Origin of the sequence: Mycetocola reblochoni REB411 (assembly GCF_900163835.1) — a bacterium.
GTDB lineage: Bacteria > Actinomycetota > Actinomycetes > Actinomycetales > Microbacteriaceae > Mycetocola_B > Mycetocola_B reblochoni.
Map to the genome: position 1 here is coordinate 1 of NZ_FUKR01000042.1, position 57,671 is coordinate 57,671.

Here is a 57,671-nt window from a genome sequence, read left to right on the forward strand (position 1 = left end):
GGGTGGGACGGGGTGGGGCGTTCCGTGTCCGTGCCGGGGCGGCGCGCGACGGGGACGACACCCCGGCCCGACACGGCTGGGGAGGGCGGCGATGGCCGCCCTCCCCCACCGGTGTCACGGGACGGGCGGTCCTACAGGCTGGCCTTGACGGTGATCGAACCGTCGATGATGCCGGCCTTGATGGTGTCGAGCTCGCCCTGGAGCGAGTCGCTGACCTTGTCCTCGAACTCGTGGAACGGGGCGAGGCTGACGCCCTCGTTCTCGAGCGTGCCGACGTACGGGCTGTTGTCGAAGTTGCCCGCGGACGCATCCGTCACGATCGTCTCGACCGCTCCGGACATCTCCTTCATCACGCTGGTGAGGAAGTAGTCCTTCGCCTGGGGGTAGGTCTCGACCAGGTCGGCGTCGACGCCGATGATCGCGACATCGCCGCTGGCCTCCTCCGCCGCAGCGACGGTGGACTGGAACGCCGGGCCCGCGACGGGCATGATGACGTCGGCGTCCTGGTCGATGAGGGTCTTGGAGGTCTGCTTGGCCTTGTCGTTGGCCGCGAACTCACCGGTGTAGAGGTCGCTGATGACCTTGACGTCGGCGTCCTTCTGCTCGTTGTAGTACTCGACGCCCTCGACGAAGCCGTCCATGAAGATGGTGACGGTCGGGATCTCCATGCCGCCGAAGGTGCCGACGACGCCGGTCTTCGAGTAGTCGGCCGCCGTGTAGCCGGCGAGGAACGCGGCCTGGGCGGTGTCGAAGATGACCGGCTTGACGTTGTCCGCCTCGATCGAGTTGTCGTCGAGGATGGCGAACTCGACGTCGGGGTTGGCCTTGGCCGCGTCCTCGGTCGCCGAGGCCAGCAGGAAGCCGACCGTGGTGATCATGGTGCAGTTCTGGTCGATCAGACTGTTCAGGTTGGGGCCGAACTCGTCCTCGCTGTTCGACTCGGACTCCTTGGGCGTCAGGCCCAGCTCGGTCGCGGCGGCCTGCAGGCCCTCGTAGCCGGACTGGTTGAACGACTTGTCGTCGAAGCCGCCGGAGTCGGAGACGATGCAGGGCAGGAAACCGTCGACGACGTCTCCGGATGCAGCGGGGGCTTCGGCGTCGGGGGCCTGTCCGCAGGCGGCGAGCAGGGCGATGGTCGCCACGCCAGCCAGACCGGTGAGACCGGCCTTACGCGCTGTGATCTTCACGTTGTGTCCTCCATGATGCGAGCCCGCGAGGTCCGCGGGCGGGATACCGGCAAGATTACCTTTTGCGACGGTCCACATTGACCGTCCGACCGCGAGAAACGGCAAGCGTTACACACCGGTAACTCCGCATACTATGCGGCGAAACACGCGGGCCGAGGAGGGGGCGCAGATGCGCGCCCGGCGGCCGAGAGGGGTGCGCGGATGTGCGCGGGCGCGGCGGAGCCGGACGGCGTCTACCCCTCCGCACGGGGCCCGAGCCGCACCGCCCCGCGCGAGCGTCCGTCGTGGAGACGCCACATCGCGTCGAACTCCTCGTCGGCGATCGGCAGCAGGTGCGCGTCGACCCAGCTCTCGCCGGCGGCGTCACTGACCCACGGGTCCTGGACGACGATCGCGCCGGCGACCACGCCGTGGGCGAGCACCCAGTGCGGTGCCGCGATCCCCATCATCCGCTCGAGCCAGAGCACCGTGAGCACCTTCTCGCCCCGCTCCAGCATCCGGCGGAGGGCGGGCACGCCCGAGGGACGCGCATCCACCTCGAGACCCAGCTGCCTGGCCCGCGCGCGGGAGCGCCCCTGCCGTGCCGCCCGCCACTGCGCGCCCTCCGCGTCGAAGCCCTCGAGCATGACCGGACCGTCGGCGTCGAGGAGCACGCTCAGCGCGGTGCCAGGACGCGCCGCCCGGAGCGCGACGCCGAGGCCGACCGGCTCGCAGGCCGGATAGTTGGTCGCGGCGGCCCACAGCGCCGTCTCGTCCTCCGGCGTCACGGCCGGACCCGGGCGAGCGGCGCCGCCGCCGGAGCGCCGGAGCGCGTCGTCGCCGAGCAGCGCCGCGACCGCACCGCAGCTGACCGGCGTGCGCTGCTGGTAGTAGGAGGGCTCGGCCGGAGGGCGACCGCCGAGCCAGAGCACCGCGCCGGAGGGCGGGCGCGGGTCGTCGGTGCGAAGCGGCGGGGTGAGCCGGGTGAAGCCGGACGGCGCCCGGTGCTCCCCGCCCGTCCGGTCCTCCCAGACCACCTTCGCCAGCCCGCGGTCCGCGGCGACGGTGACGACGGCGGCCGCGGCGGCGTCCGCGTCCCCGCTCGTCCCGACGATCTTCAGGTAGGCCGTGTGCGGCCGGGCCGTCACCAGCGCGGCCGACGTCCGGCCCGACCGGTCGACGACGCCGACCAGCTCCGGCCGGTGCCCGGCCAGCTCCGGCCGTGACCATCGGGCGGCCAGCCCCTCCTCGCCCGTGCGGGCGGCGAGGAGGGCGAGGGCGTCGTCGTCGAGCGGCGCGACGACCGGTGCGCCGGTCCCGTCGGCGGTCACGGCCGCGACCGCCGCATCAGCCAGACGAAGTAGGGGGCGCCGATCAGGGCGATCATCAGGCCCGCGGGGATCTGGGACGGCGCGACGACGGTCCGTCCGACCGTGTCTGCCACGCCGACGAGGACGGCGCCGATCAGCATCGACACGGGAAGGACCCGCGAGAAGCGCGACCCGACGAGCGCCCTCGCCAGGTGAGGGGCGACGAGCCCGACGAAGCCGACCACGCCGATGGCGACGACGCTGACCGAGGCGAGCACCGCCGCGACGAGCAGGCCGAGCAACCGGATCCGGGCGGGGTTCTCGCCGAGCAGCCGCGGTGTGTCCTCGTCGACGGCGACGAGGTCGAGCCGGCGGCGCAGGAGCAGCAGCAGCGGGACCGCGAGCACGAGCGCCACCGCGACGGGCACGACGTCGGGAAGGGTGCGCCCGTAGCTCGTGCCCGACAGCCAGGTGAAGATCCGGGGCGTCTTCCACGGGTCGACGCTGAGCAGGAGGAAGGTGGTGATCGCCGCGGCGCTGTAGCCGCAGCCGATGCCGACGAGCACGAAGCGCTCCGGGACGAACCCCCTCCGCCAGGCCAGGGCGGTGATGAGCCCGAAGGTGGCCAGCCCGCCGAGGACGGCGAAGGTCACCAGCATCGCCCTGTCCCCTCCGAGCAGTGTCACGACGACGACCGCCCCGAGCCCCGCGCCCGCGGTGATGCCGAGCAGTCCGGGCTCTGCGAGCGGATTGCGCACGGTCCCCTGGACGACCGCGCCCGACACCGCCAGGGCGGCACCGGCGAGCAGCGCGGCGGCGAGGCGCGGCGTCCGCTCGTCGAGGGCGCGGGCCACCAGATCGGGCGCGACGCCCTGGAGCCAGAGCCCGACGTCGCCGAGCCGCAGGAACAGGCTGCCGGCGAGCAGCGCGACGACCGCGGTCGCCAGTAGCAGTGCGGCGGCGACGGCCACGACGACGACGAACCGTGCACGGCTGCGCGGCCGTGCGGTGCCGCGGACACCGGCGCCTGTCGCGGCCCCGCCGCGCAGCCGCAGCGCGAGCACCACGATGAGGATGCCGCCGAGCACGGCCGTGGGGATCCCGGTGGGGATGGCTGCCGCCCCCTGTGCCCCCAGCACGGCCCGGAGCCCGACGTCGGCCAGCAGCAGCAGGAGGGCACCGACAAGACCCGACGCGGGGATGAGCAGGACGTGCCGCTGCAGCGAGGGAACGGCGGAGGAGATCAGCCGCGCGATGACCGGGGCGGCCAGTCCGACGAAGGCGATCGGGCCGGCGAGGGTGACGGCGGCGGCCACGAGCAGGACGGCGAGGATCAGCGCGAGGTATCTGGTCGCGGCGACGGGGACGCCGAGCGAGGCGGCCGCGTCGTCGCCGAGCCGGAGGACGTCGAGCCGCCGGGCAAGCAGCAGGGCCCCGGCCACGGCGGCGACCACGACGGGCGCGGCGCGCACCGAGGCGTCGATGCTCAGCTGTGCGAGCGAGCCGCTCCCCCACGCGTACAGGCCCGTGGTGTTCTCCGCGAAGAGGATCAGCAGCGTCCCCGTGACCGCGTCGAGCGCCATCGCGACCGCCGATCCGGCCAGGATCAGCCTGGTCGTGTCCGTTCCACCGCCTTTGCCTCCGATCGCGAAGACGACGGCAGCGGCGATCAGCCCGCCGCCGACGGCCACGAGCCCGGACAGCCCGGAGGGAAGGGGCAGCCCGAACGCGGCGACGGCGGTGATGGCCGCGTAGGCGCCCGAGCTGACCGCGAGGGTGTCGGGCGAGGCGAGGGGGTTGCGCGTCGTCGACTGGAGCAGCATCCCCGCCACGCCGAGCGCGACTCCCACGGCGGCCCCCGCCGCGAGCCGCGGAAGCCGGGAGGACAGGAACACCTCGTCGACGGGGACCCCGCCCGCACGGACCTCCTCACCGAGGAACGCCCGGATCAGCTCGCCCGCCCCGACGCCGGACGTGCCCTGGCTGAGGTGGACGAGCGCGACCCCGACGATGGCGACGACGAGCCCGAGGAGGACCCCTGCCGCTCCGAGGGCACGGCCGAACGAGCCGCGGGCGGGCGCGGGCGCGCCGCCGCGGAGGCCCCCGGCGGCCGTGCCGCCGGGGAACGCTCCGCGAGCGACGGCGCGGCCCCCGCCCGTCCGGCTCACTTGCCAGTCAGTGCGTCGGCGAAGGCGTCGATCGCCTGCTCGGTGGAGCGGGGCCCGCCCGCTCCCCAGATGACGGGGAACTCGTAGGCGCGGCCGTCGACCACGGCGGGGAGCGAGTTCCAGATGCTGTTCTTCTCCAGCTCGGCGACGTAGCCGCTCTCCTCGCCGTTGGAGTAGAACAGCGTGGCGTCGCCGACGCCGGTCAGTCCCTCGATGTCGGTCTGTGCCAGGCCGTAGTCGGCGTTGAGCCCTCCGGTGCCGTGGCTGTCGTTGACGCTCTCGTCCCAGACGGGGGTGAGGCCAAGCTCCTCGCCGAGCGCGGTGAACAGCGCGCCCTCGGTGTAGGGACGCAGCGTGACGTTGCCCCCGTCGACCCAGCCGTCGAAGAAGAGGAACTCGCGCGTGGGCAGGTCGAGCGCGGTGACCTCGGCGGCACGCTCGGCCAGGTGCTCGTCGAACTCGGCGAGCACCTGGTCCGCGCGCTCGGTGCGGCCGGTGGCCTCGGCGACGAGCGAGAAGACGTCCTTGACGTTGCCGACCGGGTCCTCGGGGTTGTTGCCGCGGGCGGCGAGCACGGGCACGTCGTACTCCTCGAGCTGGGTGATGACCTCGTCGTCGGCCGCGAAGGCCTCGACGATGATGAGGTCGGGGTCGGTCGCGTAGAGCGCGTCCAGGTCGGGCTCCTCGCGCGTTCCGACGTCGACGACGCCCTCGGGCAGCGTCTCCGCGCTGATCCAGGTGCCGAAGCCGGTGGGGTCGGCCACACCGACGGGGGTGACGCACAGGGTGAGGGCGTCCTCGACCTCCTGCCACTCGAGCACGACGATCCGGGAGGCGGGCGTGTCCAGCTCGACCGTCCGGCCGACGCCGTCGGTGAGCGACACCGGGTCGGTGGAGGTGGCGGTCGTGTCGGTGGCGCAGTCCTCGGACACGGCGGCGTCGGCGGAGCCGGTCGCCTCCGGCTCCACGTCGGTCGTGCCGCATCCGGTGAGGGTGAGCGCGAGTGCGCAGCCCGCGGCTGCGGTGAGGGCCAGTCGGCGTCGGAGTGTCATGTGTGTCCTCGTTTCAGGTTGGGTGCCGCGGCCGCCCGGTGCAGGGGAGGTCGCTCGGCGGGTGGGGGTGTACGGGTGCGGGGGCTCGGGTGATGCCGGTGCGGCGGGCGGACCGGCACTCGAGCGGGTGGTCGGGTGGTCCGCCTGCCGGCCCGACCGCTGCACCGGAACGTGCCGGCCGCGCGGTGGCCCCCTGGCGGGGTCCGGCCCGGCCGGACGCGGCGCCGGATCAGTCCGCGGGGCGGCGGGGCCGTCCGATCGGGTCGATGCGGAGGCGCCCTCCCGGCCGCTCGACGGTCACCTCGATCGGTATCTCGTAGACCTCGCTCAGCAGCGGCCCGGTCAGCACCTCCTCCGGCGGGCCGGAGGCGCGCACGCGCCCGCGGTCCATGAGCACGACCGTGTCCGCGACGCGCGCCGCGTGGTCGAGGTCGTGCAGGACGATGCCGATGGCGGTGCCCCTGGTCTCGACGAGGTCCCTGACGAGACCGAGCGTCTCCATCTGGTAGCGGAGGTCGAGGTGGTTGGTCGGCTCGTCGAGCAGGAGCACGCCGGTCTCCTGCGCCAGGCAGACCGCGAGCCAGACCCGCTGCAGCTCACCGCCGGAGAGCGCACCGGCGGATCGCTCGGCCATCCCCGCGACGCCGGTCAGCTCCATCGCCGCCTCGACGGCCGCCCGGTCGGCGTCGTCGAGCCCGGCGAAGGCCCGGCGGTACGGGTGGCGGCCGAAGGCGACGATCTCGCGCACGGTGAGCCCGTCGACGGCGGGCCGCGACTGGGTGAACAGCGTCACCGTCCGGGCGAACTCCGTGCCGCTGAGCACGCTGATCTCGCGGGGCTCCGCCTCGCTCGCCGTGTCCGTGAGGAGGATGCGGCCCGCGCGCGGCCGGTGCAGTCGGGCGAGGGCGCGGAGCAGGGTCGACTTGCCGCTGCCGTTGGGTCCGATCAGGGCGGTCACCCTGCCCGGCTGGACGGGGATGCTCGCCTCCTCCACGACGACGGCCGGTCCGTAGGCCAGCGTGACCTCGGCGGCGTCGAGCCGGTGGGCGCCGATGCGACGACGATCGGCGCGGGGCGCGTGCCCGCGGACGGCGCCCGCGATTGCCCTGCCGGCCCCGTGCTGGGGCGCCTCGCCCGGGGTCGCGGCATCGCGACGCTCAGCGGATGGTGTACTCACTTAGGCAACCCTAAAAGCAGATGGGGGCGGCGGCAATCCGCAATGTACGACACCCGATCCGGGTTTCCGGACAGTGCGGGGTCAGATCGCCGAACAGGGCGGGGTCAGGACAGCGCCGATCCCGTCGCCGCCGCCGCCCGGAACACCCCCGGCGTCACCCCCATGACGCGCCGGAACGCACCGATGAAGGTGCCCGCCTGGGCGTAGCCGAGCGAGGCGGCGACCTCGCCGACCTCGGCCCCCTCGGCCAGCGACGCGATCGCACTGTGCACGCGCACCGATTGACGCCACTGCGCGAACGACAGCCCCGTCGAGGCGCGGAACGCCCGCGTGACCGTCCGCTCGCTGAGGCCGAGCTCCCCCGCCCACTGCTCCAGAGAGCGACGGTCGGCCGGGTCAGCGAGCAGCGCGTCCACGAGCGGCTGCACGAGGGCGTCCTCGGGCACGGTCACGGCGAGGTCCCGCTCGGAGGGGGCGAGGACGTCGAACACGACGGCTTCGGCCCTCGCCCTCGCGCCCCGCTCCAGCAGCGGATCGGCCAGGTAGAGCAGCAGCGACTCCAGGACGGGGCTCAGGACGACGACCGTCGCCCGTCCTCCCGAGACCTGCACCGCCGCGTCGGCCGGGGTCCGTTCGGGGGCGAAGAACGCGTCGCACAGTTCGACCCCCGCCGTCAGCCGACCGCTGTGGGGGACGCCGGCGGGGATCCACAGTCCGTAGCCGCTGGACACGGTGAACACCTGGTGCCCGACCCGCGAGGTCATCGTGCCGCGCCGCACCCAGACCAGTTCGTGTGCCGGGTGGGAGTGCTCGCCCCACTCGGTGGACACGTCGAGGTCGTGCGACTCGGTGACGATGACGAAGGAGGCCTCGGCCTCGGCGGGCAGGGGACGGGACAGCCCCGCGTGCGACGCCGCATCCCTCGCCCAGGCCCCGCCGCCGCTGACCGCCCCCTCGACGCCGCGGTCACGACCGCCGTGCTCGCCGGGGGCGTTGCCGCTGGCGCCGTCACGGATGCCGCCGCCCGGTCGGCGGGGCGTGGAGGACGACGGGGCGGGGGTCATGATCGGGATTCTATGGCGCTGCGTCGCCACCCGTGGAGGCCGAGGGGCGTCCGCGCCTCCCCTGCTCGACGGCCCACTCGTCGGCGACGAGCGTCCCGTCCACGAGCCCGGCCCGCACACCGGTGAGCCAGGAGCGTCGAGCGTCGTGCTCGGCCCGGCGCGCGAGAGCGAGAACCGACGGTGCGACCGACGCCCCCGGTCCCCCTCCGGTCCCCGGCCCCGCCGCATCCACCCCGTCGGCAGCGGCACTGTCGGCAGCGACGACGGCGGCGAGCTCCCCGTCGAGGACGGCGAGCGCGTCGACACCGGGAAGGCTGACCGCGAGTGCCACCTTCGTCAGCCGCTCCGCAGCGCCCTGAGCGGTCGGGGCGCACGCCGTTTCCCACCACTGCGCGAGCTCCGCCTCGCCGCGCGGCGTCGTCCGGTACAGGAGCTGGCCGGCGCCGCTCTCACCCGCGCGCGCGATCAGCCCGTCCCTGACGAGCCGTTCCAGCGTGTTGTACACCTGACCGACGTTGACGTCCCAGCCATCGAGCCGCCGATGCAGTTCGAGCTTCAGCTGATATCCGTAGCAGGCGCGCTGTCCGAGCAGCACGAGCAGCGCCCACCGCACGCTCATGGCACCCGGCACCGCACCTCCGTTCCTCGCCGTCCACGCTATCCAGCACGGGCGCTCGGACCACGGACCCACGCCGTCACACCGCGTCATGGTGGTCGCGGCGGCGGGCGCCGCGCCTAGGCTCGTGGGCACACGCTCCGGCGTGCGCAACACATCATCGCGGTGTGCCCGAGAGGCCAGGGAGCAGCCTGCAAAGCTGCTGACGCGGGTTCGAATCCCGCCACCGCGTCCATCGAGCCGCAGCGGCTCGCCCGCTGCTCATCGGCCGAACAGTCGACTGAGTTAGGTTAGGCTAAGGTCTCATGACCTCCCCCGCTTCGCGCCGCTGGATCGCGGCCGCCCTCCCCGTCCTCCTGCTCAGCGGCTGCGCCGCGACCGACTCGCCCGCCACCCCGTCCGCCGAGGCGGAGGGCCGCACCGTCGACACCGTGCTGGGAACGGTGACCGTCCCCGAGGAGATCGACTCCGTCGTCGTCCTCGAGGGCCGACGCGACCTCGACATCGTGCTCTCGCTCGGCCTCCCGCTCGCCGGTTACCCGTACGAGGAGGAGGGCACCCTCGATCTGGAGTCGCCGCTCGCCGACGAACTCGCCGAGGCCAAGAAGAACGGGGCGACGGAGCTGTTCCTCGCCGACGAGATCAACATCGAGTCCATCGCCGCCGCAGCGCCCGACCTCATCGTCAGCAGGGCGGACGACACCGAGCCGATCCTCGACGAGCTCAGCGCCATCGCGCCCGTCGTCGCGGTCGGCGAGCAGGACACCAGCAGCTGGCAGGACGACCTCCGCCTCGTCGCCGAGGCGACAGGGACGCAGCAGCGCGCCGACGAGCTCGTCGCGGACTACGACGCCAGGGTGGCGGAGCTGTCGGAGCGCTACGCCGACGTGCTCGCCGACAACAGCTTCGTCCCGATGAGCTACAACGGCGAAGGCGCGGAGACCCGGCCGAACCGCCTACTCTCCGTCGTGCTGCGCGACCTCGGGGCCACGCCGTCCGACGCCTTCGCCGACGTCATCGCCGACGGGGACGGCGAGTACAGCCTCGAGCAGTTGCTCGAGGGCTTCGGCGACGCCGACGCGATCGTCGCCCTCGTCAACGACCCGCAGACCTGGGAGCAGTTGCAGGAGAACCCGCTCTACCAGGAGCTGCCCGCGGTGCGCGACGGCCACGTGGTCCGCTCCGACAAGCAGACCCACGAGGGGGCAGCACTGACCTCGCAGCACGCGCTCGACGTCGTCGAGCAGCTCCTCGCCACCCTCTGACCCCGTGCCGACGGCCCTCCACCCGTCCCCGCCGCCCGGCGGAAGCACCGTGTCGCGACGACGGACGGCACGCGGCGCCAGGGCGACGGCCATCGCGCTCGCCGCGCTGCTGGTGCTGCTCGCGCTCAGCCTGCTCGTCGGCTCGCGGGCGCTCGACCCGTCGGTCGTCCTCGCCGCACTGAGCGGCGACGCCGGCGCCGAGGCGGAGGCCATCGTCGTCGGGCAGCGGCTGCCGCGCACGATCGTCGGGGCCCTCGGCGGCGGAGCGCTCGGGATCGCGGGCCTGCTCATCCAGGGGCACACGCGCAACCCCCTCGCCGACCCCGGGCTGCTCGGCGTCACCTCGGGCGCGGCGCTCGCCGTCGTCGTCGCGATCTCGGCGTTCGGGCTGACGACGCCCGCCGGCTATCTCTGGTTCGCCGTCGCCGGCGCCGCAGGCGCGACGGCCCTCGTCACCGTCATCGGCACCGCCACCGGCCGACGGCGCGACGCCTCGCCCGCCGCTCTCGTGCTCGCCGGGGCCGCCGTCTCCGCCCTGCTGTCGGCGGTGACCGGCGTCATCCTGCTCCTGGACTCCTCCACCCTCGACGTCTACCGGTTCTGGACCGTCGGCTCCCTCGCCGGGGGGCGTGACGGCGACGTGGTGCTCGCGGTGCTGCCACTGCTCGTGGCCGGTGCGGCGATCGCGGTGACGCAGGCGAGGGCACTCGACGCGCTCTCCCTCGGCGACGACGTCGCCCGCGCGCTCGGTCGGAGCCTGCTTCCCACCCGGTTGCAGGGCCTCGCGGCCGTCGCGCTCCTCGCCGCCGGCGCCACCGCGCTGGTCGGTTCCCTCGGCTTCGTCGGGCTGGCCGCACCCCACATCGCCAGGGGCCTGAGCCGCAGGGCGCCCCACGCGGTGCTCGTGCCGCTGTCCGCGCTCGTCGGTGCCTGTCTCGTCCTGGCCGCCGACGTGCTCGGCAGGGTCGTCGTCTCCCCGGCCGAGCTGCCGGTCGGCGTCGTCCTCGGCGTGATCGGCGGGCCGGCCTTCCTCGTCCTCGTCGTGGCGCTGTTCCGGAGAAGGCCGTCATGACGCTCGTCCTGCGCACCGGGCCGGTCTCCGCGCGCCTGGCCCGCCGGCCGCTCGCGGTCGGCGCGGTCGCCGCCGCGATCACCGCGGCCCTCGCCGTCGTCTCACTCGGCTCGGGCGAGTACCCGATCGCCCCCGACCGCATCCTCGCGACGCTCGCGGGCTCCGGTGAGGCGACCGAGACACTGGTCGTCACGGAGCTGCGGCTGCCGAGGCTCCTGCTCGGCCTCGTCGTGGGTGCCATGCTGGGGCTGTCCGGCGCCCTCGTGCAGACGACGGCGCGCAACGCCCTCGCCAGTCCCGAGCTGCTCGGCGTGACCGGGGGCGCATCCGTCGGCGCGGTCGCCGTCATCGTGCTCGGCGGAACGGGCGGCTTCGCCTCCGCACTCGACGGGGTCGGCACCACGGCGGCCGCGCTCGTCGGAGGGCTGCTCTCCGCCGCCGTCGTCGCCGCCGTCCTCCGAGCGACCAGCGGAGGGGCGTTGCAGCTCGTGCTCGTCGGCGTCGGCGTCTCCGCGACCGTCGGCGGCCTGACCAGCTGGCTGATCGTCGAGGCGAGCATCGACGACGCCGAACGGGCCAGCGCCTGGCTGATGGGCTCCCTCGGCGGCAGAGGGGCCGAGGAGCTCCACCTGGCGGCGATCACCCTCGCCCTGGTCGTCGTCGCGCTGCTGCCGCTCGCCCCGGCGCTGCCCTCACTGCACCTCGGCGGGGACACCGCCAGGACGCTGGGGCACCGGGTCGGCCCGGCCACCACCGGCCTCCTGCTGCTCGCGGTCGCGCTGGCCTCCGTCGCGGCCGCGACCGCGGGGCCCATCGGCTTCGTCGCCCTGGTCGCCCCCCACCTGGCCCGGCTGGCCGGCGCGGCACCGCGCGCACCCCTCCTCCTCTCCGCGATCGTCGGCGCGGCGCTGGTCACGGCGAGCGACCTCGTCGCGCGTGCCGCGTTCGCCCCGCTCACCCTGCCGACGGGCGCGGTCACCGCCATCGTCGGAGCCCCCTTCCTGGTGTGGCTCCTCCTCCGTCAGAGAAAGGGCGTGACGCCATGAGCGGCTCGCTTCGCACCCGCGGCCTTCACGTCGAGCTCGGCGGCCGCACCGTCCTGGGCTCGGTCGACCTCGACATCGCCGACGGCGCGACGACCGCGGTCATCGGGCCCAACGGCTCGGGCAAGTCGACCCTGCTGCGCTGCCTCGCGCGGCTGCAGCGCCACGACGGCAGCGTCACCCTCGACGGCGAGGAGGTCGGACGGATGCGGCCGCGCGCCTTCGCCCGCCGTGTCGCCCTGCTCCCCCAGTCGCCCGTCGCCCCGGAGAACCTGACCGTCACCGATCTGGTGTCCCGAGGCCGTGACCCGCACCGGCGCTGGTACGACCAGTGGTCGGTCGCCGACGAGCGGGAGGTCGCCGAGGCGATCCGACGCACCGGACTGGAGCCGCTCGCCGACCGCGCGCTCGACACGCTCTCCGGCGGCCAGCGGCAGCGGGCCTGGATCGCGCTCGCCCTGGCTCAGTCGGCCGAGGTCCTGCTTCTGGACGAGCCGACGACCTACCTCGACGTCGCGCACCAGCTCGAGGTCCTCGAGACGGTCGCGGACATCCAGCGCGAGCGCGGCATCACCGTCGTCATGGTGCTGCACGACCTCGCCCTCGCGGCGGCGCACGCCGACCGCATCGTCGCGGTCCACGAGGGACGCGTCGCCGCTGCGGGACCGGCGGCCGAGGTCGTCGACCCCGCGCTGCTCCGCGACGTCTTCGACATCGAGGCCTCGCTGCTGACCGACCCGCGCACGGGACGTCCCGTCGTCGTCCCGCACCGCGCGCTGCACACGCCAGAGGACGGGCACGAGTGAGCGCGACGGGGCGGGGCCGGAGGGAGGGCGGTGTCGTCGGCGGCCCGCGCAGCGTCACCGAGATCGCCGTCACCGCGCTCCGCGGCCGCATCCTCTCCGGAGCGCTGGCCCAGGGCCAGCACATCGGCGAGCAGGCGACAGCCGACGGGCTCGGCGTCAGCAGGGCCGCCCTCAGGGAGGCGCTGCGCGTGCTCGAACGCGACGGGCTCGTCGTCACGGTTCCCCGCGCGGGGAGCCGTGTCGTCACGCTCAGCCTCCGCGACGCCTACGAGATCGTCACGCTGCGCGAGCACCTCGAACGCCTGGCCGTCGAGCACGGCGTCCCCCGTCCCGTCCCGCGTGCGCTGGCGGCCATGGAGCGGGCGGTCGCCGGCATGGAGCTCACCGCAACGCGGGGGGACGAGTCGCGCGCGGCCGCCGACGGCGTCGCCTTCCACCTGGCGTTGCTCGGGCTGCCCGGCCACCGCCAGCTGCTGGCGGCCTTCGCCGTGATCGAGCAGCCGCTCGGCCTGCTCATGGGGCTGAACCGGCGCGCGTCCGCCCGATCGGAGAGTCTCGCGGACCGGGCGGCGCGGCACCGCCGGGTGCTCGAGCTCGTCCACGACGGCGACCCGCTGGCGGTCCTCGCCGAGCTCGGCTCCCACCCGACGACCGGCTTCCTCGAGGCGGGGGTGCTGCCGGACGACGACGCCGACGAGGCGGTGCTGTCCTGGCGCGCGGCGCGCACGCAGCGCCGCTGATCGTGCCGCGGTGACGGGGAGGACTATCCTGGCCCCGACCGCCCACCCACCGGAATCGCCGCCCCCGCCGCCGATCCCTCGGCCCCGGGGGTGCGGGAAGCAGGAACGCATGGACCTCGACGTCACCGGTGTCCCGCAGCTGGCCGCCACGGGAACGCTCCCCCCTGCGGCGACGTGCACCGACCTCGTCGCCGACGCCTACGCGCACGCCCTGCGCCACCGCGAGGGCTCCGTCGCCGACTACATCCCCGCCCTCGCCTCCGCCGACCCGGACGCCTTCGGGCTGAGCGTGATCGAGGTCGACGGCGGGGTGCACGAGCGGGGCGACACCCGGCAACGGTTCTCCATCCAGTCCATCTCGAAGGCCTTCGTCTACGCGCTGCTGTGCGAGGCGGTCGGCCACGAGCAGGCCCTGGCCGTCGTCGGCGTCAACAACAGCGGCCTGGCGTTCAACTCCGTCGTCGCCATCGAGCTGAACGACGGCCACCCGATGAACCCGATGGTCAACGCGGGGGCGCTGGCCACCACGGCGCTCGTGCCCGCCGCCGACGCCGCGGAGCGCTGGAGCATCATCCACGACGGCCTGTCCCGCTTCGCCGGGCGCGAGCTCAGCGTCGACGAGGCCGTCTACCGCTCCGAGACGCAGACCAACCACCGCAACGCGGCCATCGCGCAGCTGCTCACCAGCTACGGCAGGATCCGCGAGGACCCGGCCGAGGTCGTCGACGTCTACACCCGGCAGTGCTCGCTCCTCGTCGACGCGCACGACCTCGCCGTGATGGCCGCCACCCTCGCCGACGGCGGCGTGAACCCGGTGACCGGCGCCCGGGTCGTGACCGCGGACGTCGCCAGGGACACCCTCGCCGTGATGGCCGCGTCCGGCCTCTACGAGAACTCAGGGGAATGGCTGTTCGAGGTCGGGCTCCCCGGCAAGTCGGGCGTCGCCGGGGGGCTCGTGAGCGTCGCCCCCGGCAAGGCGGGCATCGCCGCGTACGCTCCCCCTCTCGACGCCGCGGGCAACAGCGTGAGGGGCCAGATCGCGACCGCGTACCTGTCCCGCGCCCTCGGCCTGAACATCTTCGCCTCCGCCCCCTCGCCCTCCTGGAAGGACGCACGATGAGCACGACCGCAGCCCCCGCCCCCGCCGCCGACACGGCCGAGCGCACCTCCTGGGTGCCGATGATCGGCCTCTTCCTTGCCCAGATCCTGATGTCCTACAACGTCGCCGCGCTCCCGGTGTCGCTCGGCGGGATGGTGAGCGACTTCGACGTGCCGGCGACGGACGTGAGCACCGCGATCGTGACCTACGGTCTCGTCGTGGCCGCGCTGGTCATGGTCGGGGCAAAGCTGGGCCAGCGGGTGGGCTGGGTGATCATGTTCCGGCTCGTCGTCGCCCTGTTCGCCGTCTCGGCGCTCATGATGATCCTCGCCCCGGGCGTCGGCTGGGTGATCGCCGCGCAGGCGATCGCCGGAGCCTCGGCGGCGATCATCGTGCCGAGCCTGGTGGCGCTCATCGCCGAGAACTACCGTGGGGCCCAGCAGGCGACGGCGATCGGATCGCTCGGCTCGGCCAGGGCCCTGGCCGGAGTGACGGCGTTCCTGCTCGGCGGGACCCTGGCGACCCTCGTCGGCTGGCGTCCGGTGTTCGTCGTGGTGCTCGTCCTGGCGGTCGCCGTGTTCGCCCTCAGCTTCCGGCTCCGCTCGGACCGCGGCGACGCCGGCATCCGGATCGACCTCGTCGGCGCCGTGCTGATCGGCGCCGGCATCGTCGCGCTGACGCTCGGGATCAACAACATCAACCGCTGGGGCCTGCTGCGCGCGGAGCCGGACGCGCCGTTCGACGTCATCGGCCTGTCCCCCGCCCCCGTGCTCATCGTCGTCGGCGTCATCATCGTCCAGGCCTTCTTCCTGTGGACCAAGCGCCGGACCGCCAGGGGGCGCGTCCCCCTGGTCAGCCTCACCGTCTTCGGCTCCTCGCGGGAGCGCGCGGCCGTGTACGCGATGTTCGTCGTCGTCGCGCTCGAGGCCGCCCTGAACTTCACCGTCCCGCTCTACATCCAGATCGTCCAGGGCAGGACCCCGTTCGACACCTCGATGGCGATGCTGCCGTTCAACCTGACCGTATTCGTGACGGCGATGCTCGTCGTCCGCTTCTACCGACGTTTCAGCCCCCGCGCCATCGGCATGTTCTCGTTCTGTCTGACCACCGTCGCCCTGGTGTGGCTGGCGTTCGTCGTCACCAACAACTGGGAGACGCTGCCGACCATCCTCGGCCTGTTCGTGTTCGGCGTCGGCCAGGGCGCCCTCGTGACGCTCGTGTTCAACGTGCTCGTCACGGCCGCGCCGAAGGAGCTCGCCGGCGATGTCGGGTCCGTGCGCGGCACGACCCAGAACCTCGCGGGGGCGGTCGGCACCGCGGTGGCCGGGGCGCTCCTGGTCGGCATCCTCAGCGTCAACGTGACGAGCGCACTGGCCAGCACCGTCGACCTGCCGCCGGAGATCGTCGGCCAGGCCGAGATCGACTCCGGCAGCTTCGTGTCCAACGACCAGCTGGCCGCGGCCCTGGAGGGGACGGACGCCACCCCGGAGCAGGTGCAGGCCTTCGTCACCGTGAACGAGCAGGCGCGACTGTCGGCGCTGAAGCTCGGGCTTCTCATCCTGGCGGGGGTCAGCGCCCTCGCGATCCTGCCGGCCAGCCGGCTGCCGAACGTCCGCAGGCACGAGATCCCCGACCCGGCCCCGCGCCGCTGAGCCCGGCACCCCTGCCGCCTCCCGGTGACGTGATGGCGCCCCGCATCCCGATCGGGGTGCGGGGCGCCATCACGTCACGGCCGCGCTCGATGCGCCGCGATCAGAGCACCTCGTCCCGCCCGGAGAGCTTGAGCGCGTCGACGACGCTCTTCACCCGCTGCGCGTTGTCGCTCGTGGTGACCAGGAGGGCGTCAGGGGTGTCCACGACGACGATGTTCTGAACGCCGACGAGGCTGATGATCCGGTGCGACTGGCTGACGACGATGCCGCTGGAGGCGTCGGAGAGGATGCGGGCGTTCTCCCCGAGGATGGCGAGGTCCGTCTTGCGCCCGTTCGAGTTCAGCTTCGCGACGGAGGCGAAGTCGCCGACGTCGTCCCAGTCGAAGTGGCCGGGCACGACGGCGAGACGGCCGCTCGCCGCGGCGGGCTCGGCCACCGAGTAGTCGATGGCGATCTTCTTCAGCGTCGGCCAGAGCCGGTCGACCGCCCGCCCCCTCGTCGCCGGATCGTCCCAGGCCGCCGCGAGCTCCAGCACGGACGCGTGCAGTGCGGGCTCGTTGCGTTCCAGCTCCGCGAGGAGCACGTCGGCACGGCTGATGAACATGCCCGCGTTCCAGAGGTAGTCGCCGCCGGACAGGTAGCGCTTCGCGGTCGCCGCGTCGGGCTTCTCGACGAACTCCCGCACCGCGTGGGCGCTCGGTGCGTCCGCCTGGCCGAGGGGGTCGCCGACGTGGATGTAGCCGAAGCCGATCGCCGGCTCGCTCGGGGTGATGCCGATCGTGGCGATGTAGCCGGCCTCGGCCACCCTGATCGCCTCGGTCACGGACTGACGGAAGAGACGGTCGCCCCTGATGACGTGATCGGCGGCGAAGGACCCGACGATCACCCCCGGCTCGCGACGCTCGAGGATCGCCGCGGCGAGGGCGATCGCGACCGTCGAGTCCCTGGGGTCGGCCTCGAGCACGATGTTCTCGTCGGCGAGCTCGGGGAGCTGCCCCTCGACGGCGGCCCGGTGGGCTCTGCCGGTCACAACCATGATGCGGTCGTCGCCGTTGAGCGGGGCGAGCCGCTCCCAGGTGGCCCGCAGCAGGGTCCGGCCGGAGCCGGTCAGGTCGTGCAGGAACTTGGGGGCGTCCGCGCGGGACAGCGGCCACAGCCGTGAACCGATGCCGCCGGCGGGGATGATGCTGTAGAAGCGCTCGAGCGGAGAGGTCATGGGGTCAGCCTAGCCACCCCGTGCGTTCCCGCTTCCCCCGCGCTGTGCGGGAATCAGCGCGTCCGGTGGTGGGGGCCAAGCGCCACCGCCGTGGCCCCGGCCGCACGACCACCCGCAGGGTCCCGCGTGGCGACTGACCACAGGCGCACGTCCGAAACTGCGTGCGGAAGAGCCGATTGACAACGCTGTCATATGGCTGCGACACTTCCGATCAGGCACGACGACGTGCCGATCACGACGACGTGCCACAGGGGATTCCTATGCGACTGACGACATCTGAACGACCCCCGACGCGATCACGCCGACGAGCACTGCGCGCAGGGATCGGCATGATCGCCGCGGTGACGGTGGGCGTGACCGGGGCCGTCACACCGGCCCAGGCCGTTGAGGAACAGACTCCCCTCACGGACTTCGTGAACCCGTTCATCGGCACTCAGGACGACGGCAACACCTACCCCGGTGCGAGCGTGCCGTTCGGCATGGTGCAGTTCTCTCCCGACAACGGCCACAACGTGGGCTACGACTACGGGAATGACCGCATCCGCGGGTTCTCCCTCGTCCACCTCTCCGGCGTCGGCTGCGGTCTCGGCGGCCTGCTGCCGGTGCTGCCGACGACCGGAGTGCCGTCGGCCACGACATACCAGGACTACGCCCTCGGCTACAGCCATGACGACGAAGAGGCCGAGCCCGGCTACTACCGGGTGGGCCTGCAGGCGCCAGCCGGAACGATCCAGGCCGAGCTCACCGCGACGGCCCACACCGCGGTGCAGCGTTACAGCTTCCCCGAGACCGCGGAGGCGACGGTGCTGATCAACGCCAGTCAGGCGCTGAACTCCGTCGAGTCGTCCACGGTGCGCATCGTCGACGCGCGGACGGTCGAGACCGCCATCACCTCACGCGGGTTCTGCCAGGACACGCAGCCGTTCACCGTCTATGCCCGCACCACCTTCGATCGCGACATCCTCGCGTCGGGGACCTGGAGCGGCGACAGCGTCGCGGCCGGTTCCGACGCCGCCGAGGGCCAGCGCGTCGGCGCGTACGTCACCTTCGACGCACGCGACGACAGCGACGTCGAGGCGGTCACCGCCCTGAGCTATGTCGATCCGGCCGGCGCACGCGCGAATCAGGACGCCGAGACGGCGACGTTCGACGAGGCACGCCTGGACGCGACGTCGCAGTGGGAGGAGCGCCTGGCCGCCGTTCAGGTGCCCACCGGAGACGCGGCCGACGCACGGGTCTTCTACTCGGCGCTGTACCGCAGCTTCCTGGCGCCGAACACGGGCACCGACGTCGACGGACGGTACCGCGGCTGGGATGGTGCCGTGCACCTGGCCGAGGGCTTCACCTACTACCAGAACTTCTCACTCTGGGACACCTATCGCACCCAGCAGCAGTTGCTGTATCTGCTGGCCCCCGGCGAGTCGAGGGACATGGCGATCTCCGTCGTGACGGCCGGCGAGCAGCTGGGCTGGCTGCCGAGATGGGGCTACGGGCCCGTGGAGACCAACGTCATGACCGGTGATCCGGGGACGGCGTTCCTGGTCAGCGCCTGGAACCAGGGGCTGCTGACAGGCTATGAAGAGCGTGCCTACGCGGTGCTCTCGCACAACGCCGACAACACCCCGGACACGTCATCCGTGGCGAACGGTCGCGCAGGCAACCCCGTCTACCTCACGGACGGCTACGTCCCGCACGAGCCGTCAGAGAACGGCCGGCCCGGGGACTACGATCTGCACCACGGGGCCTCCGCGACCCTCGAGTACGCGCTCTCGGACGCGCTCCTGTCGACCATGGCCTCCGCCCTCGGACACCACGAGGACGCTGAGCGCTACGCCGCACGTGGCGAGAACTACCGGTCGATCTTCGATGAGACCACGGGCAGTTTCCGCGCTCGCGACCGATCAGGCTTCTTCATCGGAGACCCGGACCCCGCTCAGGCCACGGGCTTCCATGAGGGCACAGCGGTGCAGTACCAGTGGCTCGTGCAGCAGGACGTCCCCGGCCTCATGGAGCTGCTCGGAGGGCGCGCCGAGACGGGGAAGCGCCTCGACGAATTCTTCGCATTCGACCGGCTGCAGGCCGATCCGGAGGGGACGGCGCGCGACGTGTGGGTCAACGGCACCTACTCGTACTACGGCCAGCACACCTACAACCCGAACAACGAGCCCGATCTGCACGCCCCCTACCTCTACCAATGGACCGGTCAGCCGTGGAAGACGACGGACGTCGTCCGCGCTGCGCTGACGCTGTTCACCGACGGCCCGACGGGCGTGACGGGGAACGACGACCTGGGAACGATGTCCGCGTGGTACGTCCTCTCAGCCATGGGCGTCTATCCGATCGTGCCGGGCTCCGACGTCTGGGGGTTGTCGACCCCGGCGTTCGAGAGCGTGGACATCGCCCTGGATGCCGAGTGGTTCGGCCAGGAGAGTCTGAGCCTGCGCGCCCCAGGGCTGACCGACGACAACCGCTACATCCAGTCCGTGACGGCCTCCTCCGGGCTCGGCGCCGTCGACCGCAGCTATCTGTCCGGTGAGGAGCTGATCTCGGCGGGGACGCTCACCGTCGAGGTCGGCCGGACCCCGTCTCCCTGGGCGACCGATGACGGCTCGGCACCCGGAGCGCTCGTGTCGACGGACGCCAGCCCCGTCCGCCTCCACGCCCGACTGGCACCCCCGCACACCGCGGTGGAGGCGGGCGGCACAGCCGCCATGTCTGTGGACGTGCAGGTTCAGGGCAGGGGTGACGTCTCCGGGAGCATCCGTGTGGAGGGTTCGGCCGAGGTGGCGGCAGTGGTGGACGAGGTCGCCTGGACGCTCTCCCCCACGGGGTCCCCGATCTCCACGCGGGTCCCGGTCACCGTGGCCGTTCGGCCCGGCGTCGTCGCCGGCACCTACCCGATCACGGTGCACGTGTCAGAAGACTCCGGCACCAGCGTGGAGGTGGAGACCACCGTCACGGTGGCGGACACCTCCTGGCTGTCCACGCATTTCGACAACGTCGGCATCGGCGACGCACGTCAGGGCAACGCCGACTTCGATGGGCAGGGGCACTATCTGCTCCGCGACGCGCTCGCCGAACAGGGGTTCGTGCAGGGCGCAGCGGGAGTGGTCCCGGACACGTCCTCCGTGTTCGTCGTCCCCGCCGTCGAGTCCGGTGCGCCGGACAACGTTCTGGCGAACGGCCAACGACTCGAGGTCCCCGACGCCTTCCGCCGCTCCACCTCTGTGCAGCTCGTCGGCGCGACAGGCAACGGTGATCCGCATGCGGGCGGCACGATGACGCTCGGGTTCGACGACGGTACGAGCGCGGAGTCCCGGGTCGAGCTCAGTGACTGGTGCACGGCGAGCCCCGCCGACGGCAACGTCACGGTGGCCACGACCGGTCAACGCGGCCGCGGCAGCGAGGACCCCCAGGGTGTCGGATGCGGCATCTACGCATCGGCTTCCGTGTCCGTTCCCGACGGCACGGTCCTGCAGTCGATCACGCTTCCCGACGACCCGCGCATGCACGTTTTCACGGTGGCGTTCGACACTCCCACCCCCATCACTCCTGTGCTGTCGAGCACCGTGTCGTCGGAGGCCCCCGTGCAGGACGAGAAGGTGACGATCACGGTGACATCGACGCCGTCGGACGCTGACGGAGAGCTGGTGCTGTCCACGGTTGAGGGTGGCTCCGGGGTGGCAGGGATGTCGGCGGCCGCGGTGAGCGGCGAGGTGGCGCGGGAGCCGCTCGTCGACGGAGCCGCAGATTTCACCGTCACGGCGACAGCGGACGAGGCGCGCTACCGGGTCGAGTTCGTGCCAATCGATGCCACTCGCTTCTCCCCTGCGAGTCTTCCCGGTGAGATCGTCGTGCAGGCCCGCGACGACGCCCAGCCCGGCAATCCGGGCGACGGATCCGCAGGCGCTGGCGGCGACGCGCCCGGTGAGAGCGTCGAGCAGCCAGGCGACGACAACGGGCCCGGACACTCGGACGACGGATCCGCAGACACCGCCGGCGACGTGCTCGGTGCGGCCGCAGGGACCGGGAGCCTCCCGAGCACCGGCGGGCAGCCGCCTCTGGCACTGCTTGCCATCGCCCTCATCCTCCTCGGCACCGGGGTGGTTCTCCGTCGGCGCGCACGTCACCGCTCGGCGTCGCGCTCATGAGTCCCGTCGCGCGGTCATCTACCCCCACACCCACCCCCACCAGTAATCGAGGTTCTATCGTGCGCCGTTCTGACCACTCCACCGTGCGGCGTCCGCTGCGTTTCCGTCTCGCCGCCGGTACCGTGGCGCTGGCCCTCGCCGTCGTCGCGGGAGCCGGAGCCTCGTCTCCCGCGACCGCCGCCGAGCCCGACTGGGTCGACAGTCCGGTCGAGCACGTCGACACGCTCAACGGGACGGGCATCGGCGGCACGACCGTCGGATCGATCAACAACTTCCCCGGCCCCGCCGTCCCGTTCGGGATGGTGCAGTTCTCGCCGGACACCACCTCCACCTACGCCGGCTACCAGTACCACAACGACCGCATGACCGGCTTCAGCATGAACCACGCCTCGGCGGGCTGCTACGTCTTCGGCGACGTGCCCGTGCTGCCCACGACCGGCGACATCGGCTCGGAGCCCTGGTCCGCGACCCAGCGCTACACGCACGACAACGAGATCGGCGAGCCCGGCTACTACGCGGTCGACTTCCCCGATTCCGGCATCCGCAGTGAGCTCACCGCCACGGACCGCGTCGGCCTGAGCCGGATCAGCTACCCCGAGGGCAAAGACGCGCAGTTCATGGTCCGTCCCGGCGGTTCGCTCGCGGGCAACAGCGCCGCCGACCTGCAGGTGATCGACGCGAGAACGGTTGTCGGCTCCGCGACCACCGGCAACTTCTGCGGCAAGGGCAACAGCTACACGATCTACTTCCAGCTGAGCTTCGACCAGGATTTCATCGCACACGGGACGTGGGACGGCCAGAGCGTACAGCCCGGTTCGGACACCGCCTCCTCCGAGCGAGCCGGCGCGTACGTCACCTTCCCGGAGGGCACCACCCTGCAGGCGAAGCTCTCCGTCTCCTACGTCTCGATCGAGGGGGCGGCGGCGAACATGGCGGCTGAGGCCCCGGGCTGGGACTTCGACGCCGTGCGCTCGGCCGGGGCGGAGCGCTGGAACGACGCGCTCTCCCGCGTGCAGATCTCGCAGGGTTCGGATGCCGATGTGGAGACCTTCTACACCTCGCTCTACCGCTCACTGCTGCACCCGAACGTCTTCAACGACGCCGATGGCCGCTACATCGGCTTCGACGGGGAGATCCACACGGTCGAGGAGGGGCGCACGCAGTACGCGAACTTCTCGGACTGGGACACCTACCGCACCCTCATCCCGTTGCAGACCCTGCTTTTCCCCGATGTCGCCTCGGACATGGCGCAGTCCCTCGTCGTCGATGCGGAACAGTCGGGGTCGCTCCCGCGGTGGCCGGTGGCGAACTCGGCGACGGGCCAGATGACCGGCGACAGTGTCAGCGCCGTCCTCGCGCAGATACACGCCTTCGGCGGAACCGACTTCGATGCGGACACCGCCCTGGACTACATGATCGCGGCAGCCGACAACGGTGGTGCCGGGCTGGGGACCTACGTGCAGCGTCCTGGAGCCGCGATCTACGAGGAGCGCGGGTACGCGCCCCAGGTCGAGGCCTTCCGCGGCGACCACCAGATCGTGGGCGCATCGATCACCCTCGAGTGGTCCATCGATGACTTCGCCATCGGCCGGCTCGCATCCGCGCTCGGCGAGGCCGACGTCGCCGAACGGTTCCAGCAGAGGTCAAACTACTGGCAGAACCTGTTCGACCCCGCCCAGACCGCGATCGCCGCGCGCGCGGACGACGGCTCGTTCCTCGATGCCTCCGATTTCGGCTCCGGGTTCGGCCAGGCGGGGTTCGACGAGGGCAACGCCGAGCAGTACCTGTGGATGGTGCCGCAGAACATCGGCGGTCTGGTGTCGGCCCTGGGGGGCCGAGAGGCGACCGCGGCCCGTCTCGACACCTTCATGACCCACCTCAACGCCGGGGCGAACGAGCCCTACCTCTGGGCCGGAAACGAGCCGAACTTCCTCGTGCCGTGGATCTACAACTACCTGGGCCAGCCGGGGAAGACCCAGGCCGCCGTCGATCGGATCCGCACCTCACTGTTCACCGCGGAGCCGGACGGCGCACCGGGCAACGACGACCTCGGCGCGATGTCGAGCTGGTACGTCTGGGCGGCGATGGGGGTCATTCCCGCCACACCCGGGACTACCCTGCTCACGGTCAACACCCCGACCTTCGACCATGTGCGCATCGCGCTCGGCGACGACCGCTCGCTGACGATCAACGCGCCGGGTGCGGGCAGCGGCGAGAGATTCATCGACGGCATGACCGTCGACGGCACGGCATCCGATAGCACCGCGCTTCCCGAGGAGCTGCTGCGCACCGGTGGCACGGTCGACCTCGCCCTCACCGCGCAGCAGGGATCGGACTGGGGCACTGCCGCGTCGTCCGCCCCGGCGTCGTTCGGTGAGGGAGGGACCGGTTTCGCGTTGTCCGTCGCTCCGAGCGTCGAGGTGACGGCCGGAGGGACCGGCTCCGTCGGGCTCACCGCGACCGCGTTCGACGAGGAGATCGAGACCATCCGGGTCGCGGCGACGGCCTCGGAGGACGGCATCACCGCTGAGGCGGAGCCGATCGACGTCTCGGATGGAACGGGAGCGGCCACCGGCGCTGTGCGCATTGCGGCGAGCAGTGAGGTGCCCGACGGTTTCTACCCGGTCACCATCATCGCTTCTGCCGGTGGCCACGAGCGCAGTCAATCGGTCACCGTCCAGGTCGCCGATGAGGGAAGCTTCGCCCGCGCGGTCAACATCATTGGCACCGCGACCAGCGCCACCCGCGCGGGAGCCGACTTCGACACGGCCGGGAACAGTTATGCGCGCGAGGAGCTCGCCCTGGCGTCCCTGACGCCCGGGAGTTCCTTCGCGGTCGGTGAGCTCACGGCACGGTGGCCGTCCAGCCCCGCAGGGTTCGCCGACGCCGTCCGCCCCGACGAGCAGACGATCCTCGTGTCCGACAACACGACCTCGATCTCCTTCGTCGGCGCAGCTCGAGACGGCGGGGCGCAGTCGCAGGCGACGGTCGCCTTCGACGACGGCTCGACGGCGACGGTGCCACTGGAGCTGGGCGACTGGGTCATCCCCTCAGCCGATGGACAGCCCGTCTACGGCAACTCGATCGTCGCGAAGATGCCGATGCGCTACGCGACGACCGAGCAGCAGGGGGCGTACGTCTACGCCACCGCCCCCTTCACTGCGCCGGACGAGCGCACGATTGTGAGCGTCACCCTCCCCGGTGGCGGGGACGCCGACCGGCTTCGACTGTTCGCGATCGCCGACAACGGCACGGACGCGAGCCCGGTCGAGACCGCCCTCGATGTGGGGCTCTCCGCGGAGACCATCGTCGAGGGGGAATCGGTGACCGCGACCGTGACCGTCGATCCGGTGACTGAGGGATGGGTCGTCATCCAGGAACAGGGGTCGGGCACGGCGAGTCCGGCGAACAGGGCCGGTGCGGCTGCGCCCGACGACGGCACGGCGGTGGTCGATGGCCTGGCCGACATCGTCCTCACCCCGTCCGGCGTGGGCGTCCACGCGTACATGGCGACGTTCGTCCCCGCGAGCCCGGAGGAGGCGGCCGGCTCTGAGGCGTCGTTCCGGGTGACCGTCACGGCGAAGGACGACGGCACGCAGGCCGGCGGCTCCGACGACGCGTCGGCAGACGGTGGCTCGTCGGACGGCTCGTCGGATGGCTCGTCCGCCGACGGTAGCTCGTCGGCCACAAGCGGCTCATCCGCCGACGGTAGCTCCTCGGCCACGGGCGGCTCGTCCACCGACGGCGGCCCGTCGGCCAACGGCGGCTCGTCCGACGACGACGCCCCGTCGGCGGGGGCGTCGACCGGCCTCCTCGGCGAGACGGGGACATCCGGCGCGACGTGGCTCCTCGTCGCGCTCGGCGCACTGGCCGCGATCCTGGTGTCGATCCGGATGATCCGTCGCTCCGCGACGCGGTGACGGTACTCGGCGGATGCCCCGTCCGCTCCCGTCACGACGTGGCGGAGCTGTCCTCCGAGCGGGATGACCCGTCCGCGCCCTCGGTTGAGCTGCCGGTCGACCCCGCCGAACCGGGCTGCGTTCCCCCGCCGGGGCCACCCATCCCGCCGGCCAGCTCGTCGCCCGCGGTCACGGTGGTGACCTCGGTGGAGCCTGAGGTGTCGCCAGAGGTGGCGAGTCCGGCGATGTCGTCGCCGCTGCTCGTTCCGCCGGTGACGACGGTGTACTCCTCCCCGGCCTGCACGGCGTCAGAGGTGTACACCAGGCTCTGGATCTGCTTCTGCGTCGTGTAGCTCACAAGCAGTTCGCCGTCCGCGTCGACCACCTGCACGACGGTGCCCGCCTCGATGGTGTCGTCGAAGGCCGTCGCAACGAAGCTCTGCTCGCTGTCGGCGTCGGGCGACACGGCCATGCCGCTGCTGCCCGTGGCGAGCAGAGTGCCGCCACTGACGTCGAAGGCGCCATCGACGTCGAGCGCCCCGTTGCCGTCGGAGGTCGGCCCGCTGACCACCGTGGTGCCGCCGCTGACGGTGAGCGTCCCGTTGGAGTCGAGGCCGTCGCCGCCCGCGTCGACCGTGAGTGTGCCGCCGCTGATCACGAGGGAGTAGTCGCCTGAGCCCATGCCCCCGCCGTCCTGACCGCCGCCACCCTGCGGGGGCCGCCCGGCCTGCCCGTCGGCGGAGGAGCCGGCGTCCGTGCCCGCACCGGCGTCGGCCGGAGGCGTGGGCATCGCGCCGTCCGCGGGCATCTCGCCCTCGGCGGGCGGTTCGCCACTCGCCGCCGCGTCGGCCGGTGCTTCAGCATCGGCCGAGGCATCACTCGCGGCGTCCTCCGTCGTGCTCGTGCCGCCGGCCGCGTTCAGGCCGTCGTCGCTGGAGACGACACTCGTCGTGCCCCCTGCGACGGTGACCGCGATGCCCTCGAGACCCTCGACCGACTCGGTGACGTCGAGGCTGCCCCCGTCGACGAGCAGCCCGCTGTCGGCGTGGACGCCGTCGTCGCCGGTGGCGAGGCTGAGCTTTCCACCGGAGATGTGGACCGCACCGTTGGAGTGCACGGCATCGTCCGAGGAGTCCACGGTGATGGTGCCGTCAGCGACGACGAGCGCGACCGACGCCTTGAGACCCTTGCTCGAGACGTCCTCGGTGATCTCCTCGCCGGAGCCGCCGCCCGCGGCGACGGCGATCGTGCCGCCGGTGACGACGAGGTCGGTCTCCGCCTGCACGCCGTCCTGCGCGGAGACGACGTCGACCGAGCCCCCGGTGATCTGGACGTAACCGAGCGCCTCGTCCTCGTCGTTGGCCGCGACGAGGCCGTCGGCCCCCGCGGTGACGGCGACGGTGCCCCCGGTGATCACGAGCGCGTCCTTGCCCCTGATGCCGTCGTCCGCAGCGTCGACGGTGATCTCGCCGCCGGCGATGACGAGGGTGTCCTTCGCGTTGATGCCCTTCTCCGCGCCCGCGGCGATGTCGAGGGAGCCGTCCCCGGCGATCGTCAGGTCGTCGGAGCTGTACAGCGCCGCGTTGATCTCGTCGGTGTCTGCCACCGTCCCGGAGTCGCTCAGGCTGTTGTCGCTGCCGTCGGCGAGGACCAGCCTGACCGAGTCGGCGTTCTGCACGACGAGGGCGCCGGGCACATCGCTGGTGATCTCTGCGCCGTCGAGGGTGATCTGGACAGCGTCGTCGGTGTCGACGACCAGCTGCCCGGTGAACGAGCCGCTGACCGTGTATGCACCGCCGGCGGTGATGGTCACCACGCCGTCGGCCACGGTCACGCCGTCACCGTCCGCGCTCGCGGTGTCGCCGTCGAGGCTGATCGCGATCGGGTCGGAGTCGATCGCGTCCGCGGCGGTCACCTCGGTGTTGTCGGACATGACCTCATCGGCGGTCTGCTCGGCCGCCGCCGCCGCGTCGGCAGCGCTCACCGACTGAACCGTGCTCGCGGTGCCGCTGGCCGTCTCAGCGCTGATCGAGGAGCAACCGGCGAGCGCCCCGATCGCGACGACGGCGACGACCACCGTCGGCAGCCCGTGCCTGGCCCCCCTCCGGCGTCGGCGCGGGGCGGCTGCCCCGGCCGGGCGCGTGGTCGTACCGTCTCGCTCGCTGTCGCTGGTGTGAGTCATCGTGTCTCCTCCGTGTCGGTGCGGCTCGTGGCCGTGCGTGTGGCGGTGGCCGGGTCGGCGACCGCGTTCCCCCGTCGCCCGGAGGCGTCGGGACCTGTTCCTGCCGACGGCGTGCGCCGCCGGACCGGCGTCCGTCGCTGCTCGCCGTGCTCGCAACCGGCGGGTCGGGCGTTGCGGTCGTGCTGTGATCGTCGCGGCTCGCTCACGGCACCGCTGAGCCCCTGCCGCAGCAGCCGGCTCCACTTGTTCGACGGCATGCCAGGTTCGAGCATCGCCACCCCCGTGGCGTACTTGGACATCGAGGAGGGGCGGACGCCGCGGGACCACAGGATCCGGTCGAGGACGGACGGCGAGGACGGCGACTTGGTCTCGACGATGACCGCATCCGGCACCAGCATCCTGTCGCCGTCGAGTCCCTCGCCGTGGACCCGCTCCCAGCTGAGCTCGACGTCGATCGTCGCTCTGCCACCGTCGGGCAGCAGCACGGTCGAGCGCCGGTAGCCGGTGCGGAGGACGGGGGCGAGGTCGGCGACTTCGATGCCGTCGATCCGCGCCTGAGTGAGCGCGTCGGCGATGTACGCGGCGCCCGCGCCGGTGATCCGGTCGGCGTCGTCGGTGCGATAGGGGATGCGCTCCTTGACCGTCAGGCTTCGGCTGCCCCTGGTTTTCACCTCGAGGAACGCGACGTCGGCGTCCACGTAGCTGCGCGTTCGGATCTTGGCCCGGCGCCGACGGCGTCTGGCGGCTCCGAGGTAGCTGTCCCAGCCGGGGGTGTCGAAGTACGTGGAGCTGTAGGCAGAGGACAGCGCGCCCTCGATCTGCAGCACGCGGGACCCCTCGGGGAGCGCCGCGACGACGGCGGCGAGCTCCGACGCGGACAGCAGATACTTCCTGTCCACGCGGGTGAGCAGCCCTGCCGCGGCGTTCAGCTCGTCCAGGCCGATCGTCTGCGTGCCCTCGAGCAGCTCGGCGGCGCTGACCGGGGCGGTCATCGCACACCCCCGACGGCACCGGTGGCCACCGCCACTGTGTCGGCGTCGGCGCGCCCCGGCCGGGGCCCGGCCACCGCGTGCGCGCCCCCTGTGGCGCCATCGGAGGGGAGGACCGCCGCGCCCGCGCCTCCGAGCAGCTGGTAGCGCACGTCGACGATCGTCGTGTCGTTGACCAGGTCGAGCTGGACCACGCTCACGCGCCTGACCCTCGCCCCGAGCACCTCGGCGAGGTGGCGCCGCAGCGCCTCCTCGTCGGCGATGGCGCGGTCGAGCGTGATCGTGCTCTGCCGGTAGCTGCGGAACAGCGCGGGGGCGTCGCCGACGAGCACGGCCAGCAGGACGAGGCCCATCAGCACGTAGGTGATCGCGCCGAGCCCCGTCCCGAGCCCGGCGATCAGACCGAGCGCCAGGGCGGAGAAGTAGTAGGCGACCTCGTGCTGGGCGATCTCCGAGCTGCGCAGCCGGATGATCGAGAGCACGCCGAACAGCCCCAGCCCCAGCCCTGCCCCGAGCGAGCTCGCCGCCAGGACCTGCGTGAGCGCGAGCACGCCGACGTTGACGCAGAGGAACGCCACGACGAGGTCGCGCCTGCGATGACGGGGGAAGTAGAGGCCGAAGGTGAGGACGGCGATCGCCGCCAGGTCGGCGAGGACGGGGACGAGGGATGTCACGGTGGGACTCCTTGCGGTTGAACGGAACGTGACCAGTGTTCGACGCGTGGCTCTCGACGAGCTATGACGGGAACAAGCGCGAGCAGAGAGAGCGGTTTCCCACAGGCCCACCACCGCCGTTCCGCCGAGTTAGGCCCGCCTTAGCAGACACCGCAGAGGTGGAGCAATAGACTGATTCCGCGTTCAGCGCATGTCGAGGCGGGCTCGCCCGCACCACACACACGCAGCCAAGGAGGGCCGTTCGTGTCAGTCAAAACGGCGGGGGGATCCCCCACAGCACCGACGACATCAAAACGAATTTCCGGAACCCTCTACCGCGGCCGTGAGGGCATGTGGTCGTGGGTGCTGCACCGGATCACCGGTGTGGCGATCTTCTTCTTCCTGCTCGTCCACATTCTCGACACCGCGCTCGTCCGGGTCTCCCCCGAGGCGTACAACGCCGTGATCGGCACCTACCAGACCCCGATCATGGGCGTCGGCGAGGTGGCGCTGGTCGCGGCGATCGTCTTCCACGCCTTCAACGGGCTGCGCATCATCCTCATCGACTTCTGGTCGAAGGGCTCGCGATACCAGAAGGTCATGTTCTACGTCGTCATCGGCCTCTGGGTCGTCACGATGGTCGGTTTCGTGCCGCGGCACCTAATCAACGTGTTCAGCCACTAGGAGGCGTCAGATGTCCAGCGTTCCTTTCGACGACTTCGACTCGCCCCGATCCGGCAGGCACCGCTCCCGCGGCGTCAACTGGGAGAAGTGGGGCTGGATCTACATGCGCGTCTCCGGCGTGATCCTGCTCGTGCTCATCTTCGGCCACCTCTTCGTCAACCTCATGGTCGGCGAGGGCGTGAAGGCGATCGACTTCGCCTTCGTCGGCGGCAAGCTCTCCAACCCGTTCTGGCAGGTGTGGGACACGCTCATGCTGTGGCTCGCGCTCATCCACGGGGCCAACGGCATGCGCACGCTCGTCAACGACTACGCCAGAGGTGCACGCAGCAGGGCGATCCTCAAGGGGTCGATCTTCGCCGCCGCGGCCATCCTCATCGTGCTCGGCACGCTCGTGGTCTTCACCTTCGACCCGTGCCCGCCGGTCTCCGCGGCCGACGCGCACCTGCTTCCCTCGTTCTGCCCCGCACCGTGACCGGTCCCACCCGCACACCCGCATCGACACGCAAAGAAGAGCTATGACGAACCCCGCTGCAACCGAGTCAGGATCGACCATCGTGGACGGCGTGCACTACCACCAATTCGACATCGTCATCGTCGGCGCCGGTGGCGCGGGGATGCGCGCCGCGATCGAGGCCGGGCCGGGCGCGAAGACGGCCGTCATCTCCAAGCTGTACCCGACCCGCTCGCACACGGGCGCTGCCCAGGGCGGCATGGCGGCGGCGCTGGCTAACGTCGAGGAGGACAGCTGGGAGTGGCACACCTTCGACACCGTCAAGGGCGGCGACTACCTCGTCGACCAGGACGCGGCAGAGATCCTGGCGAAGGAGGCCATCGACGCGGTCATCGACCTCGAGAACATGGGCCTGCCGTTCAACCGCACCCCCGAGGGCAAGATCGACCAGCGGCGCTTCGGCGGCCACACCCGCGACCACGGCAAGTCCCCCGTGCGACGCGCCTGCTACGCCGCGGACCGCACCGGCCACATGATCCTGCAGACGCTGTTCCAGAACTGCGTCAAGCTCGGGATCAACTTCTTCAACGAGTTCTACGTGCTCGACGTGGTGATGACCGAGGTCGACGGCGTCCCGCAGCCCTCCGGCGTGGTCGCCTACGAGCTCGCCACCGGCGAGCTGCACGTGTTCCAGTCGAAGGCGATCATCTTCGCCACCGGCGGCTTCGGCAAGATCTACAAGACCACCTCCAACGCGCACACCCTGACCGGCGACGGCGTCGGCATCATCTGGCGCAAGAAGCTGCCGCTCGAGGACATGGAGTTCTTCCAGTTCCACCCGACCGGCCTCGCCGGGCTCGGCATTCTGCTGACGGAGGGCGCCCGCGGCGAGGGCGCGATCCTCCGCAACGCCAGCGGCGAGCGCTTCATGGAGCGCTACGCCCCCACGATCAAGGACCTCGCGCCGCGTGACATCGTCGCCCGCTGCATGGTCCAGGAGGTCGCCGAGGGCCGCGGAGCCGGCCCGCACAAGGACTACGTCTACCTGGACTGCACGCACCTCGGCGCCGAGGTGCTCGAGACCAAGCTCCCGGACATCACCGAGTTCGCCCGGACCTACCTCGGCGTGGACCCGGTGTACGAACCGGTACCGGTGATGCCCACGGCCCACTACGCCATGGGCGGCATCCCGACGAACGTCTCCGCCGAGGTCCTGCGTGACAACACCACCGTCGTGCCCGGCCTGTACGCCGCGGGCGAGTGCGCCTGCGTGTCCGTGCACGGCTCCAACCGGCTGGGCACGAACTCGCTGCTCGACATCAACGTGTTCGGCAAGCGCGCGGGCATCAACGCGGTCGAGTACGTCAAGACCGCCGAGTTCATCCCGCTGCCGGACGACCCCGCCCACGAGGTCCGCGAGATGCTCCAGGAGCTGCGCGACTCGACCGGGACGGAGCGCATCGCCGCGATCCGCAAGGAGCTGCAGGAGCACATGGACCGCGGCGCGCAGGTGTTCCGCACGGACGAGTCGCTGGCCGAGGTGACCGAGATCATCCACGGCCTGCGTGAGCGCTACCGCAACGTCGCCGTCCAGGACCACGGCAAGCGGTTCAACACCGACCTGCTCGAGGCGGTCGAGCTCGGCTTCCTCCTCGATCTCGCCGAGGTGGTCGTGTACTCGGCCCGCAACCGCAAGGAGAGCCGCGGCGGCCACATGCGCGACGACTACCCCAAGCGCGACGACGAGAACTACATGCAGCACACGATGGCCTACCTGACCGGGGACCCGCACTCCTCGGACGCGGCCGACCACATCACGCTGGACTGGAAGCCGGTCGTCATCACCCGCTACCAGCCGATGGAGAGGAAGTACTAGTCATGTCGACCGCCACCCTGGACGCCCCGACGCAGGACGATGCCGTCCAGTCCTTCACCGTGACCTTCATCATCCGCCGCTTCGACCCCGAGGTGGACGACGAGCCGCGCTGGCAGGACTTCGACGTCGAGATGTTCGCCACCGACCGCGTGCTCGACGCCCTGCACAAGATCAAGTGGGAGCAGGACGGCTCGCTGACCTTCCGTCGCTCCTGCGCGCACGGCATCTGCGGCTCGGACGCGATGCGCATCAACGGGCGCAACCGGCTCGCGTGCAAGACCCTGATCAAGGACCTGGACATCTCCAAGCCGATCTACGTCGAGGCGATCAAGGGACTGCCGCTGGAGAAGGACCTCGTCGTCGACATGGAGCCGTTCTTCGAGTCGTACCGTGAGGTTCAGCCGTTCCTCATCGCGCGCAGCGAGCCGGGGGCGGGCAAGGAGCGCGTGCAGTCGGTCGCCGACCGGGCACGCTTCGACGACACGACGAAGTGCATCCTGTGTGCCGCGTGCACCTCCTCGTGCCCGGTGTTCTGGACGGACGGGCAGTACTTCGGCCCCGCGGCGATCGTCAATGCCCACCGGTTCATCTTCGATTCCCGCGACGACGCCGCGAAGGTCCGCCTCGACATCCTCAACGACAAGGAGGGAGTCTGGCGCTGCCGCACGACCTTCAACTGCACCGAGGCGTGCCCCCGCGGCATCCAGATCACGCAGGCGATCGCCGAGGTGAAGCAGGCGGTTATGCGGGGCAAGCCCTAGCCCGCAGCGGCAGCACCGCTGACGCCCGCGGGTGTCAGCGGTGTGCCGCGGTCGCCAGAGAGCGTCAGCGGTGTGCGCGATCGCCAGAGAGCGTCAGCGATGTGCGCGATCGCCAGAGCGGGTCAGCGGTGTGCCGCCGTCAGTCGACGCCCGCGGGGATCTCGACGCAGCTCGGCTCACCGGCAGCGGACAGCTCGTCGCCTCGCTCCACCTGGACGGTGACGCAGAGGCGCGAGCCGGGAACGCCGTCCACGACGAATCCGGTTCCGTCCTGCACGCGCTGCTCGCCGTCGTCGACGGTCACGAGATACCTGTCCCCCTCGGCCAGGCCGGGATCGTCCCAGTCGAAGCGGGCGAACGCGCCGTCGGCACTCGCGCTGACCTCGCCCACACGCGGGGGCGCTCCGCCGCCGAGCAGGGTCGGCACCACGGCCAGTCCGAGCAGAACGAGGGCGACGGAGAGGCCCGCGCACACCACGACGGCGGCCACCACCGCGGCCCGCCGCTGAGGGGCGACGGCGTCGCGCTCTGCGGCAGCAGGCCCCCCGGTGGCCGAGCCACCGGTGGCCGTGCCACCGGTGGCCGTGCCACCGGCAGCGGTGGCCCGGGCGTCCGAGCCCCCGGCGGACACGGGCTCCGCGCGGATGCGGCCCCGCCGCGGTCCGGGTGTGTCGGTGTCCCTGCGTCCCGCTGCGCCGCGCTTGCCCACCCGTGATCCCCGTCCCCGGCCCCCCGACCGTCGCGGGGAAGTCTATGTGGAGCGCGGCGGGCGCTGTCCCGAAGCGGCGCAGGGCCGAGGGAAAACCCTGACTGAGCGGCGACGACGCGTGCACCGCGGCTCCGCCGGCGTGCCGCCGGACGGCCATCCCGCCGATGCCGCTCAGGCGCCGCGCGGGCCGCCCGTCGGCTCCTGGACGATCTCGATGATGTTGCCGTCCCCGACGTCGATGTGCGTGCCGACGACGAGGACCTCGGGCTCGCCGCCGCGGAGCTGGTGCCACGAGGACCCCGGCTGCAGCACGCTCGTTCCGTTGGTCGACCGCAGATCCGTCGCGACGACGAGGTCGCCGACGAGCTTGAGCTCCAGGTGCGTCGCGGAGACGAGCTTGCCCGGCGACACCAGGGCGACCAGGCGCGCCGGATCGGGAAGGGGGATCTTCGGCTGGCGCGGGTTGCGGCCGAAGTAGTGGGTGGCGTCGAGCTCGTGCACGCTGCCGCCGTTGACGCGGAACCCGACGAACTGCGGGAGTGTCGGATGCGGCCGCGTCTCCCTCGAGACGAGGACGTCCGGCGACATGACGGTCATCCCGTCGTGCCGGGAGACGCCGTCGGAGTCCTGCCGTGGCGCGGCGACACGGAAGCGCCCGTCGAGGCGCTGGGCGACGATGATGCCGCCGTCGAGCGGGATGCCGGGGCCCTTCGGCGCCCCGCCGGCCAGACCGTTGACCTCGCCGCAGACGACGACTCCGGCCGCCGGCTCAGCCGAGGCGCCCGCCGCGGTCGTCGTCGCGGTCGCCCTGATCCAGCCCGCCTCCGTCCACAGGTCGACGCGCTCGGCCCCGGCGATCCGCACCCTGACCGTCGAGTCGGTCGCCCAGCGGACGATCGCCCAGTCGGCCGGGGCGGACGCCCCCCGCGAGAGGATGGCCCGCTCGATCTCGGCCAGGTCGACGGCCGGGTCCTCGACGAGTGCCCAGAGCTGCTCGGCCAGGTCGGGCTGGGTGGGGACCGGCAGCACGACGATCCACTCCCCGTGGACGACGAAGACCCTGTGGCTGCCCGCGTCGGCGGATGAGTAGCGGTAACTGTGCACGGTCACGACGAAATGGATCCCTTGGTTCGGCGCCGCGACCCGGGGCTCCGCAGCTCTCCGGTCCATTCTGCCCAAGGTCGCCTCCGCCGCACCACCGGGGTGACCCATCCGTGCACCCTCGCTAGGGTTGAGGCCGTGACCACCTCCTCCCAGACCGGGCGCGGCCCGTCGACCGCCGAACAGGAGCTCAGCCCTCTCGAACGGACCGTCGTCGAGAGCGACAGCGCCATCTCCAACCGGATCCAGTCCCCCGTTCTCCGCGCGGGCGCGATCGGCCGTGCCGCGGCCGCGTCGAAGCCCGCCCGCGTCGCCAGGCACTACCTCAGCGGCGAGGGCAATCTGCTCGCGGCCGGCATGAGCTTCCAGTCGGTGTTCGCCGTGTTCGCCGCCGTGTTCGTCGGCTTCTCGATCTTCGGCCTGTTCCTGTCGCGCAACTCCGACGTGTTCGACTCGCTCGTCGACATCGTCAACTCGGCCGTGCCCGGGCTCCTCGGCGACGAGGGAGCGATCAAGACCGACAGCCTGCTCCAGCAGAACATGATCAGCTGGACGGGCATCATCGCCCTCGCCGGACTGCTCTGGACGGCGATCGGGTGGATGTACTCCACGCGCCAGGCGATCAGGACCGTGTTCCGGCTGCCCCGCGACAACCGCCCCTTCGTCCGCCAGAAGGTGGCCGATCTCCTGCTCGCCGCGGGCTTCGGCGGCGTCATGCTCGTCTCCGCCGTGGTGTCGGTCGTCAGCACCCAGATCTGGGAGTGGCTGCTCGGCACCACCGGCGTCGGCACCACGAGCGTGTGGGCCACGATCGGCTCGCGCGCCCTGGCCGTCGTGATCTCGGCCGCGCTGAACTTCGTCGTGCTGTCGACGATGTACCGCGTGCTCGCCCACATCCCCATCCCCAAGCGGCTGCTCTTCGAGGGCGCGGCCGTCGCCAGCGCCGGCATCGCCATCCTCGGCCTGTTCGCCGGCATCATCATCTCCGGCGCGAGCAAGAACCCGCTCCTGGCGACCTTCGCGGTCTTCGCCGGTCTGCTCGTGTGGTTCAACATGGTCAGCAGGGTCATCCTGCTCGGGGCGTCGTGGATTGCCGTGAGCGTGGCCGACAGGGGCCTGGCCGACCGCATGCTCAGCGACGAGGACCGTCGGGCCGAGCTGGCCAGGGCAACCCTCGTCGTGGCGAGGGAGCGCCTGCGCGAGGCCGAGGAGAACGAGGCAGGCACGCGGTTCTGGGGCCGGCGGCGCGCGCGGAGGCTGACGGAGACCCGCAGGGACGAGCTCGCCGCGGCGGAGCGGGAGGCCGAGGCCAACTCGACCGGCCCCTCCGCCTCGCTCGGCACCTAGACTGGTGCCATGAGTTCCGGCAGCACGCTTCGCATCGCATCCATCAACGTCAACGGGATCAGGGCGGCGTACCGCAAGGGGATGGGCGAGTGGCTCGAGGGCCGCGGCGCCGACATCGTCGCCGTTCAGGAGGTGCGGGCGCAGACCGAGGACATCGAGAAGCTGCTCGCCCCCGGCTGGCACCTGCTCCACGACGCCGCGAACGCGAAGGGCAGGGCGGGCGTGGCCCTGTTCAGCCGGATGCCGGCCGTCGCGCACCGCACCGCGCTCGGTCCGGAGGAGCTGGACAGCAGCGGCCGCTGGCTCGAGGCCGACTTCGAGGTCGACGGAAAGCTGCTCACGGTCGTCAGCACCTACGTGAACTCGGGCGAGGTCGACACCCCCAAGCAGGACCAGAAGTGGCTGTTCCTCGAAGCCATGACGGAGCGCCTTCCCCAGTTGGCGGCCGAGCGCGAGCTCGCGCTGGTCACCGGCGACCTCAATGTCGGGCACCGCGAGCTCGACATCAAGAACTGGAAGGGCAACGTCAAGAGGGCCGGCTTCCTCCCCCGCGAGCGTGCCTACTTCGACCGCTTCTTCGGCCCGCAGGGCGAGGAGGTCACCGGTGTCGACGGCACGGTCGGCCCCGGGCTCGGCTGGGTCGACGTCGGCCGCCGCTGGGCCGGCGAGGTCGACGGGCCGTACAGCTGGTGGTCCCAGCGCGGCCAGGCCTTCGACAACGACACGGGCTGGCGCATCGACTACCACGTCGCCACCCCCGCCCTCGCCGAGACGGTGACCGGCTACGCCATCGACCGCGCGCCCGCCTACGACAAGCGCTGGTCGGACCATGCGGCCGTCGTCGTCGACTACGCGCTCTAGCGCGAGCCGCGAGCACCAGACCACGCACCCGAGCTCGACCCCGAAAGACCCGTCATGACCCGTCCCCTCCTGTTCTCCGGCATGCAGCCGTCCTCCGACTCCCTCCACCTGGGCAACTACATCGGCGCGCTGCGCCAGTGGATCACGATGCAGGACGAGTTCGACGCGCTGTTCTGCGTCGTCGACCTGCACGCGATCACCGTTCCCCAGGACCCCGCCGAGCTGAGGGCGCGGACGAGGGCGACGGCCGCGCAGTACATCGCCGCCGGCATCGACCCGGCCAGGTCGACCCTGTTCGTCCAGTCCCAGGTGCCCGCCCACACCGAGCTGGCCTGGGTGCTCAACACGGTGACCGGCTTCGGCGAGGCCAGCCGGATGACCCAGTTCAAGGACAAGTCGGCCAGGCAGGGGCAGGAGTCGGCGAGCGTCGGCCTGTTCACCTACCCGATCCTCATGGCGGCGGACATCCTGCTCTACCAGACGGCGCAGGTCCCCGTCGGCGAGGACCAGCGCCAGCACCTGGAGCTGACCCGCACCCTCGCCGAGCGCTTCAACTCCCGCTTCGGCGAGACCTTCACCGTGCCGGAGGGCGTCATCCCCCGGGCGTCGGCGAAGATCTACGACCTGCAGAACCCGACGGCGAAGATGAGCAAGTCCGCCGAGAGCGAGGCGGGCCTGATCAAGGTCCTCGACGACCCGAAGGCGACGGCGAAGAAGATCATGCGCGCCGTCACCGACACCGACGGCGAGATCCGCTTCGACCGCGAGGCCAAGCCGGGTGTGAGCAACCTGCTCTCGATCCACGCGGCCCTCACCGGACGGAGCGTCGACGCCGTCGTCGAGGAGTTCGCCGGCGGCGGGTACGGTGACCTCAAGAAGGCCGTCGCCGAGAGCGTGACGGCGACCACCGCGCCGATCGCGGCCAGGACCGCTGAGCTCCTCGGCGACCCGGCCGAGCTCGACCGCATCCTCGCCGACGCGGCAGAGGTCGCCTCCGAGCGGGCGGAGCGCACGCTCGAGCGCGTGTACGACCGTGTCGGGCTTCTCCGCCCCGCGCGCCGATGAGCGGCGACGGATCGCGCTCGGGGGCGCACTGGGCCGACGGGACCGCGATCGACCTCGTGCTGTTCGACCTCGACGACACGCTGCTCGACCACCGCACCGCGGTGGAGCGCGGCATCGCCTCCCACGTCACCGACGGCCCGCACCGGATCGCCGACATCGACCTGGAGTCGGCGACGCGGCGCTGGCACGAGCTGGAGCACCGGCACTACCACCGCTACCTCGCCGGCGAGCTGACGATGGCGGGACAGCGCCGGGCGAGGGCCGCCGACTTCGTCACCGAGTTCCACCGCGCCCCGGCCGACGACGCGGCGGCCGACGCGTGGTTCGACGCCTACTTCGAGCGCTACCGCACGAGCTGGGTGCTGTTCGAGGACGCTCTGCGCTCGCTCGACGCGCTCACCGCCTCCGGTGCGCAGCTCGGTCTCATCACCAACGGCGACGAGGACTACCAGCGGGTCAAGCTGGACCGGCTCGGCCTGTCCGACCGCTTCCTCTCACCGGTGTTCTCCGGTGCCGAGGGCGTGAGCAAGCCCGACCCGGCGATCTTCACGACGGCCCTCGCCCGGCACGGGGTCGATCCGTCCCGGGCCGTGTACATCGGCGACCGGCTGCGAACGGACGCGATCGGCGCAGCACGGGCGGGACTGCACGGCGTCTGGCTGACCAGGGGCGAGGTGGACGCGTCCGCCCTCGGGCACGGTGACGCCGCACCGTCTCCGGCCCAGATCGACGCGGAGGTCGCCGCGGCCGGCGTCCGGCGCGTGTCCTCCCTCGACGAGTTCACGGCGCTGCTGCTCGGCTGAGCCGGGCTTCCGGCCCGACCGGTCCCGTCCCGGAGGCGGAGCCCACCACGGCCCCTCCCCCGCCGCAGCGGGGAAGGGGCCGTGGTGGGCTGGCGCGGGGCGGGGACCGCCCCGTCCGCCTCGCGGGTCTCCGTCCGCCTCAGCGGACGTCCTCGTCGACCCAGTCGAAGGTCCGCGTGACGGCCTTCTTCCACAGCCGGTACTGGCGGTCGCGCTCGGCGGGGTCCAGGTTGGGCTCCCAGCGCTTGTCCTCCTGCCAGTTGCCGCGCAGGTCGTCCAGGTTCTCCCAGAAGCCGACGGCGAGTCCGGCCACGTAGGCGGCCCCGAGCGCCGTCGTCTCGGCGACGACGGGGCGCACCACGGGCACGCCGAGGACGTCGGCCTGGAACTGCATGAGCGTGTCGTTCGCCGTCATCCCCCCGTCCACCTTGAGCTCTTCGAGCGGGACGCCGGAGTCGGCGTTGACCGCGTCGAGCACCTCGGCGGTCTGGAACGCCGTGGACTCCAGCGCCGCCCGGGCGACGTGGTTCTTGTTCACGTACCGGGTCAGGCCGACGACCGCGCCCCTGGCGTCGGGACGCCAGTACGGGGCGAACAGGCCGGAGAAGGCCGGGACGATGTAGACGCCGCCGTTGTCCTCGACCTTCGCCGCGAGGGTCTCGACCTGCGGCGCACTGGAGATGAGGCCGAGGTTGTCGCGCAGCCACTGGATGAGCGAGCCGGTCACCGCGATCGACCCCTCCAGCGCGTAGTGCGCCGGCTGGTCGCCGAGCTTGTAGCCCACCGTCGTGAGCAGGCCGTTCTCGGACTTCACGATCTCCTCACCCGTGTTGAAGATGAGGAAGTTGCCTGTGCCGTAGGTGTTCTTCGCCTCGCCGGCGTCGAAAGCCGCCTGGCCGAACGTCGCGGCCTGCTGGTCGCCGAGGATGCCGGCGATCGGGGTCTCGCGCAGCAGGCTCTCGTCCGAGGCGTGACCGTAGACCTCGGAGGAGCTCTTGATCTCGGGAAGCATGGACAGCGGCACACCGAACTCGGCGAGGATGTCCTCTCGCCAGGACAGCGTCGTCAGGTCCATGAACAGGGTGCGGCTGGCGTTCGTGACGTCGGTGACGTGGATGCCGCCCTCGACACCGCCGGTGAGGTTCCAGATCACCCAGGTGTCGGTCGTGCCGAACAGCAGATCGCCCGCCTCGGCCTTCTCCCGTGCGCCCTCCACGTTCTCGAGGATCCAGGCGATCTTGGTCCCGGCGAAGTACGTCGCCAGCGGCAGGCCGACGACGTCCTTGAAGCGGTCGACGCCGCCCTCGGCCGCCAGGCGGTCGACGATCGGCTGCGTCCGGGTGTCCTGCCACACGATCGCGTTGTAGACCGGCTTGCCGGTGGTCTTGTCCCAGACGACGGTGGTCTCACGCTGGTTGGTGATGCCGATCGCCTCGACGTTGTGCCGGGTGACGTTCGCCTTCGACAGCGCCTGGCCGATCGCCTCCCTGGTGTGCTCCCAGATCTCCATCGGGTCGTGCTCGACCCAGCCGGCGTGGGGGAAGATCTGCTCGTGCTCGAGCTGTCCGGTCGAGACGATCGATCCCGAGCGGTCGAACAGGATCGCCCGAGACGAGGTCGTTCCCTGGTCGATCGCGATGACGTACTTCGCCATGGTGCTACTCCTTTGTCTCCATGAGTGAGTTCAGTTGGGGGTGACGGGGTCAGAGCATGATCGGCAGGAGCAGGGTCGAGCTCCAGCCGGCCAGCGCGCCACCGATCAGCGGTCCGACGACGGGGACCCACGAGTAGGACCAGTCGCTGGTGCCCTTGCCCCTGATGGGCAGGATGGCGTGGGCGATGCGGGGACCGAGGTCACGGGCGGGGTTGATGGCGTACCCGGTCGGGCCACCGAGCGAGGCGCCGATGGCGAGCACGATGAACGCGACGGGGATCGCACCGAGGGCCGCCATTCCGGCGGGGGTGGACAGATCGGGGTCGCCGACCCGGCCGAAGCCGACGACGGCGAAGACGAGCACGAAGGTACCGATGATCTCGGTCACGAGGTTCCAGCCGTAGCTGCGGATGCCGGGGCCGGTGGAGAACACGCCGAGCTTCGCGCCCTGGTCGGCGGTCTCGTCGAAGTGCTTCTTGTAGGCCAGGAACACCAGGACCGCACCGATGATCGCACCGATCATCTGCGCACCGATGTACACGGCGACCGAGACGACCGACACGGGGACGCCGGGGACGAACTCCTCCGTGCCCGCGGCGATGAGGCCGATGGTGACGGCGGGGTTCAGGTGCGCGCCCGAGGCGTACGACACCGTCACGCCGCCGAACACCGCGAGGGCCCATCCGACGTTGATGAGGAGCCAGCCGCCGTCGAAGCCCTTCGTCTTGGCCAGGACCACGTTGGCGACGACACCGCCACCGAGCAGGATCAGCATGGCTGTTCCCACCGTCTCCGACAGGAACACCGTTCCCAATGCTGTTGTGTCCACTTTGACTTCCTTCTCTGCTGTGACGGCGCGATCATCGTCGACCCCGTCGTTGACGCCCTGCCCCGGCGGGGAGGGCGGCCCCGGCCCACGCGGCCGGGAATCCTCTAGCGCGTGCTGGTCTGCGCCTCCGTCACGTCGACGCGGTGCCGCGTGCGCAGCTCCTCCGCGAGGGCGGCAATCTCGGCGTCGCGGCGCTCGGCGTCCCAGCCGAGCACGGGCGCGACGACGTCGGCGACCTCGGCGACGCTCTCCGCGGTGGCCGAGCCGGTGAAGGCGATGGCGCTGCGGCGCAGCACGATGTCGGACAGGTGCTCGACGTGGTCGGCCTCGGCGAGGTGGCGCAGCTCGGTGGTGCTGTAGTCGGGCAGGGTGTCCAGCGCCTCGTCGCCGTCCTCGGCGATCCGGTCGATGATGCGGGAGGCGATGGTCCCGTAGCGCTCGAGCAGCTGTTCGGCGCGCGCAGTGTTCACGCCGTCCGCGTGCGCCCGCAGCCAGACCTGGCGCTGGGCGTCGGTCTTCGGGTAGCCGACGCCACCGCCGATGGCGAGGTTCTGCGTGTCGACCCGGCGCTGCACACCGATGCGCTGCAGCGCCTCGGAGGACAGGTGCGCCGCGAGCGCGCGGAAGGTCGTCCACTTGCCTCCGACGAGGGAGAGCGTGGGCACGCCGCCGGCCTGACCGTCGACGATGCGGTAGTCGCGGGAGACGAAGCCGGGCGCGGTGTCGCCGTGGCCCGGCAGCGGGCGGATGCCGGAGAAGGTGTAGACGATCTGCTCACGGTTCACGGCGATGTCGGGGAAGACGTGGCCGATGAGCTCGAAGAAGTAGTCGATCTCGTCGTCGGTGCAGACGGTGCTCTCGCGGGGGTCCGCCTCGAGGTCGGTGGTGCCGACCATGACCTTGCCCTTGAGCGGGTAGATCAGGACGATGCGGCCGTCGTTGTTCTCGAAGAAGATCTCGCGGCCGCCGGTGGCGGCCAGCAGCTCGGGGTGGTCGAGCACGATGTGCGAGCCCTTGGTGCCGCCCATGTAGCTGGTCCGTTCGCCGAGCGCCTCGTTGGTGAGGTCCGTCCAGGGGCCCGAGGCGTTGATGACCAGGTCGGCGGTGAAGGTGAACTCCTCGCCGTCGCGGCGGTCGCGCAGCACGGTGGCGCCGTTGCGGGTTCCGACCGCCTCGACGTAGTTCGCCGAGCGGGCGTTGTCGCCCACCGCACGGCCGTCGTTGAGCACGTCGAGCGCGAGGCGCTCCGGGTCGTGCACGGAGGCGTCGAAGTAGGTGGCCGTGTACTTCAGGCCGGGGTTGAGCCGCGGCAGGGTCTTCAGTGCCGACGCGCGCCGGCGGAAGACGTGGCGCGGCACGGCGCCGCCGCCGCGGGAGAAGGAGTCGTAGAGCACCAGGCCGGTCTTGATGAGGAACGCACCGCGCTCCTTCGGCTTGCCCTGCTTGTGGGTGAGGAAGCGCAGCGGTGCCGCGAGGATGCCGGAGAAGGTGCTGAAGATCGGGATGGTGGTCTCGAGCGGCTTGACGTAGTGCGGCGCGATGGCCAGGAGGCCGTTGCGCTCGGTCACCGACTCCTTGACGAGCCGGAACTCGCCGTTCTCGAGGTAGCGGATGCCGCCGTGGATCATGTGGCTGGACGCGGCGGAGGCGCCGGAACAGTAGTCGTTGCGCTCGACGAGGGCGACGTCGACGCCCTGGAGGGCGAGGTCACGGAAGGTGGCGATGCCGTTGATCCCGCCGCCGACGATGAGGACCTGCGCCCGGGGGCGGTCGCGAAGCGATGCGACGTCGGCGGGGGTGAGCGGGTCGTGACTCACGGCAGTACTCCTTTGTCATGCGGTCGGGTGGTGCGTTACACCGATTCTTGGCTAGGCTTCACAACCGGTCAAACCTAGTGAACGGATGTGCACGCACGATGCCGGATACCCCCGATCGCCGCCCCGTCCGGGGGACGGACAGCCCCGTCGACCGATCGCACTCCGGCCTCCCGGACAAGACACGGGACGCCCTCATCGCCGCCCAGCTCTACTACGAGCAGGACCTGACGATGGACACCATCGCCAGGGAGCTCGGCACCTCGCGGTCGACGGTGTCGCGCCTGCTCAGCCACGCGAAGGCGACGGGCCTGGTCCACATCAGCATCCACTCCCCGCTCGAGGAGCCGCGGCAGCTGGAGAGCGAGCTGCGTTCCCGCTTCGGGCTGAGCGCCAACGTCGTCCCCATGCCGGACCGGATCAACGCCGTCGACCGGCTCGATCGGGTCGCCAGGACGGCGGCGCGCGTGCTGACCTCCTACGTCGACTCGAACATGCGGCTGGGGATCGCGTGGGGTTCGACGGTGACCGCGATCAGCCGGCACCTCAGCCCGCGCACGACCCACAACTCGATGGTGGTGCAGCTGAACGGCGCGGCCAACCCGAGCACGACGGGTCTGCTCTACGCCAGCGAGATCCTGCAGCGCTTCGCCAGCGCGTACAGCATGACGGTGCAGCAGTTCCCCGTCCCCGCCCTGTTCGACGACCCCGACACCAGGACCGCACTCTGGGCCGAGCGGAGCATCCAGCGGGTGCTGACCCTGCAGACCCGCCTCGACGTGGCACTGTTCGGTCTCGGCTCCCCCTTCGCCAGCGTGCCCAGCCACGTCTACAGCGGGGGGTACCTGGATGCGAAGGACTACGACTCGATGGTCGCGGACGGCGTCGTGGGCGACGTCGCCACCGTGTTCTACCGCGAGGACGGCACCGACGACGGCATCGCCCTGAACGCCCGGTCCTCCGGCCCGCCGCTGGAGACCGTCAGGGCCATCTCCCGTCGCGTCTGCGTCATCGCCGGGCAGGGCAAGCTCCCCGCGCTCCGCGGAGCGATCAGGGCGGGCCTGGTGACGAACCTCATCATCGATGCGCCCACGGCCAGGGAGCTGATTCGCCGCACGGGCTGAGCCCCGGCGGAGCGGCACCAGGCAGGGCCTTGACACCGGGCAGGGGCGCGGCGCCGCGCGGAGGTGTGGCGCCCGGCAGGGGCGCGGGGCGGGGCGCACAACACGAGGTGCGGGCGTCACGACGCGTCATGAGTGCGGGGGAATACGGCTGCGGCCTGCCGGTTGAACTACGATGACACTGAACAACGTGCTCCGGGGTCGGTGAGAATCCGAACCGGCGGTGACAGTCCGCGAACCCCGGCCGACAGGCCGAGGCCGACCCGGTGGAATTCCGGGACCGACGGTGATGGGGCGCTCCTTCGCAGGAGCAGCTCCGAGTCCGGATGGGAGGCAGCACGTCGACGGCTCACGCCGTCGCGCGCCGACCCCTGTCGCCCCGGACTGACCACAGCCGAGGACACATGGACCACTCTTTCCCGCAGCACCGGTGGGACGACCCGATGCGACGCGCCTTCGCTCTGGCCGCGCAGGGCCCCGAGCGCGGCATCAACCCCCGCGTCGGCTGCGTCATCCTCTCCCCCGACGGCCGGACGCTCGCCGAGGGGTTCCACCGCGGCGCGGGGACCGCACACGCCGAGGTCGACGCCCTGAGCCGCCTGGCCCCCGGGGCCGCGAGCGGTGCCACCGCCGTCGTCAGCCTCGAGCCCTGCAACCACACCGGCCGCACCGGACCGTGCGCTGAGGCGCTCATCGCCGCGGGCATCGCACGCGTCGTCTACACGGTCGCCGACCCCGGCGAGGCCTCCTCCGGCGGCGCCGAGCGGCTGCGTGCCGCCGGCGTCGAGGTGGCCGGAGGGGTCCTCGTCGCCGACGGCGAGGCGCTCCTGGACGACTGGCTCGTCGCCGCCAGGCTCGGCCGTCCCGTCGTCACCGTGAAGTGGGCGAGCACCCTCGACGGCCGGGCGGCCGCCGCGGACGGGAGCAGCCAGTGGATCACCGGACCCGAGGCACGGGCCGACGTGCACCGCGAACGGGCCGCGGCCGACGCCATCATCGCCGGGATCGGCACGGTGCTCGCCGACGACCCCGCGCTGACCGCCCGGACACCCGACGGGCGGCCGCTGCCCCGCCAGCCGCGCCCCGTCGTCGTCGGGCACCGCCCGGTCCCCGACGATGCGGCGGTGCGACGGCACCCGCTCCCTCTCACCACCCTCCCCGGCGACGACCTCGCCGCCGAGCTCGCGGGACTGCACCGCGAGGGGGTGCGCTCCGTGTTCGTCGAGGGCGGCCCCGCGCTCGCCAGCTCGATCGTCCGCGCCGGACTGGCCGACCGGCTCCTGGTCTACCTCGCCCCCGCTCTGCTCGGCGGACCCCGCACGGCACTCGACGCGCTCGGTGTGACGAGCATCGACGAGGCCATCCGCTACCGCTTCACCGAGGTCGTCCCGCTCGGGGCCGACCTCAAGATCACCGCCCGCCCGGAAGGAGCACGCTAGTGTTCACAGGAATCATCGAAGAGCTCGGCACCATCACGGCCATCGAGCGCGGGCCCGACGCCGCTCGCTTCACCGTCGAGGCGCCGCTGGCGGTCTCCGACGCCTCGCACGGCGACTCGATCAGCGTCAGCGGGGTCTGCCTGACCGTCGTCGGGCAGGACGCGTCCTCGTTCACCGCCGACGTCATGGCGCAGAGCCTGCTCACCTCGACCCTCGGCGAGGCCCAGCCCGGCCGGAGGGTCAACATCGAGCGGGCGGCCCGGCTCGGCTCCCGCCTCGGCGGGCACATCGTCCAGGGGCACGTCGACGGCACGGCCACGCTCCTCAGCCGCGTCGACGCCGAGGCGTGGCGGGTGCTCCGCTTCCGCCTCGACCGCGAGCACGCGCCGCTGGTCACCGCCAAGGGGTCCATCACGCTCGACGGCGTCTCGCTGACGGTGAGCGCGATCAGCCCGGCCGACGCCGACGAGCACTGGTTCGAGGTCTCACTCATCCCCGAGACGCTCACCGCCACCACGCTCGGCGACCGCTCCCCCGGCGATGCCGTCAACATCGAGACGGACGTCCTCGCCCGCCACGTCGAACGCCTCATCGCCCTCACCAGCACACCGCAGCCCACCACGAAGGAGACCCGCGCATGAGCGGCTCACGCATCACTCAGGCCCTCGCGGCTCTCCGGGCCGGACGGCCCGTGCTCGTCGCCGACGATGAGGGGCGCGAGAACGAGGGCGACATCGTCCTCGCCGCGCAGACGGCGAGCCGGGAGTGGCTGGCCTGGACGATCAGGCACTCGAGCGGATACGTCTGCGCGCCGATGACGGCGGAGATCGCCGACCGGCTCGCCCTGCCGCTCATGGTCGCCGATGGCCAGGACCCGCGTCGCACGGCCTACACCGTGACCGTCGACGCGGCCGACCGGATCAGCACGGGCATCAGCGCCTCCGACCGCGCCCACACCCTCCGGGTCCTCGGCTCCCCCTCGTCGGGGCCGGGCGACCTCATCCGGCCGGGGCACGTCGTCCCCCTCCGCGCCGTCGCCGGCGGGGTCCGTGAACGCCCCGGCCACACCGAGGCCGCGGTCGAGCTGGTCAGGCTGGCTGGTCTCACGCCGGTCGCGGCGATCGCCGAGGCTGTTCAGGACGACGGCGACATGCTCCGGTTCCCCGGGCTGCTCGCCCTCGGCGCGGCCAACGACCTCGTCGTGCTCACCATCGCCGAGATCATCGAGCACCTCGACGCGCTCGACGCCGCGGGCGAGTCGACGGCGGCGCCGGTCACGGAGGCCGACGAGGACCCCGTCGTCAGCTTCGAGGTCGAGACCACGGTGCCGACCACGCACGGGACCTTCCGCCTGCGCGCGTACCGCGACCACGTCACCGGTGCCGACCACATCGCCATCATCTCCGGCACGCCGGGCGAGGGGGCGCTCGTCCGCGTCCACTCGGAGTGCCTGACCGGCGAGGCCTTCGGCTCGCTGAAGTGCGAGTGCGGCCCGCAGCTCGACGCCGCGCTCGACCGCATCGCCGCGGACGGCGGCGTCGTCGTGTACCTCAGGGGCCAGGAGGGACGCGGCATCGGCCTGATCAACAAGCTCCGCGCCTACCGCCTGCAGGAGGACGGTCTCGACACCCTCGATGCCAACCTCGCGCTCGGCCTCCCCGCCGACGCGAGGGAGTACACCGCCGCCGCGGCGATCCTCACCGACATCGGGGTCAGCAACGCGCGTCTGCTCACCAACAACCCGGACAAGCAGAGCCAGCTCGAGCGCCACGGCGTGCACGTGGCCGCGCGGGTGCCGCTCGTCGTCGGCATCGGCGAGGTCAACGCCCACTACCTCGAGACCAAGCGCGACCGGATGGGCCACCTGCTTGCCCCCGGAGGCCTGACCGCCGCCGACGGGTCCGACGCCCCCGTCCGCACCACCCCGACCGGCACCACCCCCACGGAAGGAATCGCATGAGCAGCCAGGGAGTCCCCCACATCACGACCGACGCCACCGGCCTGAGGGTCGTCGTCATCGCCGGCCGGTGGCACGAGACCATCAGCGACGGCCTCATCGCCGGGGCGCAGGCCGCCCTCGACGCCTCCGGCGCCGAGCACAGCCTCGTTCGCGTCCCCGGCAGCTTCGAGCTGCCCGTCGCCGCACTCGCCGCACTCGAGGCGGGCGCGGACGCGGTCGTCGCGCTCGGGGTCATCATCCGGGGCGGGACACCGCACTTCGAGTACGTGTCCTCCGCCGCGACCGACGGCCTGACCTCGGTGAGCGTGCGCACCGGCAAGCCCGTCGGCTTCGGGGTCCTGACCGTCGACACCGAGCAGCAGGGGCTGGACAGGGCCGGGCTGCCCGGGTCCGCGGAGGACAAGGGGCGCGAGGCGGCGGAGGCGGCCGTGTCGACCGCGCGCGTGGTGGCCGAGCTGCGCGGCTGAGCCCGTCGCACCCCGCTCACACCCCGTCGCACCCCGGTCACGGGGGTGCGACGGGCGGCGCGACGCGGCCGGGGATTGCGACAGGCCCCGTGATCGGGCGTAAGGTAATCCTTGGCCCGTCCGCCACAAGCTCACGGCCACACACGCAGCACCTCCCCCTCCTCGTGCCCATCACGCACCCGTGCCGCCCGCGCACCAGGGGTCGAACGCTGCCACCGCGCCCTTCCGTTGGATCCATCTATGTCTACTGCACACGCGCCCGCCCAGGGCACCGCCGCCAACCCCCGCTCCCGCGTCATCCTCGCCAGTCTGGTGGGCACGACGATCGAGTTCTACGACTTCTACGTCTACGCCACCGCGGCGGTCCTCGTCTTCCCCCACCTGTTCTTCCCCGCAGGCAACGACACCGCCGCCCTGCTGTCGTCCTTCGCCATCTTCGGCGCGGCGATGGTCGCCCGCCCGGTCGGCGCCATCTTCTTCGGCCACCTCGGCGACAAGCGTGGACGCAAGGCCACGCTCGTCGGTGCGCTGCTGACCATGGGAATCGCGACGGTGCTCATCGGCGTGCTCCCCACCTACGACATGGTGGGCTGGCTCGCCCCGCTGCTCCTGGTGATCCTCCGCCTGGCGCAGGGCTTCGCCCTCGGCGGCGAGTGGAGCGGCGCGGCGCTGGTCGCGACCGAGAACGCACCCAAGGGCAAGCGCGCCTGGTACGGCACCTTCCCGCAGCTGGGTGCGCCGATCGGCTTCATCATCGCCAACGGCCTGTTCCTCATCATCGCGTTCCTGCTGCCCTCCGACGACCCGACGCGGCCCTCCGACGCCTTCCTCGAGTGGGGCTGGCGCATCCCGTTCCTGTTCTCGCTCTTCATGGTCGCCATCGGCCTCTGGATCCGTCTGCGCCTGGTCGAGTCGACCGCGTTCGAGAAGGCCAAGCAGACCGGCACGGTCCGCCGCCTGCCGCTGGCGACGGTGTTCCGCTTCAACTGGCGCGAGCTCATCCTCGGCACCTTCTTCATGCTGGCCACCTACGTGCTGTTCTACCTGATGACGACGTTCTCGCTCAGCTACGGCCGCGCAGGGAGTGACTCGACCCCCTCCGGCCTGGACTACACCTACAACGGCTTCGTGCTGATGATGATCCTCGGCGTCGTGTTCTTCGGCATCTTCACGCTCGTGTCCGGGCCGCTCGCCGACCGCTTCGGCCGGCGCCGCACGCTCATCGTCGTGACCATCGCGATCATCGCCTTCGGCCTGGTCTGGGTGCCGATGCTGGACGGCGGCTACGTCGGCGTGCAGCTCTGGCTCATCCTCGGCTTCATCCTCATGGGCATGACCTTCGGCCCGATGGGCGCGCTGCTCCCTGAGCTGTTCCCGACGAACGTTCGCTACACCGGCTCGGGGATCTCCTACAACGTCTCCTCCATCCTCGGTGCGGCCGTGGCCCCGTTCATCGCCGTCGCACTGTGGAACGCCGGCGACGGCAGCCCGTTCTGGGTCGGCGTGTACCTCGCCGCGATGGGTGTGATCACGCTCGTCGCCCTCCTCCTCGGCACGGAGACCAAGGACGTCGACATCAACGACTGACGCCCCGCTCCGCCCAGACGGGCCCGCCCCTCGGGGCGGGCCCGTCCGTCGTTTCAGGCGGTAGAGTTGCCGGTGGCCGCCCGCTCCGCCCCCGAGGCCGGGAGCGCCCACGCGGCACGCCACCCGCAGGAAAGAGTGCAATGAGCTCCAGCTCCCCGTCCCCGAGCGCCCGGCGCTCACGCTCACCCTTCGCCCGGCCCTCCGCCGACGACGGGCCCCGCGCCACCTTCGGCCAGCTGATGCCGTATCTGTTCGAGCAGAAGCGTGTGCTCGTCCCGATCCTGGCGCTGTCGCTGCTCGGCGCGCTGACCTCGCTCGCCCAGCCGCTGCTGGTGGCCGAGCTCATCCAGCGCGTGCAGTCCGGTGGCGTCCTCGGTGTGATCGTGTGGCTGCTCGTGGCGCTCGTCGTCGTGTCCTCCCTCGCCAGCGGCTTCGAGCACTACCTGCTGCAGCGCACCGGTGAGGGCGTCGTCCTCTCCAGCCGTCGACGGCTCGTCGCGCGCATGCTCCACCTGCCGATCGCCCAGTTCGACGCCAGACGCACGGGGGACCTGGTCTCGCGGGTCGGCAGCGACACGACGCTGCTGCGCGCCGTGCTCACGCAGGGCCTCGTCGAGGCGGTCGGCGGCGCGCTGACCTTCGTCGGGGCGCTCGTGGCGATGCTCGTCATCGACCCGGTCCTCCTCGGCCTCACGCTGCTCGTCGTGCTCGTCTCAATCGCCGTCGTCGCCCTGCTCGCCGGCCGGATCAGGATCGCCAGCCAGCGTGCCCAGGCGAAGGTGGGCGACCTGACCGCGGCACTCGAGCGGGCGATCAGCTCGGTGCGGACCGTCCGCGCGGCCGGGGCGACCGACCGCGAGATCGCGGAGGTCGACGGCCACGCGACGGAGGCGTGGCGGCGCGGCCTCGACGTCGCACGGGTGTCGGCGCTCGTCGTTCCCGTCGCGGGCGTCGCCATGCAGCTCTCGCTCCTGGTCGTGCTCGGCGTCGGCGGGTTCAGGGTCGCCGCCGGCCAGCTCGACATCTCCGGGCTCGTCGCCTTCATCATGTTCCTGTTCATGCTCATCATGCCGCTCGGCCAGGCGATCGGCGCGGTGACGGCGACGAGCCAGGCCCTCGGCGCTCTCGGCCGCATCCAGGAGATCATCGACCTGCCCCAGGAGACGGACGGGGACGCAGCGCTCGCGGCGGCGCACGCGGGCGGGAGGGCCGACCCCGCCGCCCCCGCCGTCGAGTTCAGGGACGTCCGTTTCCGCTACCCGCACGATGTCGTGCGCGCGCGACGCACGGAGCCCGAGGCCCCGCTGGCCGCGGACTCCGCGGCGCCCGACACGCACGCTCCGGCTCCGGCCGCGGGGAGCGCGACCGGTTCCGGTGCCGGGGCTGGCATTGCCGCCGACCGCCCCTGGGTGCTCGACGGCGTCGGCTTCACCGTGGCCAGGGGACGCCGCACGGCGCTGGTCGGCCCCTCGGGTGCGGGCAAGTCGACCATCCTCGGCCTCATCGAGCGCTTCTACGACCCCCAGGAGGGCGCGATCCTTCTCGATGGCGTCGACATCCGCGCGCTCGAGCGGACCGAGCTGCGCTCGCGCATCGGCTACGTCGAGCAGGACGCCCCCGTCCTGGCCGGGAGCCTGCGTGACAACCTGCTCCTCGGCCGCGCCGACGCGAGCGACGACGAGTGCGTCGAGGTGCTCGAGCGCGTGAACCTCGGCGAGGTGCTGCACCGCAGCGCCGACGGCCTGTCCACACCGGTCGGCGAGCAGGGGGTGCTGCTCTCCGGCGGCGAGCGCCAGCGGCTGGCGATCGGCCGGGCGCTGCTCAGCACGGCCCCGATCCTGCTCCTGGACGAGTCCACCTCGTCGCTCGACGGCCTCAACGAGCAGCTCATGCGCGATGCACTCGACGCGGCCGCCGCGGAGCGGACCATGATCGTCATCGCGCACCGTCTGTCGACGGTGGTGGACAGCGACAGCATCGTCGTCGTCGAGCACGGTCGCGTCCTCGGCTCGGGAACCCACTCGGAGCTGGTCGAGACGGTTCCGCTCTACCGCGACCTCGCCAGGCACCAGCTGCTGGTCTGAGCCCGGCGCACGACGCGCACGGATCCGGCCCCCACCGTGCAGGCGATGGGGGCCGGAGCTGCGGATGGGCGCGTCACCGGTGGCGCAGGCGCTCCCGCAGGCTGTCGAGCTCGTCGACGAGGACGCGCGGCACCCGGCCGTCGAACCCCTCGAAGAACTCCTCCGTCCGCTCCGCCTCGACCAGCCAGTCCCCGCGATCGACGCGCAACAGCTCCGCAACCGTGCGCTCGTCGAGGCCCAGCCCGTCCAGGCGGAGCGCGTCCCCGTCCGGCACACGGCCGATCGGGGAGTCCTGTGCGGCCGCGGTCCCCTCGACCCGGCCGGCGATCCACTCCAGCACGCGCGAGTTCTCGCCGAAGCCCGGCCAGAGGAAGCCGCCGTCCTCGCCGCGGCGGAACCAGTTCACCTGGAAGATCCGCGGCGCACCGTCGCCGAGCCGCTCCCCCACCGACAGCCAGTGCCCCCAGTGGTCGGCCATGTTGTAGCCGCAGAACGGCAGCATCGCGAAGGGGTCCCTGCGCAGCTCGCCGACGGTCCCCTCGGCCGCCGCGGTCCGCTGCGAGGACATCGTCGCCCCCATGAAGACGCCGTGCGCCCACGAGCGCGCCTCCGTCACCAGGGGGACGGTGTCGGCACGACGTCCGCCGAACAGGATCGCGTCGAGCGGGACGGCCGCGCCGCTGACGACCTCGTCGGCCACGCTCGGGCACTGCGCCGCAGCGACGGTGAACCGCGAGTTCGGGTGAGCCGCGGGCCAGCCGGAGTCCCTGCTCCACGGTTGACCGGTCCAGTCGGTGAGCGCGGAGGGCGGCTCGTCACTCAGCCCCTCCCACCAGACGTCGCCGTCCGCGGTGAGCGCGACGTTGGTGAAGATGGTGTTGCCCCAGAGCATCTCGACGGCGGCGGGGTTCGTGTCCGGGCCCGTCCCCGGGGCGACGCCGAAGAAACCGGCCTCCGGGTTGATCGCCCAGAGCCTGCCGTCGGCGCCGGGCTTCAGCCAGGCGATGTCGTCACCGAGCGTCTCGACGCGCCACCCCGGCAGGGTCGGCTGGAGCATCGCAAGGTTCGTCTTGCCGCAGGCGGAGGGGAACGCCGCGGCGACGTGGAACCTCTTGCCCTCGGGCGAGATGAGCCGGATGAGCAGCATGTGCTCGGCGAGCCACCCCTCGTCCCTGCCGATGCTGCTGGCGATGCGCAGCGCGAAGCACTTCTTCGCCAGCAGGGCGTTCCCCCCGTACCCCGATCCGAAGGAGAAGATCTCGCGCGTCTCGGGGAAGTGCACGATGTACTTCTCCTCGTTGCACGGCCACGGGGTGTCTTGCTCCCCCTCGGCCAGGGGCGCGCCCACGCTGTGCACGGCGGGCACCCAGGGCTCCCCCGCGTCGATGCGCTCGAGGGCGCTGCTCCCCGTGCGCGTCATGATCCCCATCGACAGCACCGCGTACGGCGAGTCAGTGAGCTGCACGCCCACCCGCGACAGCTCACCGCCGGGGACCCCCATCGTGTAGGGCACGACGTACAGCGTGCGCCCGCGCATGGAGCCGTCGAACAGTCCGCCGAGCTGGCGTCGCATCGTGGCCGGATCGCGCCAGTTGTTGCTCGGGCCCGCGTCGGACTCCTCCTCGCTGCAGATGAAGGTGCGCGACTCGACCCGCGCGACGTCGTCGGGCGAGCTCCTGGCCAGGTAGCTGTCCGGCCGGCGCTCCGAGTCGAGCGGGATGAGAGCACCGGAGGCGACGGCCAGCTCGGTGATCGCGCGGCGCTGCTCCGGCGCCCCCGTGACCCACTCGACGCGATCCGGACGGGTGAGGGCGGCGATGCGCTCCACCCACCGCTCCACCTCGGCGCGCCCCCGCGCGCTGGTCGTCTCGGCCTCGGACAGCGCTGTCGACATTCGTTCCCCCTCGGTGGTGCCCACCCCGCGGCCCGGGGCTCATCACCATCCTCAGCGCGGGGCCCGTGCACAGCAGGACTCTCCACCTGTCAAAAACGGTGGATCTTTCGTTATCGTGAAAACATGTCGTTCCACCCCGCAGAGCTGCGGACCCTCGGGCACCGGATCCGTCACGCCCGGCTGGCGGCCGGCCTCACGCTGGAACAGCTCGGCGGGACGGCGGGGCTGACGACCAGCCACCTCTCCCTCATCGAGAACGGCAAACGCGAGCCGCGGCTGAGCGCCCTGTCCGCTCTCGCGGAGGCGCTGGGAACCGAGCTCGGCGAGCTGCTGTCCCCCGAGGCGCCCAGCCCCCGAGCGGCGCTCGAGATCGAGCTGGAGCAGGCGCAGTCCTCCGACATGTACCGCACGCTCGCGCTCCCCGCACTCCGGCCGAGCAGGAGCATGGGCGACCCGGTGCTCGAGGCGCTCGTCGGGTTGCACCGCGAGCTGCAGCGCCGGGAGCGTCAGGCCATCGCCACCCCGGAGGAGGCCCGACGGGCCAACACCGAGCTGCAGGCGTGGATGCGCGCCCGCGACAACCACCTCCCCGCCATCGAGGCGCTCGCCGAGGACAGGCTCCGGCTCGTCGGTCACGCCGGGGGCGCGCTCACCCACCGGACGGTGTCCCTCATGGCGGAGCAGCTCGGGCTCCGGCTCATCTACGTCGACGACCTGCCCGCCTCGACCCGCAGCATCACCGATCTCGAGAACGGGCGGATCTACCTGCCGCCCGCCTCGATCCCCGGCGGCCACGGGCTGCGCGCCATGGCGCTTCAGGCGATGGCCCACATCCTGCTCGAGCACACGCGGCCGGCGAACTACGCCGAGTTCCTCATGCAGCGGCTCGAGATCAACTACTACGCCGCCGCCTGCCTCATGCCGGAGACCGCGTCCGTCGCGTTCCTCCAGGCGGCCAAGCAGGACCGCGACCTCGCCGTCGAGGACTTCAGGGACGCCTTCGGCGTCACCCATGAGGCCGCCGCGCTCCGCCTCACCAACCTGTCGACCAGGCACCTGGACATCCCGCTGCACTTCCTGCGCGTCGGCGGCGACGGCGCGATCCTCAAGGCCTACGCCAACGACGGCCTGCCGCTGCCCTCCGACGTGACCGGCTCCGTCGAGGGGCAGCTCGTCTGCCGGCGCTGGGCCGCCCGCCGGGCCTTCGCCCAGACCAACCGGACGACGGAGTTCTACCAGTACACCGACACCCCCGAGGGCACCTTCTGGTGCGCCACCCAGACCGGGAGCACGGCCGACGGCGACTTCTCCATCAGCGTGGGCGTGCCCTTCGCGCAGTCCAAGTGGTTCCGCGGGAGGGAGACCACGGTCAGGGCGGAGTCCCGCTGTCCGGAGCCGTCATGCTGCCGACGTCCGCCCGACGAGCTCAGCGCACGCTGGCGCGACCGCTCCTGGCCGAGCGCCCGGCTGCACGCGCACGTGCTCTCCCCCCTGCCGAGCGGGACGTTCCCCGGCGTCGACGACAACGACGTCTACCGGTTCCTGGAACGGCACCAGGGCGGCTGATCACCCGCCGCACACCTCGCACCCCGAACGGGCGTACCGTTGACGGGTGACCCCCGAGTTCGATCCGCCGTTCACCGTCCGCAGCCCCGACGGCACCCGCCTGGCCGTGTACCGCGCGGGGGCCCCGGACGCCCCGGTCGTGCACGCCGTGCACGGTTTCGCCTCCTCCGCCGTCCTCAACTGGCAGACGTCCGGCTGGGTCAGGGTGCTCGTCAGGGCGGGCTTCGCCGTGCTCGCCCACGACCAGCGCGGCCACGGCGCCAGCGATGCGCCCCACGACCCGGAGGCGTACACGATGACGGCGCTCAGTGCCGACGCCGCGGCCGTGCAGGACGCCGTCGGCGTCCGTCCCTCGCTGTACCTCGGCTACTCCCTCGGCGCACGGGTCGGCTGGCGGCTCGGCCTCGACGAGCCCGAGCGCTCGGAGGCGCTGTTCCTCGGTGGGATGCCGCTCGGCAACAGCATGCGCGGCTTCGACGCCGACGCGGCCAGAGCCGTCCTCGCCGGACGGGACGTCGCCCTCGACCGTCTCACGCGCGCCTACCTGGACATGGCCGCAGCCGTGCAGGGGAACGACCCCGCCGCGCTCATCGCCCTGGCCGACGGGCTGCGCCTGGCCGACCCGGTCGAGGTCCCTCCGTCGCCACCGCGGCTGCGCGGTCTGGCCGTCGGCGAGGACGACGGCCTGCTCGCCGACAACCGCACGATCGCGGAACAGATCGGGGTGGCCTTGACCGTGCTGCCGGGGCGGGGCCACATCTCCGCGGTGACGTCGCGGCCGTTCAAGGACGCGGTGCTGGCGGTGCTCGGCGCCGGCGCCTGACGGCTCAGCCCCGCGTCGACGGCCGCACGAGCGCCCCGCCGGCGGCGAGGTCCTCCAGCGCCGCGGCGCTGCGAGCGGGATCGACGCCGGCGACGAGGTCGTCCAGCACCGTGACGTGCAGCCCCGCCTCGAGGGCGTCCCTCGCCGTGGCGAGCACGCAGTGGTCCGTGGCGATGCCCACGACGTCGACCTCGTCGACGCCGCGCTCCGTCAGCACCTGGATGAGCGCCCTGCCGTCGCCCGTCGTGCCCTCGAACATCGAGTACGCCGGCACGCCCTGCCCCTTGAGCACGTGGACGTCGATGAGCGCGGTGTCGAGGGACGGGTGGTACTCGGCGCCGGCGGTTCCCGCGACGCAGTGCGCCGGCCAGGTGTCGACGAAGTCGGGGACGGCAGCGAAGTGGCCGCCATTGTCGTTGCCGGCGTCGTGCCAGTCCCGCGAGGCGACGACGAGGGCTCCCGCGCCGGAGCGCAGGAAGCCGGTGATCCGGGCGGCGACGGCCGCGCCACCGTCCACGCCGAGCGCGCCGCCCTCGGTGAAGTCGTTCTGCACGTCGACGACGAGTATCGCTCTGGACATGGCCGTTCCCCTCTCCTGCCCCGCCGATCGGGGCGACACGACAACACTACGTCGGAGCGTCATCGGTGCCGGGACGCCCCCGGAGACCGACACCCCGGCGAACCACTGAGCGTGCGAGGCGATCAGCCGGGCGAGTTCGCCAGCCGGTTGCCGCAGCGGTAGTAGGCGGTCGCGAGTGTGTCGATGGGCTGCCGGGAGGCCTCCGACACCCGATCCGTCGCGAAGATGACCGCGATGAGGCGCGAGCCGTCCTCCGCGTCGACGAAGCCCGCGAGCGTGTAGGCCGTCGTGATGGACCCGGTCTTCGCCCTGACCTTGCCCCTGGCGACCTGGTTGTCGCCGGTGAAGCGGTTGCTGTACGCCAGGGTGCCGCTCTCGCCCGCGACGGGGAGCGCGCCGACGATCGGGCCGAGACCGTCCTCGTCCGCGTCCGCGCGCTGGAGCAGGGCGGCGACCAGCTCCGGCGCGACGGCGTTGTTCCTGCTCATTCCGGAACCGTCGGCGAACGTCATGCCCTCCGTGTCGAGGCCGAGGTCCTCGAGCGCCGACCGGATCGCCGGGTCCACGTCGGCCAGGGTGTTGCCCTCACCCGACTCGATCGCGACGAGGCGCGCCAGCATCTCGGCGAGGGTGTTGTCGGAGGGGACGAGCATCGGAGCGAGCAGCTCGGACACGGGAGGCGAGGAGACCTCCGCCAGCGCGCTGCCGTCGCCGGTCGCACCGTCGCGGTCGATGGTCGCTCCGGGGAAGAACGCGGCGAAGGCTTCGGCGGCGCGCCCGACCGGGTCCTCCCCGCGCGGCGAGAGGAACACCGTCGGGTCGGCGCGGTCCGCGTCGACCTGGAGCGTGGTGATGTGGGAGAGCCAGCCGGCCTG

General features: G+C 71.9%; 45 protein-coding genes, 1 tRNA gene and 1 riboswitch (1 of these 47 running past the window's edge). Of the genes, 27 read left to right on the forward strand and 19 right to left on the reverse strand.

The window, feature by feature from the left end:
* Positions 1 to 131: 131 nt before the first annotated feature.
* From FM119_RS07605 to FM119_RS07630, 7 genes are all read right to left on the reverse strand, one after another.
* Positions 132 to 1,187 (reverse strand): BMP family lipoprotein, encoded by a 1,056-nt coding sequence (locus FM119_RS07605; protein WP_087137081.1) that lies wholly within the window; start codon positions 1,185 to 1,187, stop codon positions 132 to 134.
* Between the two features lie 233 nt (positions 1,188 to 1,420).
* Positions 1,421 to 2,497: a peptidase C39 family protein gene (locus FM119_RS07610; protein ID WP_179205254.1), complete on the reverse strand. Its 1,077-nt coding sequence runs from the start codon at positions 2,495 to 2,497 to the stop codon at positions 1,421 to 1,423.
* Positions 2,494 to 4,644, reverse strand: coding sequence for an iron ABC transporter permease (locus FM119_RS07615; protein WP_218778738.1), 2,151 nt, complete (start codon positions 4,642 to 4,644; stop codon positions 2,494 to 2,496). Before FM119_RS07615 ends, FM119_RS07610 begins: the two co-directional genes overlap by 4 nt.
* Positions 4,641 to 5,696 carry an ABC transporter substrate-binding protein gene (locus FM119_RS14020; RefSeq protein ID WP_218778739.1) on the reverse strand — a complete coding sequence of 352 codons (1,056 nt, stop codon included), beginning with the start codon at positions 5,694 to 5,696 and terminating at the stop codon, positions 4,641 to 4,643. The genes FM119_RS07615 and FM119_RS14020 overlap by 4 nt, the downstream gene beginning before the upstream one ends.
* Positions 5,697 to 5,925: 229 nt before the next feature.
* Positions 5,926 to 6,873 carry an ABC transporter ATP-binding protein gene (locus FM119_RS07620; protein ID WP_338065670.1) on the reverse strand — a complete coding sequence of 316 codons (948 nt, stop codon included), beginning with the start codon at positions 6,871 to 6,873 and terminating at the stop codon, positions 5,926 to 5,928.
* 104 nt (positions 6,874 to 6,977) lie between these two features.
* Positions 6,978 to 7,937: a helix-turn-helix domain-containing protein gene (locus FM119_RS07625; RefSeq protein ID WP_087137083.1), complete on the reverse strand. Its 960-nt coding sequence runs from the start codon at positions 7,935 to 7,937 to the stop codon at positions 6,978 to 6,980.
* A gap of 10 nt (positions 7,938 to 7,947) precedes the next feature.
* A complete protein-coding gene (locus tag FM119_RS07630) occupies positions 7,948 to 8,556 on the reverse strand; it encodes a PadR family transcriptional regulator (protein ID WP_179205255.1) in 609 nt (202 codons plus the stop codon).
* Between the two features lie 158 nt (positions 8,557 to 8,714).
* Here FM119_RS07630 and FM119_RS07635 point away from each other — a divergent pair.
* The 8 genes from FM119_RS07635 (at position 8,715) to FM119_RS07670 (ending at position 16,230) form a co-directional block, all read left to right on the forward strand.
* Positions 8,715 to 8,788 (forward strand) — tRNA-Cys (locus FM119_RS07635).
* A 70-nt stretch (positions 8,789 to 8,858) separates the two neighbouring features.
* Positions 8,859 to 9,818, forward strand: a complete 960-nt coding sequence (locus tag FM119_RS07640) for an ABC transporter substrate-binding protein (protein WP_087137085.1) — start codon at positions 8,859 to 8,861, stop codon at positions 9,816 to 9,818.
* 49 nt (positions 9,819 to 9,867) lie between these two features.
* Complete coding sequence (locus FM119_RS07645; RefSeq protein ID WP_087137086.1) at positions 9,868 to 10,890, forward strand: FecCD family ABC transporter permease; 1,023 nt, start codon at positions 9,868 to 9,870, stop codon at positions 10,888 to 10,890.
* On the forward strand, positions 10,887 to 11,936 hold the full coding sequence (locus FM119_RS07650) for a FecCD family ABC transporter permease (RefSeq protein WP_087137087.1): 1,050 nt from the start codon (positions 10,887 to 10,889) through the stop codon (positions 11,934 to 11,936). Before FM119_RS07645 ends, FM119_RS07650 begins: the two co-directional genes overlap by 4 nt.
* A complete protein-coding gene (locus FM119_RS07655) occupies positions 11,933 to 12,739 on the forward strand; it encodes an ABC transporter ATP-binding protein (protein WP_087137088.1) in 807 nt (268 codons plus the stop codon). The genes FM119_RS07650 and FM119_RS07655 overlap by 4 nt, the downstream gene beginning before the upstream one ends.
* The gene (locus FM119_RS07660) at positions 12,736 to 13,479 is read left to right on the forward strand and encodes a GntR family transcriptional regulator (RefSeq protein WP_087137089.1); all 744 of its coding nucleotides are present in this window, start codon (positions 12,736 to 12,738) and stop codon (positions 13,477 to 13,479) included. Before FM119_RS07655 ends, FM119_RS07660 begins: the two co-directional genes overlap by 4 nt.
* A gap of 109 nt (positions 13,480 to 13,588) precedes the next feature.
* Positions 13,589 to 14,599, forward strand: coding sequence for a glutaminase A (gene glsA / locus FM119_RS07665; RefSeq protein WP_087137090.1), 1,011 nt, complete (start codon positions 13,589 to 13,591; stop codon positions 14,597 to 14,599).
* Positions 14,596 to 16,230, forward strand: a complete 1,635-nt coding sequence (locus FM119_RS07670) for an MFS transporter (protein WP_245827371.1) — start codon at positions 14,596 to 14,598, stop codon at positions 16,228 to 16,230. The genes glsA and FM119_RS07670 overlap by 4 nt, the downstream gene beginning before the upstream one ends.
* 100 nt (positions 16,231 to 16,330) lie before the next feature.
* Here FM119_RS07670 and FM119_RS07675 read toward each other — a convergent pair whose 3' ends face one another.
* Positions 16,331 to 17,446 carry a mannose-1-phosphate guanylyltransferase gene (locus FM119_RS07675; protein WP_087137091.1) on the reverse strand — a complete coding sequence of 372 codons (1,116 nt, stop codon included), beginning with the start codon at positions 17,444 to 17,446 and terminating at the stop codon, positions 16,331 to 16,333.
* Positions 17,447 to 17,775: 329 nt separating this feature from the next.
* Between FM119_RS07675 and FM119_RS07680 the strand changes: the two genes are divergently transcribed.
* Both FM119_RS07680 and FM119_RS07685 read left to right on the forward strand, forming a co-directional pair.
* Complete coding sequence (locus FM119_RS07680) at positions 17,776 to 21,597, forward strand: GH92 family glycosyl hydrolase (RefSeq protein WP_087137092.1); 3,822 nt, start codon at positions 17,776 to 17,778, stop codon at positions 21,595 to 21,597.
* A gap of 59 nt (positions 21,598 to 21,656) precedes the next feature.
* Positions 21,657 to 25,517: a GH92 family glycosyl hydrolase gene (locus tag FM119_RS07685; protein ID WP_218778740.1), complete on the forward strand. Its 3,861-nt coding sequence runs from the start codon at positions 21,657 to 21,659 to the stop codon at positions 25,515 to 25,517.
* A 31-nt stretch (positions 25,518 to 25,548) separates the two neighbouring features.
* Here the strand turns inward: FM119_RS07685 and FM119_RS07690 are convergent, their stop codons facing one another.
* Genes FM119_RS07690 through FM119_RS07700 form a run of 3 tightly spaced genes read right to left on the reverse strand, consistent with a single transcriptional unit; the run spans position 25,549 to position 29,341 of the window.
* Positions 25,549 to 27,678 (reverse strand): carbohydrate-binding domain-containing protein, encoded by a 2,130-nt coding sequence (locus FM119_RS07690; RefSeq protein ID WP_087137093.1) that lies wholly within the window; start codon positions 27,676 to 27,678, stop codon positions 25,549 to 25,551.
* Positions 27,675 to 28,670 (reverse strand): polyphosphate polymerase domain-containing protein, encoded by a 996-nt coding sequence (locus FM119_RS07695; protein WP_087137094.1) that lies wholly within the window; start codon positions 28,668 to 28,670, stop codon positions 27,675 to 27,677. Before FM119_RS07695 ends, FM119_RS07690 begins: the two co-directional genes overlap by 4 nt.
* Positions 28,667 to 29,341 (reverse strand): DUF4956 domain-containing protein, encoded by a 675-nt coding sequence (locus FM119_RS07700; protein ID WP_087137095.1) that lies wholly within the window; start codon positions 29,339 to 29,341, stop codon positions 28,667 to 28,669. The genes FM119_RS07695 and FM119_RS07700 overlap by 4 nt, the downstream gene beginning before the upstream one ends.
* A gap of 243 nt (positions 29,342 to 29,584) precedes the next feature.
* Here FM119_RS07700 and sdhC point away from each other — a divergent pair, with 243 nt between their 5' ends.
* From sdhC to FM119_RS07720, 4 genes are read left to right on the forward strand one after another with little or no spacing between them, the layout of a single operon-like run.
* Positions 29,585 to 30,004, forward strand: a complete 420-nt coding sequence (sdhC, locus tag FM119_RS07705) for a succinate dehydrogenase, cytochrome b556 subunit (RefSeq protein ID WP_087137096.1) — start codon at positions 29,585 to 29,587, stop codon at positions 30,002 to 30,004.
* Positions 30,005 to 30,014: 10 nt separating this feature from the next.
* Complete coding sequence (locus FM119_RS07710) at positions 30,015 to 30,476, forward strand: succinate dehydrogenase hydrophobic membrane anchor subunit (RefSeq protein ID WP_087137097.1); 462 nt, start codon at positions 30,015 to 30,017, stop codon at positions 30,474 to 30,476.
* Positions 30,477 to 30,519: 43 nt separating this feature from the next.
* The gene (gene sdhA, locus FM119_RS07715) at positions 30,520 to 32,331 is read left to right on the forward strand and encodes a succinate dehydrogenase flavoprotein subunit (RefSeq protein ID WP_087137098.1); all 1,812 of its coding nucleotides are present in this window, start codon (positions 30,520 to 30,522) and stop codon (positions 32,329 to 32,331) included.
* A 2-nt stretch (positions 32,332 to 32,333) separates the two neighbouring features.
* Positions 32,334 to 33,092, forward strand: coding sequence for a succinate dehydrogenase iron-sulfur subunit (locus tag FM119_RS07720; RefSeq protein WP_087137099.1), 759 nt, complete (start codon positions 32,334 to 32,336; stop codon positions 33,090 to 33,092).
* 139 nt (positions 33,093 to 33,231) lie between these two features.
* Here the strand turns inward: FM119_RS07720 and FM119_RS07725 are convergent, their stop codons facing one another.
* Positions 33,232 to 33,723, reverse strand: a complete 492-nt coding sequence (locus FM119_RS07725; RefSeq protein WP_143822651.1) for a hypothetical protein — start codon at positions 33,721 to 33,723, stop codon at positions 33,232 to 33,234.
* A gap of 249 nt (positions 33,724 to 33,972) precedes the next feature.
* Complete coding sequence (locus FM119_RS07730) at positions 33,973 to 34,911, reverse strand: FHA domain-containing protein (protein ID WP_087137101.1); 939 nt, start codon at positions 34,909 to 34,911, stop codon at positions 33,973 to 33,975.
* 129 nt (positions 34,912 to 35,040) lie between these two features.
* Between FM119_RS07730 and FM119_RS07735 the strand changes: the two genes are divergently transcribed.
* Genes FM119_RS07735 through FM119_RS07750 form a run of 4 tightly spaced genes read left to right on the forward strand, consistent with a single transcriptional unit; the run spans position 35,041 to position 38,978 of the window.
* On the forward strand, positions 35,041 to 36,249 hold the full coding sequence (locus tag FM119_RS07735) for a YihY/virulence factor BrkB family protein (RefSeq protein WP_179205256.1): 1,209 nt from the start codon (positions 35,041 to 35,043) through the stop codon (positions 36,247 to 36,249).
* Positions 36,250 to 36,258: 9 nt separating this feature from the next.
* Complete coding sequence (locus FM119_RS07740; RefSeq protein WP_087137103.1) at positions 36,259 to 37,110, forward strand: exodeoxyribonuclease III; 852 nt, start codon at positions 36,259 to 36,261, stop codon at positions 37,108 to 37,110.
* 54 nt (positions 37,111 to 37,164) lie between these two features.
* Positions 37,165 to 38,175, forward strand: coding sequence for a tryptophan--tRNA ligase (trpS, locus tag FM119_RS07745; protein ID WP_087137104.1), 1,011 nt, complete (start codon positions 37,165 to 37,167; stop codon positions 38,173 to 38,175).
* The gene (locus FM119_RS07750) at positions 38,172 to 38,978 is read left to right on the forward strand and encodes an HAD family hydrolase (protein ID WP_087137105.1); all 807 of its coding nucleotides are present in this window, start codon (positions 38,172 to 38,174) and stop codon (positions 38,976 to 38,978) included. The genes trpS and FM119_RS07750 overlap by 4 nt, the downstream gene beginning before the upstream one ends.
* A gap of 139 nt (positions 38,979 to 39,117) precedes the next feature.
* On the opposite strand, the gene glpK is transcribed toward FM119_RS07750, so the two are convergent.
* The 3 genes from glpK to FM119_RS07765 all read right to left on the reverse strand — a co-directional run bounded on the left by glpK (position 39,118) and on the right by FM119_RS07765 (position 43,278).
* Positions 39,118 to 40,632: a glycerol kinase GlpK gene (gene glpK, locus FM119_RS07755; RefSeq protein ID WP_087137106.1), complete on the reverse strand. Its 1,515-nt coding sequence runs from the start codon at positions 40,630 to 40,632 to the stop codon at positions 39,118 to 39,120.
* 49 nt (positions 40,633 to 40,681) lie between these two features.
* Positions 40,682 to 41,461 (reverse strand): MIP/aquaporin family protein, encoded by a 780-nt coding sequence (locus tag FM119_RS07760; RefSeq protein WP_276327876.1) that lies wholly within the window; start codon positions 41,459 to 41,461, stop codon positions 40,682 to 40,684.
* 104 nt (positions 41,462 to 41,565) lie between these two features.
* On the reverse strand, positions 41,566 to 43,278 hold the full coding sequence (locus tag FM119_RS07765) for a glycerol-3-phosphate dehydrogenase/oxidase (protein WP_087137107.1): 1,713 nt from the start codon (positions 43,276 to 43,278) through the stop codon (positions 41,566 to 41,568).
* Positions 43,279 to 43,376: 98 nt separating this feature from the next.
* On the opposite strand from FM119_RS07765, the gene FM119_RS07770 reads away from it, so the two are divergent.
* The 7 genes from FM119_RS07770 (at position 43,377) to FM119_RS07800 (ending at position 51,933) form a co-directional block, all read left to right on the forward strand.
* The gene (locus tag FM119_RS07770) at positions 43,377 to 44,399 is read left to right on the forward strand and encodes a sugar-binding transcriptional regulator (protein ID WP_087137108.1); all 1,023 of its coding nucleotides are present in this window, start codon (positions 43,377 to 43,379) and stop codon (positions 44,397 to 44,399) included.
* Between the two features lie 183 nt (positions 44,400 to 44,582).
* Positions 44,583 to 44,740, forward strand: a riboswitch (FMN riboswitch).
* 60 nt (positions 44,741 to 44,800) lie between these two features.
* On the forward strand, positions 44,801 to 45,835 hold the full coding sequence (gene ribD, locus FM119_RS07775; protein ID WP_087137109.1) for a bifunctional diaminohydroxyphosphoribosylaminopyrimidine deaminase/5-amino-6-(5-phosphoribosylamino)uracil reductase RibD: 1,035 nt from the start codon (positions 44,801 to 44,803) through the stop codon (positions 45,833 to 45,835).
* Positions 45,835 to 46,476: a riboflavin synthase gene (locus FM119_RS07780; RefSeq protein WP_087137110.1), complete on the forward strand. Its 642-nt coding sequence runs from the start codon at positions 45,835 to 45,837 to the stop codon at positions 46,474 to 46,476. The genes ribD and FM119_RS07780 overlap by 1 nt, the downstream gene beginning before the upstream one ends.
* A complete protein-coding gene (gene ribA, locus FM119_RS07785) occupies positions 46,473 to 47,795 on the forward strand; it encodes a GTP cyclohydrolase II (protein WP_087137111.1) in 1,323 nt (440 codons plus the stop codon). Before FM119_RS07780 ends, ribA begins: the two co-directional genes overlap by 4 nt.
* The gene (gene ribH, locus FM119_RS07790; RefSeq protein WP_087137112.1) at positions 47,792 to 48,262 is read left to right on the forward strand and encodes a 6,7-dimethyl-8-ribityllumazine synthase; all 471 of its coding nucleotides are present in this window, start codon (positions 47,792 to 47,794) and stop codon (positions 48,260 to 48,262) included. The genes ribA and ribH overlap by 4 nt, the downstream gene beginning before the upstream one ends.
* A gap of 240 nt (positions 48,263 to 48,502) precedes the next feature.
* Positions 48,503 to 49,849, forward strand: a complete 1,347-nt coding sequence (locus FM119_RS07795) for an MFS transporter (RefSeq protein ID WP_087137113.1) — start codon at positions 48,503 to 48,505, stop codon at positions 49,847 to 49,849.
* A 140-nt stretch (positions 49,850 to 49,989) separates the two neighbouring features.
* A complete protein-coding gene (locus tag FM119_RS07800) occupies positions 49,990 to 51,933 on the forward strand; it encodes an ABC transporter ATP-binding protein (protein WP_087137114.1) in 1,944 nt (647 codons plus the stop codon).
* A 73-nt stretch (positions 51,934 to 52,006) separates the two neighbouring features.
* On the opposite strand, the gene FM119_RS07805 is transcribed toward FM119_RS07800, so the two are convergent.
* Complete coding sequence (locus FM119_RS07805; protein ID WP_087137115.1) at positions 52,007 to 53,827, reverse strand: phosphoenolpyruvate carboxykinase (GTP); 1,821 nt, start codon at positions 53,825 to 53,827, stop codon at positions 52,007 to 52,009.
* Between the two features lie 123 nt (positions 53,828 to 53,950).
* Between FM119_RS07805 and FM119_RS07810 the strand changes: the two genes are divergently transcribed.
* Positions 53,951 to 55,393 (forward strand): XRE family transcriptional regulator, encoded by a 1,443-nt coding sequence (locus FM119_RS07810; protein ID WP_087137116.1) that lies wholly within the window; start codon positions 53,951 to 53,953, stop codon positions 55,391 to 55,393.
* Between the two features lie 46 nt (positions 55,394 to 55,439).
* A complete protein-coding gene (locus FM119_RS07815; RefSeq protein ID WP_087137117.1) occupies positions 55,440 to 56,216 on the forward strand; it encodes an alpha/beta fold hydrolase in 777 nt (258 codons plus the stop codon).
* Positions 56,217 to 56,220: 4 nt separating this feature from the next.
* Here the strand turns inward: FM119_RS07815 and FM119_RS07820 are convergent, their stop codons facing one another.
* Both FM119_RS07820 and dacB read right to left on the reverse strand, forming a co-directional pair.
* Entirely contained in the window at positions 56,221 to 56,796 is a 576-nt protein-coding gene (locus tag FM119_RS07820) for an isochorismatase family protein (protein WP_087137118.1), read from the reverse strand.
* Positions 56,797 to 56,918: 122 nt separating this feature from the next.
* Positions 56,919 to 57,671 carry part of the coding region annotated (gene dacB / locus FM119_RS07825; protein ID WP_087137119.1) for a D-alanyl-D-alanine carboxypeptidase/D-alanyl-D-alanine endopeptidase on the reverse strand (this coding region is incomplete at its 5' end). Its footprint extends 505 nt past the window's final position, so 753 of the 1,258 annotated nt are shown.

Bases quoted from the DNA above. Each gene is read 5' to 3' on its own strand.
- FM119_RS07720 (WP_087137099.1), top strand. From the start codon at position 32,334: ATGTCGACCGCCACCCTGGACGCCCCGACGCAGGACGATGCCGTCCAG.
- FM119_RS07680 (WP_087137092.1), top strand. From the start codon at position 17,776: ATGATCGCCGCGGTGACGGTGGGCGTGACCGGGGCCGTCACACCGGCC.
- glpK (WP_087137106.1), bottom strand. From the start codon at position 40,632: ATGGCGAAGTACGTCATCGCGATCGACCAGGGAACGACCTCGTCTCGG.
- FM119_RS07810 (WP_087137116.1), top strand. From the start codon at position 53,951: ATGTCGTTCCACCCCGCAGAGCTGCGGACCCTCGGGCACCGGATCCGT.
- FM119_RS07695 (WP_087137094.1), bottom strand. From the start codon at position 28,670: ATGACCGCCCCGGTCAGCGCCGCCGAGCTGCTCGAGGGCACGCAGACG.
- glsA (WP_087137090.1), top strand. From the start codon at position 13,589: ATGGACCTCGACGTCACCGGTGTCCCGCAGCTGGCCGCCACGGGAACG.
- FM119_RS14020 (WP_218778739.1), bottom strand. From the start codon at position 5,696: ATGACACTCCGACGCCGACTGGCCCTCACCGCAGCCGCGGGCTGCGCA.
- FM119_RS07740 (WP_087137103.1), top strand. From the start codon at position 36,259: ATGAGTTCCGGCAGCACGCTTCGCATCGCATCCATCAACGTCAACGGG.
- sdhA (WP_087137098.1), top strand. From the start codon at position 30,520: ATGACGAACCCCGCTGCAACCGAGTCAGGATCGACCATCGTGGACGGC.
- FM119_RS07805 (WP_087137115.1), bottom strand. From the start codon at position 53,827: ATGTCGACAGCGCTGTCCGAGGCCGAGACGACCAGCGCGCGGGGGCGC.
- FM119_RS07630 (WP_179205255.1), bottom strand. From the start codon at position 8,556: ATGAGCGTGCGGTGGGCGCTGCTCGTGCTGCTCGGACAGCGCGCCTGC.
- FM119_RS07820 (WP_087137118.1), bottom strand. From the start codon at position 56,796: ATGTCCAGAGCGATACTCGTCGTCGACGTGCAGAACGACTTCACCGAG.
- FM119_RS07675 (WP_087137091.1), bottom strand. From the start codon at position 17,446: ATGACCTCTCCGCTCGAGCGCTTCTACAGCATCATCCCCGCCGGCGGC.
- FM119_RS07710 (WP_087137097.1), top strand. From the start codon at position 30,015: ATGTCCAGCGTTCCTTTCGACGACTTCGACTCGCCCCGATCCGGCAGG.
- FM119_RS07655 (WP_087137088.1), top strand. From the start codon at position 11,933: ATGAGCGGCTCGCTTCGCACCCGCGGCCTTCACGTCGAGCTCGGCGGC.
- FM119_RS07800 (WP_087137114.1), top strand. From the start codon at position 49,990: ATGAGCTCCAGCTCCCCGTCCCCGAGCGCCCGGCGCTCACGCTCACCC.
- FM119_RS07770 (WP_087137108.1), top strand. From the start codon at position 43,377: ATGCCGGATACCCCCGATCGCCGCCCCGTCCGGGGGACGGACAGCCCC.
- ribA (WP_087137111.1), top strand. From the start codon at position 46,473: ATGAGCGGCTCACGCATCACTCAGGCCCTCGCGGCTCTCCGGGCCGGA.
- ribD (WP_087137109.1), top strand. From the start codon at position 44,801: ATGGACCACTCTTTCCCGCAGCACCGGTGGGACGACCCGATGCGACGC.
- ribH (WP_087137112.1), top strand. From the start codon at position 47,792: ATGAGCAGCCAGGGAGTCCCCCACATCACGACCGACGCCACCGGCCTG.
- FM119_RS07670 (WP_245827371.1), top strand. From the start codon at position 14,596: ATGAGCACGACCGCAGCCCCCGCCCCCGCCGCCGACACGGCCGAGCGC.
- FM119_RS07795 (WP_087137113.1), top strand. From the start codon at position 48,503: ATGTCTACTGCACACGCGCCCGCCCAGGGCACCGCCGCCAACCCCCGC.
- FM119_RS07750 (WP_087137105.1), top strand. From the start codon at position 38,172: ATGAGCGGCGACGGATCGCGCTCGGGGGCGCACTGGGCCGACGGGACC.
- FM119_RS07640 (WP_087137085.1), top strand. From the start codon at position 8,859: ATGACCTCCCCCGCTTCGCGCCGCTGGATCGCGGCCGCCCTCCCCGTC.
- FM119_RS07650 (WP_087137087.1), top strand. From the start codon at position 10,887: ATGACGCTCGTCCTGCGCACCGGGCCGGTCTCCGCGCGCCTGGCCCGC.
- FM119_RS07690 (WP_087137093.1), bottom strand. From the start codon at position 27,678: ATGACTCACACCAGCGACAGCGAGCGAGACGGTACGACCACGCGCCCG.
- trpS (WP_087137104.1), top strand. From the start codon at position 37,165: ATGACCCGTCCCCTCCTGTTCTCCGGCATGCAGCCGTCCTCCGACTCC.
- FM119_RS07625 (WP_087137083.1), bottom strand. From the start codon at position 7,937: ATGACCCCCGCCCCGTCGTCCTCCACGCCCCGCCGACCGGGCGGCGGC.